Origin of the sequence: Nocardia sp. CDC153 (assembly GCF_035818515.1) — a bacterium.
Classification (GTDB): Bacteria; Actinomycetota; Actinomycetes; order Mycobacteriales; family Mycobacteriaceae; genus Nocardia.
The window spans coordinates 1-56,270 of sequence record NZ_JAYKYU010000005.1; the positions used below are offsets into that span (position 1 = coordinate 1).

58 protein-coding genes and 2 rRNA genes are annotated in these 56,270 nt (G+C 68.0%); 41 read left to right on the forward strand and 19 right to left on the reverse strand.

From position 1 onward, the window contains the following. From VMT65_RS26815 to VMT65_RS26835, 5 genes are all read left to right on the forward strand, one after another. Positions 1-84 (forward strand): 23S ribosomal RNA (locus tag VMT65_RS26815); the annotation flags it as partial. Positions 85-209: 125 nt separating this feature from the next. Further along, positions 210-326 (forward strand): 5S ribosomal RNA (gene rrf, locus VMT65_RS26820). 165 nt (positions 327-491) lie between these two features. After that, positions 492-1,226 (forward strand): rhomboid-like protein, encoded by a 735-nt coding sequence (locus tag VMT65_RS26825; protein ID WP_326311207.1) that lies wholly within the window; start codon positions 492-494, stop codon positions 1,224-1,226. A gap of 23 nt (positions 1,227-1,249) precedes the next feature. Further along, the gene (nucS, locus tag VMT65_RS26830) at positions 1,250-1,927 is read left to right on the forward strand and encodes an endonuclease NucS (protein WP_326311208.1); all 678 of its coding nucleotides are present in this window, start codon (positions 1,250-1,252) and stop codon (positions 1,925-1,927) included. A gap of 9 nt (positions 1,928-1,936) precedes the next feature. Continuing rightward, positions 1,937-2,242 carry an ATP/GTP-binding protein gene (locus VMT65_RS26835; RefSeq protein ID WP_326311209.1) on the forward strand — a complete coding sequence of 102 codons (306 nt, stop codon included), beginning with the start codon at positions 1,937-1,939 and terminating at the stop codon, positions 2,240-2,242. A 110-nt stretch (positions 2,243-2,352) separates the two neighbouring features. Here the strand turns inward: VMT65_RS26835 and VMT65_RS26840 are convergent, their stop codons facing one another. Together VMT65_RS26840 and mce are read right to left on the reverse strand one after the other, a co-directional pair. Further along, positions 2,353-3,324, reverse strand: coding sequence for a hypothetical protein (locus VMT65_RS26840; RefSeq protein WP_326311210.1), 972 nt, complete (start codon positions 3,322-3,324; stop codon positions 2,353-2,355). An 86-nt stretch (positions 3,325-3,410) separates the two neighbouring features. Continuing rightward, positions 3,411-3,881 carry a methylmalonyl-CoA epimerase gene (mce, locus tag VMT65_RS26845; protein ID WP_442790312.1) on the reverse strand — a complete coding sequence of 157 codons (471 nt, stop codon included), beginning with the start codon at positions 3,879-3,881 and terminating at the stop codon, positions 3,411-3,413. A gap of 116 nt (positions 3,882-3,997) precedes the next feature. Here mce and VMT65_RS26850 point away from each other — a divergent pair, with 116 nt between their 5' ends. The 4 genes from VMT65_RS26850 (at position 3,998) to VMT65_RS26865 (ending at position 7,342) form a co-directional block, all read left to right on the forward strand. Then, positions 3,998-5,182 (forward strand): acetyl-CoA C-acetyltransferase, encoded by a 1,185-nt coding sequence (locus tag VMT65_RS26850; protein ID WP_326311212.1) that lies wholly within the window; start codon positions 3,998-4,000, stop codon positions 5,180-5,182. 150 nt (positions 5,183-5,332) lie between these two features. Further along, the gene (locus tag VMT65_RS26855) at positions 5,333-5,704 is read left to right on the forward strand and encodes a DUF3817 domain-containing protein (protein ID WP_326311213.1); all 372 of its coding nucleotides are present in this window, start codon (positions 5,333-5,335) and stop codon (positions 5,702-5,704) included. A 58-nt stretch (positions 5,705-5,762) separates the two neighbouring features. Further along, the gene (locus VMT65_RS26860) at positions 5,763-6,623 is read left to right on the forward strand and encodes a tetratricopeptide repeat protein (RefSeq protein ID WP_326311890.1); all 861 of its coding nucleotides are present in this window, start codon (positions 5,763-5,765) and stop codon (positions 6,621-6,623) included. Positions 6,624-6,721: 98 nt separating this feature from the next. Continuing rightward, positions 6,722-7,342, forward strand: a complete 621-nt coding sequence (locus tag VMT65_RS26865; protein ID WP_326311214.1) for a TIGR03086 family metal-binding protein — start codon at positions 6,722-6,724, stop codon at positions 7,340-7,342. Between the two features lie 60 nt (positions 7,343-7,402). On the opposite strand, the gene VMT65_RS26870 is transcribed toward VMT65_RS26865, so the two are convergent. The 4 genes from VMT65_RS26870 to VMT65_RS26885 form a co-directional block, all read right to left on the reverse strand. Next, complete coding sequence (locus VMT65_RS26870; RefSeq protein ID WP_326311215.1) at positions 7,403-7,612, reverse strand: hypothetical protein; 210 nt, start codon at positions 7,610-7,612, stop codon at positions 7,403-7,405. A gap of 92 nt (positions 7,613-7,704) precedes the next feature. Then, positions 7,705-9,879 carry a 1,4-alpha-glucan branching protein GlgB gene (glgB, locus tag VMT65_RS26875; protein ID WP_326311216.1) on the reverse strand — a complete coding sequence of 725 codons (2,175 nt, stop codon included), beginning with the start codon at positions 9,877-9,879 and terminating at the stop codon, positions 7,705-7,707. Then, a complete protein-coding gene (locus VMT65_RS26880; RefSeq protein WP_326311217.1) occupies positions 9,876-11,879 on the reverse strand; it encodes an alpha-1,4-glucan--maltose-1-phosphate maltosyltransferase in 2,004 nt (667 codons plus the stop codon). The genes glgB and VMT65_RS26880 overlap by 4 nt, the downstream gene beginning before the upstream one ends. Positions 11,880-11,922: 43 nt before the next feature. Then, entirely contained in the window at positions 11,923-12,579 is a 657-nt protein-coding gene (locus tag VMT65_RS26885; RefSeq protein WP_326311218.1) for a PaaI family thioesterase, read from the reverse strand. 212 nt (positions 12,580-12,791) lie between these two features. Between VMT65_RS26885 and glgP the strand changes: the two genes are divergently transcribed. Further along, positions 12,792-15,359, forward strand: coding sequence for an alpha-glucan family phosphorylase (gene glgP, locus VMT65_RS26890; RefSeq protein WP_326311219.1), 2,568 nt, complete (start codon positions 12,792-12,794; stop codon positions 15,357-15,359). 3 nt (positions 15,360-15,362) lie between these two features. Here glgP and VMT65_RS26895 read toward each other — a convergent pair whose 3' ends face one another. Continuing rightward, complete coding sequence (locus tag VMT65_RS26895) at positions 15,363-17,417, reverse strand: AMP-binding protein (protein WP_326311220.1); 2,055 nt, start codon at positions 17,415-17,417, stop codon at positions 15,363-15,365. A gap of 270 nt (positions 17,418-17,687) precedes the next feature. Here VMT65_RS26895 and VMT65_RS26900 point away from each other — a divergent pair, with 270 nt between their 5' ends. Further along, positions 17,688-19,055 carry an NCS2 family permease gene (locus VMT65_RS26900; protein WP_326311221.1) on the forward strand — a complete coding sequence of 456 codons (1,368 nt, stop codon included), beginning with the start codon at positions 17,688-17,690 and terminating at the stop codon, positions 19,053-19,055. A 178-nt stretch (positions 19,056-19,233) separates the two neighbouring features. After that, positions 19,234-19,761, forward strand: coding sequence for a DoxX family protein (locus VMT65_RS26905; RefSeq protein WP_326311222.1), 528 nt, complete (start codon positions 19,234-19,236; stop codon positions 19,759-19,761). 160 nt (positions 19,762-19,921) lie between these two features. Here VMT65_RS26905 and VMT65_RS26910 read toward each other — a convergent pair whose 3' ends face one another. Continuing rightward, positions 19,922-21,973 (reverse strand): ATP-dependent DNA helicase, encoded by a 2,052-nt coding sequence (locus VMT65_RS26910; RefSeq protein ID WP_326311223.1) that lies wholly within the window; start codon positions 21,971-21,973, stop codon positions 19,922-19,924. Positions 21,974-22,192: 219 nt separating this feature from the next. Next, the gene (locus VMT65_RS26915; protein WP_326311224.1) at positions 22,193-22,762 is read right to left on the reverse strand and encodes a nicotinamidase; all 570 of its coding nucleotides are present in this window, start codon (positions 22,760-22,762) and stop codon (positions 22,193-22,195) included. Positions 22,763-22,876: 114 nt separating this feature from the next. Between VMT65_RS26915 and VMT65_RS26920 the strand changes: the two genes are divergently transcribed. Further along, positions 22,877-23,086, forward strand: coding sequence for a hypothetical protein (locus VMT65_RS26920; RefSeq protein ID WP_326311225.1), 210 nt, complete (start codon positions 22,877-22,879; stop codon positions 23,084-23,086). Here the strand turns inward: VMT65_RS26920 and VMT65_RS26925 are convergent. Beyond that, a complete protein-coding gene (locus VMT65_RS26925) occupies positions 23,061-24,371 on the reverse strand; it encodes a nicotinate phosphoribosyltransferase (RefSeq protein ID WP_326311891.1) in 1,311 nt (436 codons plus the stop codon). The two genes, VMT65_RS26920 and VMT65_RS26925, sit on opposite strands and share 26 nt — an antisense overlap. 139 nt (positions 24,372-24,510) lie before the next feature. Between VMT65_RS26925 and clpS the strand changes: the two genes are divergently transcribed. The 10 genes from clpS (at position 24,511) to VMT65_RS26975 (ending at position 31,419) form a co-directional block, all read left to right on the forward strand. Then, entirely contained in the window at positions 24,511-24,867 is a 357-nt protein-coding gene (clpS, locus tag VMT65_RS26930) for an ATP-dependent Clp protease adapter ClpS (protein WP_326311226.1), read from the forward strand. Positions 24,868-24,889: 22 nt separating this feature from the next. Next, positions 24,890-25,459 carry an oxidative stress transcriptional regulator AosR gene (gene aosR / locus VMT65_RS26935; RefSeq protein WP_326311892.1) on the forward strand — a complete coding sequence of 190 codons (570 nt, stop codon included), beginning with the start codon at positions 24,890-24,892 and terminating at the stop codon, positions 25,457-25,459. A gap of 38 nt (positions 25,460-25,497) precedes the next feature. Beyond that, positions 25,498-26,571, forward strand: coding sequence for a P1 family peptidase (locus VMT65_RS26940; RefSeq protein ID WP_326311227.1), 1,074 nt, complete (start codon positions 25,498-25,500; stop codon positions 26,569-26,571). An 89-nt stretch (positions 26,572-26,660) separates the two neighbouring features. Beyond that, positions 26,661-27,086, forward strand: coding sequence for a M67 family metallopeptidase (locus VMT65_RS26945; protein WP_326311228.1), 426 nt, complete (start codon positions 26,661-26,663; stop codon positions 27,084-27,086). A 30-nt stretch (positions 27,087-27,116) separates the two neighbouring features. After that, positions 27,117-27,395 (forward strand): MoaD/ThiS family protein, encoded by a 279-nt coding sequence (locus VMT65_RS26950; RefSeq protein ID WP_326311229.1) that lies wholly within the window; start codon positions 27,117-27,119, stop codon positions 27,393-27,395. Between the two features lie 2 nt (positions 27,396-27,397). Continuing rightward, complete coding sequence (locus tag VMT65_RS26955) at positions 27,398-28,360, forward strand: PLP-dependent cysteine synthase family protein (protein ID WP_326311230.1); 963 nt, start codon at positions 27,398-27,400, stop codon at positions 28,358-28,360. A gap of 89 nt (positions 28,361-28,449) precedes the next feature. Further along, positions 28,450-29,160 carry a rhomboid family intramembrane serine protease gene (locus VMT65_RS26960; protein ID WP_326311231.1) on the forward strand — a complete coding sequence of 237 codons (711 nt, stop codon included), beginning with the start codon at positions 28,450-28,452 and terminating at the stop codon, positions 29,158-29,160. Positions 29,161-29,229: 69 nt separating this feature from the next. Continuing rightward, on the forward strand, positions 29,230-29,994 hold the full coding sequence (locus VMT65_RS26965; RefSeq protein WP_326311232.1) for a cyclic nucleotide-degrading phosphodiesterase: 765 nt from the start codon (positions 29,230-29,232) through the stop codon (positions 29,992-29,994). Between the two features lie 52 nt (positions 29,995-30,046). After that, a complete protein-coding gene (gene rph / locus VMT65_RS26970) occupies positions 30,047-30,817 on the forward strand; it encodes a ribonuclease PH (RefSeq protein WP_326311233.1) in 771 nt (256 codons plus the stop codon). Beyond that, the gene (locus tag VMT65_RS26975) at positions 30,814-31,419 is read left to right on the forward strand and encodes a non-canonical purine NTP pyrophosphatase (RefSeq protein ID WP_326311234.1); all 606 of its coding nucleotides are present in this window, start codon (positions 30,814-30,816) and stop codon (positions 31,417-31,419) included. Before rph ends, VMT65_RS26975 begins: the two co-directional genes overlap by 4 nt. A 66-nt stretch (positions 31,420-31,485) precedes the next feature. Here the strand turns inward: VMT65_RS26975 and VMT65_RS26980 are convergent, their stop codons facing one another. From VMT65_RS26980 to VMT65_RS26990, 3 genes are read right to left on the reverse strand one after another with little or no spacing between them, the layout of a single operon-like run. Continuing rightward, positions 31,486-31,842 (reverse strand): DUF3817 domain-containing protein, encoded by a 357-nt coding sequence (locus tag VMT65_RS26980; RefSeq protein WP_326311893.1) that lies wholly within the window; start codon positions 31,840-31,842, stop codon positions 31,486-31,488. A 47-nt stretch (positions 31,843-31,889) separates the two neighbouring features. Then, positions 31,890-32,375 carry a transcriptional regulator gene (locus VMT65_RS26985; RefSeq protein WP_326311235.1) on the reverse strand — a complete coding sequence of 162 codons (486 nt, stop codon included), beginning with the start codon at positions 32,373-32,375 and terminating at the stop codon, positions 31,890-31,892. A 52-nt stretch (positions 32,376-32,427) separates the two neighbouring features. Beyond that, the gene (locus tag VMT65_RS26990; RefSeq protein ID WP_326311236.1) at positions 32,428-33,303 is read right to left on the reverse strand and encodes an oxidoreductase; all 876 of its coding nucleotides are present in this window, start codon (positions 33,301-33,303) and stop codon (positions 32,428-32,430) included. Positions 33,304-33,423: 120 nt separating this feature from the next. On the opposite strand from VMT65_RS26990, the gene VMT65_RS26995 reads away from it, so the two are divergent. Together VMT65_RS26995 and VMT65_RS27000 are read left to right on the forward strand one after the other, a co-directional pair. Continuing rightward, entirely contained in the window at positions 33,424-34,080 is a 657-nt protein-coding gene (locus VMT65_RS26995) for a TetR/AcrR family transcriptional regulator (RefSeq protein ID WP_326311237.1), read from the forward strand. Positions 34,081-34,155: 75 nt separating this feature from the next. Beyond that, positions 34,156-36,195, forward strand: coding sequence for an MDR family MFS transporter (locus VMT65_RS27000; RefSeq protein ID WP_326311238.1), 2,040 nt, complete (start codon positions 34,156-34,158; stop codon positions 36,193-36,195). Positions 36,196-36,258: 63 nt separating this feature from the next. Here the strand turns inward: VMT65_RS27000 and VMT65_RS27005 are convergent, their stop codons facing one another. Together VMT65_RS27005 and VMT65_RS27010 are read right to left on the reverse strand one after the other, a co-directional pair. Beyond that, the gene (locus tag VMT65_RS27005; RefSeq protein ID WP_326311239.1) at positions 36,259-37,458 is read right to left on the reverse strand and encodes an FAD-dependent oxidoreductase; all 1,200 of its coding nucleotides are present in this window, start codon (positions 37,456-37,458) and stop codon (positions 36,259-36,261) included. A 199-nt stretch (positions 37,459-37,657) separates the two neighbouring features. After that, positions 37,658-38,320, reverse strand: coding sequence for a PadR family transcriptional regulator (locus VMT65_RS27010; RefSeq protein WP_326311240.1), 663 nt, complete (start codon positions 38,318-38,320; stop codon positions 37,658-37,660). Positions 38,321-38,443: 123 nt separating this feature from the next. On the opposite strand from VMT65_RS27010, the gene VMT65_RS27015 reads away from it, so the two are divergent. After that, positions 38,444-39,979, forward strand: a complete 1,536-nt coding sequence (locus VMT65_RS27015) for an FAD-dependent monooxygenase (protein WP_326311241.1) — start codon at positions 38,444-38,446, stop codon at positions 39,977-39,979. Here the strand turns inward: VMT65_RS27015 and VMT65_RS27020 are convergent. Then, positions 39,976-40,785, reverse strand: a complete 810-nt coding sequence (locus VMT65_RS27020) for a helix-turn-helix domain-containing protein (RefSeq protein WP_326311242.1) — start codon at positions 40,783-40,785, stop codon at positions 39,976-39,978. The genes VMT65_RS27015 and VMT65_RS27020 overlap by 4 nt on opposite strands. Before the next feature lie 132 nt (positions 40,786-40,917). Between VMT65_RS27020 and VMT65_RS27025 the strand changes: the two genes are divergently transcribed. The 3 genes from VMT65_RS27025 to VMT65_RS27035 all read left to right on the forward strand — a co-directional run bounded on the left by VMT65_RS27025 (position 40,918) and on the right by VMT65_RS27035 (position 43,086). Then, positions 40,918-41,961, forward strand: coding sequence for a zinc-dependent alcohol dehydrogenase family protein (locus tag VMT65_RS27025; protein ID WP_326311243.1), 1,044 nt, complete (start codon positions 40,918-40,920; stop codon positions 41,959-41,961). Positions 41,962-42,135: 174 nt separating this feature from the next. Continuing rightward, positions 42,136-42,648, forward strand: a complete 513-nt coding sequence (locus VMT65_RS27030; RefSeq protein ID WP_326311244.1) for a hypothetical protein — start codon at positions 42,136-42,138, stop codon at positions 42,646-42,648. A gap of 30 nt (positions 42,649-42,678) precedes the next feature. Beyond that, a complete protein-coding gene (locus VMT65_RS27035) occupies positions 42,679-43,086 on the forward strand; it encodes a hypothetical protein (protein WP_326311245.1) in 408 nt (135 codons plus the stop codon). Here VMT65_RS27035 and VMT65_RS27040 read toward each other — a convergent pair. Then, complete coding sequence (locus tag VMT65_RS27040) at positions 43,083-43,826, reverse strand: VIT1/CCC1 transporter family protein (RefSeq protein WP_326311246.1); 744 nt, start codon at positions 43,824-43,826, stop codon at positions 43,083-43,085. The genes VMT65_RS27035 and VMT65_RS27040 overlap by 4 nt on opposite strands. Before the next feature lie 106 nt (positions 43,827-43,932). Between VMT65_RS27040 and VMT65_RS27045 the strand changes: the two genes are divergently transcribed. Next, entirely contained in the window at positions 43,933-45,021 is a 1,089-nt protein-coding gene (locus tag VMT65_RS27045; protein WP_326311247.1) for a calcium:proton antiporter, read from the forward strand. 3 nt (positions 45,022-45,024) lie between these two features. Here VMT65_RS27045 and VMT65_RS27050 read toward each other — a convergent pair whose 3' ends face one another. Further along, the gene (locus VMT65_RS27050; protein WP_326311248.1) at positions 45,025-45,255 is read right to left on the reverse strand and encodes a nuclear transport factor 2 family protein; all 231 of its coding nucleotides are present in this window, start codon (positions 45,253-45,255) and stop codon (positions 45,025-45,027) included. 394 nt (positions 45,256-45,649) lie between these two features. Between VMT65_RS27050 and VMT65_RS27055 the strand changes: the two genes are divergently transcribed. From VMT65_RS27055 to VMT65_RS27105, 11 genes are all read left to right on the forward strand, one after another. Beyond that, positions 45,650-46,486, forward strand: a complete 837-nt coding sequence (locus VMT65_RS27055; protein WP_326311249.1) for an ABC transporter permease — start codon at positions 45,650-45,652, stop codon at positions 46,484-46,486. Continuing rightward, on the forward strand, positions 46,486-47,349 hold the full coding sequence (locus VMT65_RS27060; protein WP_442790313.1) for an ABC transporter permease: 864 nt from the start codon (positions 46,486-46,488) through the stop codon (positions 47,347-47,349). Before VMT65_RS27055 ends, VMT65_RS27060 begins: the two co-directional genes overlap by 1 nt. Before the next feature lie 4 nt (positions 47,350-47,353). Beyond that, complete coding sequence (locus VMT65_RS27065) at positions 47,354-48,382, forward strand: MlaD family protein (RefSeq protein WP_326311250.1); 1,029 nt, start codon at positions 47,354-47,356, stop codon at positions 48,380-48,382. Further along, complete coding sequence (locus VMT65_RS27070) at positions 48,379-49,368, forward strand: MlaD family protein (RefSeq protein WP_326311251.1); 990 nt, start codon at positions 48,379-48,381, stop codon at positions 49,366-49,368. Before VMT65_RS27065 ends, VMT65_RS27070 begins: the two co-directional genes overlap by 4 nt. After that, a complete protein-coding gene (locus VMT65_RS27075) occupies positions 49,356-50,375 on the forward strand; it encodes an MlaD family protein (RefSeq protein ID WP_326311252.1) in 1,020 nt (339 codons plus the stop codon). The genes VMT65_RS27070 and VMT65_RS27075 overlap by 13 nt, the downstream gene beginning before the upstream one ends. Beyond that, entirely contained in the window at positions 50,375-51,457 is a 1,083-nt protein-coding gene (locus tag VMT65_RS27080; RefSeq protein WP_326311253.1) for an MlaD family protein, read from the forward strand. Before VMT65_RS27075 ends, VMT65_RS27080 begins: the two co-directional genes overlap by 1 nt. Next, positions 51,454-52,560, forward strand: coding sequence for an MlaD family protein (locus VMT65_RS27085; protein ID WP_326311254.1), 1,107 nt, complete (start codon positions 51,454-51,456; stop codon positions 52,558-52,560). The genes VMT65_RS27080 and VMT65_RS27085 overlap by 4 nt, the downstream gene beginning before the upstream one ends. A 19-nt stretch (positions 52,561-52,579) precedes the next feature. Further along, positions 52,580-53,536 carry an MlaD family protein gene (locus VMT65_RS27090; protein ID WP_326311255.1) on the forward strand — a complete coding sequence of 319 codons (957 nt, stop codon included), beginning with the start codon at positions 52,580-52,582 and terminating at the stop codon, positions 53,534-53,536. 22 nt (positions 53,537-53,558) lie between these two features. Then, positions 53,559-54,137 (forward strand): hypothetical protein, encoded by a 579-nt coding sequence (locus VMT65_RS27095; RefSeq protein ID WP_326311256.1) that lies wholly within the window; start codon positions 53,559-53,561, stop codon positions 54,135-54,137. Between the two features lie 61 nt (positions 54,138-54,198). Then, positions 54,199-55,068 (forward strand): LLM class F420-dependent oxidoreductase, encoded by an 870-nt coding sequence (locus VMT65_RS27100; protein ID WP_326311257.1) that lies wholly within the window; start codon positions 54,199-54,201, stop codon positions 55,066-55,068. Between the two features lie 95 nt (positions 55,069-55,163). After that, on the forward strand, positions 55,164-55,967 hold the full coding sequence (locus tag VMT65_RS27105) for a nuclear transport factor 2 family protein (RefSeq protein WP_326311258.1): 804 nt from the start codon (positions 55,164-55,166) through the stop codon (positions 55,965-55,967). Here VMT65_RS27105 and VMT65_RS27110 read toward each other — a convergent pair. Then, positions 55,964-56,191 (reverse strand): hypothetical protein, encoded by a 228-nt coding sequence (locus VMT65_RS27110; RefSeq protein WP_326311895.1) that lies wholly within the window; start codon positions 56,189-56,191, stop codon positions 55,964-55,966. The two genes, VMT65_RS27105 and VMT65_RS27110, sit on opposite strands and share 4 nt — an antisense overlap. Positions 56,192-56,270: the final 79 nt, after the last annotated feature.

A 56,270-nucleotide genomic window follows, 5' to 3' on the forward strand; every position in this document is an offset into this window, starting at 1 on the left:
CAGACCATTGGGTTGATAGGCCAGAACTGGAAGCCCGGTAACGGGTGTAGGTGACTGGTACTAATAGGCCGAGGACTTACCAACAAAGAAGCTACGCGTCCACTGTGCAGTATCTGAAACAACACACACTGTGTTGAGGGCTTCACGGCCTTCGACCGTGTGGGGAGTTTTGGGGGCTAAGCCCCCAAACCCCCTTAGTTTCATAGAGTTACGGCGGCTATAGCGGTGGGGAAACGCCCGGTCCCATTCCGAACCCGGAAGCTAAGGCCACCTGCGCCGATGGTACTGCACTCGACAGGGTGTGGGAGAGTAGGACACCGCCGGAACATCCTTCGCGAAGGCCCCGACCATCTGGTCGGGGCCTTCGGCGTATCCGGATAACTGTGCGTTTCATGGGTACGGTGGCGGTGTATCCCGGATACATATCGAGAGATATGGGATCCACAGAAAGCTCCCAGCGGACAACCAGTCTCGTTGCGGATGGAACGGCAATGATCGAGGGCATGGTCATCGAAGCGGTACCGGCGACGCCGGTGGTCACCAATCGACGGTTTCGGCTGTCGGCTCTCTGGCTGCCCGCGACGTACAGCTACGTCGGGCTGCTGATTCTCGGGGCTATCGCGCTCACCATGGTGAGCGCCAAGAACGAGACCCGAATTGTGCTGCACGCCAGCACCAATCTGCACAATCTCGCGAATGGCCGTTTCGGCACGCTGTTCTCCAGCGCCTTCCTGGTGGGCGAGGGCGCGGCCACGGCGTTCATCATCGTCCCCTTCCTGGCCTGTCTGCTCGCCTTGGCCGAGCGCCGTTTCGGTGCCGTCAGACTCGTGCACACGTTCTTCATCGGGCATATCGGCGCGACCGTGCTGGTGGCCGTCGGCCTGTGGGTGGCGGTGGAATCGCAGCTGGTGCCCAACAGCATCACCATGGTCGAGGATGTCGGCGTCAGCTACGGCGCGATGGCCGTCGTCGGCGCGCTCATCGCGGTGCTGCCCTCCCATCGCCGTTTCGTCTGGGCCGCAAGCTGGCTCACGCTGGCGCTGGGCGGCGTGCTGGTGTGGCACACCTTCACCAATGTCGGTCATTTCCTGGCGCTGTGCCTGGGTCTCGGCATCGGTCGGCTCATGATTCGCCGTCAGGTGGCGCCGCAGCGGCCGATGAACTGGACGGATTACGTATTGCTGGCGGGCGGTTCCGTTTTCGCCTGCCTGATGCTGTTGGGCTGAATCCGGGTCACTAGACTCGACCGGTGCGCCTTGTGATTGCTCGATGCCAGGTCGATTACGTTGGCCGTCTGACCGCCCATCTGCCGATGGCCCGTCGCCTCATCATGATGAAGTCCGACGGTTCGGTGCTCGTCCACTCCGACGGCGGCTCCTACAAGCCCCTGAACTGGATGAGCCCGCCGTGCTGGCTGGAGGAGCGCGAAACCGACTCGGCGACAAGCCAACTCTGGGTGGTCACCAACAAGGCGGGTGAGGAGCTCCGGATCACGGTCGAGGACATCGAACTGGATTCCAAGCACGAGCTCGGCGTGGATCCCGGTCTGGTGAAGGACGGTGTCGAGGCCCATTTGCAGGAGCTGCTGGCCGAGCACATCGAAACCCTCGGCGCGGGTTACACCTTGATCCGCCGCGAGTACATGACCGCCATCGGCCCGGTCGACATCCTCTGCCGCGACGCCGACGGCGCGACGGTGGCGGTGGAGATCAAGCGCCGCGGCGAGATCGACGGCGTCGAACAGCTCACCCGCTATCTCGAACTGCTCAACCGCGACCCGTTGCTGGCCCCGGTCGCCGGTGTCTTCGCCGCCCAGCAGATCAAGCCGCAGGCGAAAACCCTCGCCACCGATCGCGGTATCCGTTGCCTGACCCTGGATTACGACGCCCTGCGTGGCACCGAGTCCGACGAATTCCGGCTGTTCTAACCTCGGACCATGCCCCGCCGGAAACCCCGCCCCAAGGACGCCGCGCGCTCCCGCCAGGAGCCGCGGCCGATGGGCGATGTCTTCGGCCGCACCGAACCCGGCCCCGGCACCGACGAGATCTTCATCGTCCGCACGGTTCCCGGCACCCGCGCCACCAAGCCCTACCGCTGCCCGGGCTGCGACCACGTCATCCCGCCCGGCACCCCCCACATCGTCGCCTGGGCCGCCCACGGCGGCGAGGACGACCGCCGCCACTGGCACTCCGGCTGCTGGAACGGCCGCAACACCCGCACCATCACCCGCCGCTGGTCCTGAACGCACGCCGGACCCGCTGTCGATCCCGGTGGGCCGGAAGCAATAAGGAAGGCCGCTTCCGGGTTGGAAGCGGCCTTCGAACGGCTTCGGGTTGTCGCCCGTGGAGTGAATTAGCTGGAGATGTCGGCGTTTTCGCGCTCGTCGACGATCTCGTCGTCGTCGCGGGCATCGGAGATGGCCTTGCGTCCGCCCTTCTGGATGGACCGCTGTTCCGGTGCGCCGTCGAGGAGTTCGCTCTCGCGGTTGACCGCGGCGAGCATGGCCGGGACGGAGTCGAGCTGGCCGCGGATGCCGAGCAGCTGGGCCAGGACGCGGCCGCGCAGGACACGCATTTCCTCGGCGAGTTCCTTGGCGTGCGCGATCTTTCGATCCGCGGTGTTGGTCGCCGAGGTGATGAGGCGGTTGGCCTCGTCGGTGGCGTCCTTGATGCGCTGGGCGGCCTCGGCGCGCGAGGTGGCCTCCAGCTCCTCCATGGCGCGGGTCAGCTTGGTGCGCCGCTCGGCCATGGTGACCTCGAAGTCCTGCTGCGTGGCCTTGCGCTTGGCCTCGGACTCCTTGGTGAGGCGGTCGGCCTCGGCATTGGCGGCTTCGACGATCTTGGCGGACTCGGAGCGGGCGTTGGCGAGGGTCTGCTCGAACTCGATCTCGAGCGCTTCGCGCTTCTCCTTGGTCTCGGCGAGGAGCGATTCGTACTTCCCACGCATTTCGGTCGCCTGCTGTTCGGCGATCGAAATCATCTCTGCCGCTTCGGCTTGCGCCTGGGCGCGAACCTCGGAGGCCTCGTCGGAGGCCAGGCGGAGCATGCGCGAGATGCGATCGGACATACCTTCGGCGGTGGTCGGCGGCACCGAGAGCCGGTCGACCTCCTTACGGAGCTCGTCGATCTCGTCCCGGGCATCCTCGAGCTGGGCCGCGAGATTGCGGGCCTGCGCCGCGGCGGCATCGCGATCGGTCGCGGTGACCCTTAGCTCGGCATCGAAACGGTCGAAGTAGTTACGCACCTCGTCACGGTCATAGCCCTTCCGCACAACGGTAAAGGGCAGTGCAACGAAGCGATTACGATCGGGCTCAGTGGACGACATGCCCCACAAACTACAGCCTGACGACCACTGATGGTGACCCGACCGCGAATGTTGTTACAGCCTCTTTAGAGGGCCGGATTCCGGTACTAGTGGGTAGTTTTCGCGGCTGGTTCGACGAGTTCGACCAGCACACCGCCAGCATCCTTGGGGTGGATGAAATTGATGCGGGAACCGGCGGTTCCACCGCGCGGCTCGGCGTACAGCAAACGCAAGCCCCGTTCACGCAGTTGCGCGGAAACCGCCTCGACATCGGTGACTCGATACGCGAGCTGCTGCAGGCCAGGCCCGTTTCGATCGATGAACTTGGCGATCGTGGAGGCCTCGTTGAGGGGAGCCAGCAACTGCAAGGCAACCGAGCCCTCGGGCGTGCCGGGCACCGACAGCATGGCCTCGTGCACGCCCTGCGCCTCGTTGATCTCGCGATGCGTCTCGACCATGCCGAGATTGTCCCGGTACCAGGCCACCGCGGAATCGAGATCCGGCACAGCGATTCCCACGTGATCGACGGCGACGACGTATTCCGACGGGATGAATTCGGTCTTCTCGGTGTTGCTCACACCACGAACGGTAGCGCGCACCCACATACCCTCGCCGAAGTGCAGCGAGTTACCGTGGGGTAAGGCTCCGATGGTTGGCGGAGCACTGACCACACGACGTAAGCGAGGCCCTCATCGTGTCCACCACCTCCGTCATCGTCTCCGGCGCGCGCACGCCCGTCGGTCGGCTGCTCGGATCGCTGAAGGACTTCAGCGGCTCCGATCTGGGCGGGATCGCCATCAAGGCGGCGCTGGAGAAGGGCGGCGTCGCGCCCGAGCAGGTCGACTACGTGATCATGGGTCAGGTGCTCACCGCGGGCGCGGGTCAGATCCCGGCCCGGCAGGCCGCGGTCGCCGCGGGGATTCCGATGGACGTCCCGGCGCTCACGGTCAACAAGGTGTGTTTGTCCGGTATCAATGCAATCGCGTTGGCGGATCAGCTGATTCGCGCCGGTGAGTACGAGATCGTGGTGGCCGGTGGTCAGGAGTCCATGACCAATGCCCCGCATCTGCTGGAGAAGAGCCGCGAGGGCTTCAAGTACGGCGATGTGAACCTGCGCGACAGCATGGCCTACGACGGCCTCTACGACATCTTCACCGATCAGCCCATGGGCGCGCTCACCGAGCAGCGCAACGACAGCGAGCCGATCAGCCGCGAGGATCAGGACGCCTTCGCCGCCGCCTCGCACCAGAAGGCCGCCGCCGCTTGGAAGAACGGCGTCTTCACCGACGAGGTGACCCCGGTCTCGATCCCGCAGCGCAAGGGCGACCCGATCCAGTTCGCCACCGACGAGGGCATTCGCGCCGACACCACCGCCGAGTCCCTGGCCAAGCTGCGCCCGGCCTTCCGCAAGGACGGCACCATCACCGCCGGTTCGGCCTCCCAGATCTCCGACGGCGCGGCCGCGGTGGTCGTCATGTCCAAGGCCAAGGCAGAGGAACTCGGTCTGAGCTGGATCGCCGAGATCGGCGCGGCGGGCGTCGTCGCCGGTCCGGACTCCACCCTGCAGGAACAGCCCGCCAACGCCATCGCCAAAGCCTGCGCCAAGGAAGGCATTTCGCCCACCGACCTCGACCTGGTCGAGATCAACGAGGCCTTCGCCGCGGTGGGCATCGCCTCCACCCGCAAGCTCGGCATCGACCCGGAGAAGGTGAACGTCAATGGCGGCGCGATCTCCATCGGCCACCCGCTGGGCATGTCCGGCGCCCGCATCGTCCTGCACCTGGCGCTCGAGCTGAAGCGCCGCGGCGGCGGCATCGGCGCGGCCGCCCTCTGCGGCGGTGGCGGTCAGGGCGACGCCCTCATCGTCCGCGTGAAGTAAGCGGCGGGACGAACGCGAACGGCTCCGGCTCGAAACGAGCCGGAGCCGTTCTGCTTTCGGAAACCCGATACCAGGATTCCGGCGCGGGCGTACCGGATGTGACCAGTGCAACGACAGGCTGTCGTAGTCGATCCGGCAGAATGGGGAGTCATGGGTGATTTCTTCGACCTTTCGACGGTCGCGAAGCGCGTGCGGTTCTTCGGCCTGCTGGAAGTTCCTTCCTGGGTGCTGCTGTTCATCGGCTCGGCGCTCAAGCGCGCGGATGCCCTCGGCATCGCCGATCAGCCGATCAAGTGGCCGGTGATGGTGTTCGGCATGCTGCACGGCCTGGTCTTCCTGGCCTACGCCATCAACTGCCTGCTGGCCTCGCGCGAATTCGAGTGGCCGGGCAAGACCACGGGTCTGGCCCTGCTGTCCTCGGTGGTCCCCTTCACGTCGGTGTGGTTCGAGCGCTGGGCGATCAACTCCGGTCAGCTGGGGGAGCTGAGCACGGCCGCGGCACCCGCCGTCGCTCGTTCGTGACAAACTGGATGTCGTGACTCGACCTGCACGCCGTCCTTCCGCCGCCGCAGCCGCCGCCATGTCGGGCGCGGTTGACCTGTCCGCCCTCAAGCAGCCGGCCGCCGCAGCGGGAGATATCCCGGGCGACCACGCCGTCACCGAGGCCAACTTCGAGGAGCGGGTGCTGCGGCGCTCGACCCAGGTGCCGGTGGTGGTGGCGCTGTACTCGCAGCGCAGCCCCGGCAGCATCGAACTGGTGAAGCTGCTCGAGAAGCTGGTCGGCCAGGGCGGTGGCGACTGGGATCTGGCGACCGTCGAGGCCGAGGCCAATATGCGCATCGCGCAGGCGTTCGGCGTGCAGGGCATTCCGACCGTGGTGGCCGTGGCCGCGGGCCAGCCGCTCGCCGATTTCACCGGCAACCAGCCCGAGGAACAGGTCACCGGGTGGATCGCCGCGGTGGTGGACGCCGTGCGCGGCAAGCTCCCCGGTGTCGGCGCGGCCGGTGCCGACGCCGAGCCCGAGGTTCCCGAGGATCCGCGCTTCGTCGCCGCCGAAGAGGCCTTGGAGAACGGCGATTTCGCGGGCGCGATCGCGGCCTACCAGGCCATCCTGACCGCCGAGCCGAACAATGCCGAGGCCAAGGCCGCGCTGCGTCAGGTCCAATTCCTTTCCCGCGTCCAGGAAATCGACCCCAGCGCCGTGGCGAAGGCCGACGCCGACCCGTCCGATCTGGACGCCGCGCTCGCCGCCGCCGATGTCGAAATGTTCAACCAGCAGCCGGAACTCGCCTTCGACCGCCTCATCGCCCAGGTCAAGCGCACCGCCGGGGACGACCGCACCCGGGCCCGCACCCATCTGCTCGAACTCTTCGAACTCTTCGACCCCGCCGAGCCCATCGTCGTCGCCGCCCGCCGCAAGCTCGCCGCCGCCCTGTACTGACCGAGCCGTCTCCGAACCCCCTCACAGCCGCGTGCTGTGAGGGGGTTCGTCTTTTTTGCCAGTCGACTGGACTGGCTCAAATTAGTAAGCTAATGCGTATGATAAGCACATACGATGAATTGCTGAAGTCCGGGGACGAATTGATCGCGCTGGACGCGCGGGCGGTGCGGGTCAGTGTCGAGGTGGTGGCGGGACTGACCGCCGCCGATCTGGACGCGCCGACGCCGTGTGCGGGCTGGACATTGCGAGATCTGCTGGAGCACATGATCGTTCACCACCACGGCTTCGTTGCCTCCGCACACGGCGACGGCGATATCGCGCGGTGGAAGCCGCAGCCGTTGAGCGATGATCCGGTGGGGGAGTATCGGGAAGCGGCCGAGCGGGTGCTGGCGGCGTTCGCCGAGCCCGGGGTGCTGGAGCGGCAGTTCCCGCTGCCGGAGGTCCGGGGCGGCATCGTGATTCCCGCGCCGCTGGCGATCAGCTTTCACTTCATCGACTACATCGTGCACGCCTGGGATGTGGCGCGGGCGCTCGGCGTCCCGGTCGAATTCGACGAGGACCTGGTGAGCGCGGGTCTGCCGGTGGCCGAGGCGGTGCCGGGTGGCGCGTTCCGGGAGGAGCCGGGCGCGTCCTTCGCTCCCGCGGTGGACGTGGCGGGCGCGTCGGGTCTGGATCGGATTCTCGCGGTGCTGGGCCGCTCGCCCGGCTGGCCGGAGTGATCGACGGGGCCGTGAGCCCTGCGGTTCCCCACTTTCCCCGCGAAGTGGGGAACCTGTGTACTACTTGGTTCCGGACCGTCCGCTGCCGGTGGCCAGATCCTGGAGGGTCTTCAGGATCTGGGAGGACCCGGTGGCGGTCGGGTCGGGCTCGCCGACGGCGATGATCGGCTTGGCTTCGACATTGTCGTCAGCGGCGGCGATGCCGGCGCCCGCGGTCAGGATTCCGGCCGCTGCCGCACCGATCAGTGCGAAGGTTCCGAGCTTTTTCATGCAGATTCATTCCTTCGGGGTATAAGGCAATTCGGTTGCGACGCCGCTGAATTCAGTCCTACCCGGTTCCAGTCGGAAATGGTTGACCTTGATTACCGTGCCCTTGGGATCGGGGGCATGCGCGAGAGCCAGACGGCGCTGTGCGGTGCGAGCGTCAGTGCGGCCGAAATCGGGCGGCCGTGCCAGGGCAGTGCCTCGGCTCGAATCTCGCCGGAGTTTCCCACCCCGCCGCCGCCGTAGGCGATGGCGTCGGTATTGAGCACCTCGAACCACGAATCCGGTTCGGGCCCGGGCAATCCGATGCGGTATCCGTCGAGTTGACGGCCCGAGAAGTTGTAGACGCAGGCGAGGATGGATCCGTCGGTGCCGTAGCGCAGGAACGACAGCACATTGTTGTCGCGGTCGTCGGCGTCGATCCAGGAGTAGCCGCCCGGTGAGGTGTCCTGGCTCCACAGCGCCGGACTCGCGACGTAGAGCCGGTTGAGGTCGGCGACCAGGGTCCGAATGCCTTGGTGCAGTGGGTTTTCCAGCTCGTGCCAGTCCAGTCCGAGGTCGTGGTTCCACTCCCGGAACTGACCGAATTCCTGGCCCATGAACAGCAGTTGCTTGCCGGGGTGGGCCCACATGTAGGCGAGCAGCGCGCGCACCCCGGCGGCCTTGGCGTAGTCGTCGCCGGGCATGCGGGTCCACAGCGTGCCCTTGCCGTAGACGACCTCGTCGTGGCTGATCGGCAGCACGTAGTTCTCGCTCCACGCGTAGGTCAGCGAGAAGGTGATCTCATTGTGGTGCCAGGTCCGGTACACCGGGTCGTGGGCGAGGTACCCGAGGGTGTCGTGCATCCAGCCCATATTCCATTTCATGGTGAAGCCGAGCCCGCCCACCTCGGTGGCGCGGGTGACGCCGGGCCAGGTGGTGGATTCCTCGGCGATGGTGAGCACGCCCGGATGATGCTTGTGCACGGTCGCGTTCATCTCCTGCAGGAAGGACACGGCCTCCAGGTTCTCGCGGCCGCCGTGGATGTTCGGCTCCCAGTCCGGGCGCGAGTAGTCCAGGTAGAGCATGGCGGCGACGGCGTCCACGCGCAGGCCGTCGATGTGGAACTCCTCGATCCAGTACAGGGCATTGGCGACCAGGAAGTTGCGGACCTCGTGGCGGCCGAAGTTGAAAACGTAGGTGCCCCAGTCGAGTTGCTCGCCGCGGCGGGGGTCGGCGTGCTCGTAGAGGGCGGTGCCGTCGAAGCGGGCCAGGGCCCATTCGTCGCGCGGGAAGTGCGCGGGCACCCAGTCGAGCAGTACGCCGATCCCGTTGCGGTGCAGGTGATCCACCAGATAGCGGAAGTCGTCCGGAGATCCGAAGCGGGCCGTCGGCGCGTAGTAGGACGTGACCTGGTATCCCCAGGAGCCGCCGAATGGATGCTCGGCGACGGGTAGCAGTTCGATATGCGTGAAGCCCTGGGCGAGAACGTATTCCGCGAGCTGATCGGCGATCTCGCGATAACCGAGTCCCGGCCGCCAGGAGCCCAGGTGCACCTCGTAGACGCTCACCGGCGCGCGCAGCGGATCGGTCTTCGCCCGCGTCCGCAGCCATTCCGTGTCGCCCCAGGCGAATTCGCTCTCGGTGATGACCGAGGCGGTCGCGGGCGGCACCTCGGTGGCGAAGGCCATGGGGTCGGCGTGATCGACAATGCGCCCGTCCGCGCCGTGTACGCGGTACTTGTACAGTGCTCCCGGCCCGATGCCGGGCAGGAACAGCTCCCACACCCCCGAATCGCCGAGTTTCCGCATGGGCGCGGTGTTTCCGGTCCAGCCGTCGAAGTCTCCGATCACCGCCACGCCGCGCGCGTTGGGCGCCCAGACCGCGAAGGCGGTGCCGGTGATCTCACCGTCGAGCGTGGTGTAGCGCTTCGGATGCGCGCCGAGCACCTCCCACAGCCGCTCGTGGCGTCCCTCGCCCAGCAGATGCAGGTCGATCTCGCCCAGGCTGGGCAGGAAGCGGTACCCGTCCGCCTCCACCACCGTGCGCCCGCCCGGATAGGAGGCGACGATCCGGTAGTCCCACAGGTCGGGGAATGGCACGACGGCCTCGAAAACGCCGTGATCACTGTGTGCCAGTGGGTGATCCACGCCGCCGATGCGCGCCGCGACCGTCTCCGCGTGCGGCCGCAGCACCCGAATGACCGTCCCCTCCGGGTGCGCGTGCGCCCCCAGCACGGTGTGCGGATCCGGGTGGGTGCCCGCCGCCAGCAGCAGGAGGTCGCGTCGATTCATCGGAACGATCTGCGATAGGCGAGTTCGGTGCGCGCGGCGGCCGGAACCGGCGGCAGCGCGAGAATGTGCGCGACCGCCCGCGCGGGGTCCAGGCGCACGTAATTGCTTTGCCCCCAGTGATATTCCTCGCCGCTGACCTCATCGAACACCACCGGCCGATCGTGCCATTCGCGGCCGATGGCGGGCAGGTCGAGCGACACCATGCCCTGCTGCGCGCCGAACGGGTCGAGGTTCACCACCACCAGCACCGCGTCACCGGTGGTGGGGTCGAATTTCGAGAAGGCCAGCAGCGCTTCGTTGTCCACGTGATGAAAGTGGATGCAGCGCACCTGCTGCAGCGCCGGGTGGGCGCGGCGGATCTCGTTGAGCCGGGTCAGCCACGGCTCCAGGGATTCCCCGCGGGCCGCGGCCTCGGCGAAACGGCGCGGGCGCAGTTGGTATTTCTCCGAATCCAGGTATTCCTCGCTGCCCGGCCGCACCGCCTGGTGCTCGTAGAGTTCGAAGCCGGAGTACACGCCCCAGCTCGGTCCCAGCGTGGCCGCGAGCACCGCGCGAATGGCGAACATGCCCGGGCCCCCGTGCTGCAGGCTCTCGTGCAGGATGTCGGGCGTGTTCACGAACAGGTTGGCGCGCGCCTCATCGGCCTTGGCGGCCAATTCCCGGCCGAATTCCTCGATTTCGTGCTTGTGGGTGCGCCAGGTGAAATACGTGTAGGACTGGCTGAAGCCGCGCCGCGCCAGGCCGTACATGCGCGCGGGACGCGTGAACGCCTCGGACAGGAACACGATGTCCGGATGCTTCCGGTGCACCTGCGCGATCAGCCACTCCCAGAAATCGGCCGGTTTGGTGTGCGGGTTGTCGACCCGGAAGATGGTGACGCCCAAGCCGATCCAATGCCGCACCACGCGCAGCACCTCGGCGTAGAGGCCGTCGGGATCGTCGTCGAAGTTCAGCGGATAGATGTCCTGATACTTCTTGGGCGGATTCTCCGCATACGCGATGGTGCCGTCGGGCAGCGTGGTGAACCACTCCGGATGCGCGGTCACCCACGGATGGTCGGGGGCGCACTGCAGGGCTAGATCCAGGGCCACCTCCAGCCCCAATTCCCGTGCGGAGGTGACGAAGTCGAGGAAGTCGGCCTCGGTGCCGAGCAGCGGGTGGATGGCGTCGTGGCCACCCTCGGCGGAGCCGATGGCCCACGGCGAGCCAACGTCCTCGGGTCCGGCGGTCAGGGAGTTGTTGGGGCCCTTGCGATTCACGGTGCCGATGGGGTGGATCGGCGGCAGGTACACCACGTCGAATCCCATGGCGGCAATGCGCGGCAGCTCTTTGGCGGCGGTGGCGAAGGTGCCGTGCACCGGCTTGCCGTCGGCGTCCCAGCCGCCGGTCGAGCGCGGGAAGAATTCGTACCAGGCCCCGTAGAGCGCGCGCTGGCGTTCGACCTGCACGATGTGCAGCGGTCCGGGAGTCACCAACTCCCGCAAGGGGGTTGCGCGCAGGATCGCGCTCACCTCGGCGCTGAAGGCCGGTGCCACCCGGGCGGGCAGCTGGGCGTCGCCGCGCAGGGCGGCCGCGGCGTCGCGCAGGATCCGCCACTGCTGCTTCGGCACCGCCTGGGCGGCGCGGTCCAGCAGCCGGGCGCCGAGCTCGAGATCGTTGGCCAGATCCACGGCGCTCTGGCCGACCGCGAGCTTGGCCTCCACACCCGAGCGCCAGGTGGCGATGGGATCGCTCCAGCCCTCGACGCGGAAGGTCCAGCGGCCGGGCTTGCCGGGGGTGAAGACCGCGTTGAAGACGTCCGGCTCGTACTCGGGCTGCATGCGAATGCGCTGTGTGCGAGACGAACCCGGGCCGCGCACCGCCAGCGTCGCCGCCACCGCCTCGTGCCCCTCGCGCCAGACCACGGCGCGCACCGGGACCACCTCGCCGACCACGGCCTTGGACGGCCGACCGCCGGGAATCGCGGGGGCGGTGTCATCGATGGCGATGCGGCCGGTCACGCCCTCGAACTTACCGGAGTGCGGGTCCGGGCTCCGGGAGTGACTACTGCTGGCCGGGCCGCAGGAGCACGAAAAGCCCGTGCGCCTCGGCGCAGAGCCGATCGCCGTCGTGCAGGGTGGCCCGCACGAAGACCTTGCGGCCCTCCTGCCGCTCCACCCAGCCGTGCACCCGCAGTTCGGTGTTCAGCGGCGTGATGGACCGGTAGTCGACGTGCAGGAAGGCGGTGCGGGTGGCCTGGCGGGTGTAGATGGCCGCCGTCATGCCGAGCAGGTCGTCGAAGCCGAGGGCGATGTGGCCGCCGTGGGCCGCGTTGTTGCCGCCCAGATGGAACGTGCGGAAGGTGATGCGCGCCCGCACGCCCTCGCGGCTGGCGGAGTCGACCAGGAATGGCGGCAGGGTGATATTGCCGCGGGAGGGCAGGTCGGTGCGGTGCCAGGCCGGGGCGTTCCACTCGTCGCCGACCGCCTCGTCGAGCTTGTCGTTGAGTTCCCGCAATGTGGCGATGGCATGCAGCGCCAGCTCATCGGACGGATCGGCCAACCGCACCCGATCCATCAGCCCCCGCACCTGCTCGATGAACTCCCCGTAGTGCGCCCCACCCTTGGTGTTGTCGCGACCCAGCTCCCGAATCGGCCGGAACCCGCCCTCGTGATGCTCCTGGGTGGGCAGTCCGTCGACCGCCTCGATCTGCTCGCTCATATAGAACACGTTATCGGTTGCCCTCCGGATGCTCCCGCCCGGCCCCGGCCTGTGAGCTGCTGATACACACCCGTAACCCCAAAGGTTCGCGGCCCGTCTCGTTCTGGACTGAGTGGAGCGGGGGAGCGAAGCGGAGGAGCGGAGGGAGGGAAGAACGAGACTTTTGGGGCCGCGAACCCGCCCGGAGCGAAGCGGAGGGCAAAATAGGCACAGTGAAGGCTTTGCGTCGATTCACCGTTCGCGCCCATTTGCCGGAGCGGTTGTCCGCGTTGACCGAGCTGGCTACCAATCTGCGCTGGTCTTGGCATGGGCCGACACAGGATGTGTTCGCCGAACTCGATCCCCGGTTGTGGGCCGAGGTCGGGCACGATCCGGTGCGGATGCTGGGGGAGGTTCCGGCCGAACGGCTCGACGAGCTGGCCGGGGACGAGGCGTACACGCGGCGGGTGGATGCTGCGGCCGCGGATCTGAGTGACTATCTGGCTCGGCCGCGCTGGTTTCAGAAGCAGCAGCGCGGGCCGCGCGGAATCGCGTACTTCTCCATGGAGTTCGGTGTCACCGAGGTGCTGCCCAACTATTCGGGCGGGCTCGGGATTCTCGCGGGCGACCATCTGAAGGCCGCCTCGGACTTGGGATTGCCGCTCATCGGCGTCGGATTGCTGTACCGCTCCGGCTATTTCCGGCAGTCGCTGACCGCCGACGGCTGGCAGGCCGAACGCTATCCGGCGCTGGACCCGATGGGTCTGCCGCTGCGGCTGCTCACCGAAGGCGGCGCGCCGGTGCTGGTGCACGTCGCCATGCCGGAGGGCCGGGTGCTGCGGGCGCGGGTGTGGATCGCCCAGGTGGGCCGAATCCCCTTGCTGCTCTTGGACTCCGATATCGCCGACAATGATCCCGAACTGCGCGCCGTCACCGACCGGCTCTACGGCGGCGACCAGGACCACCGCATCAAACAGGAGATCCTCGCGGGCATCGGCGGTGTCCGTGCCGTGCGCGCCTACACCCGCGCCAACGGCCTGCCCGACCCGGACGTCTTCCACATGAACGAGGGCCACGCCGGATTCCTCGGCATCGAGCGCATGCGCGAATACATGGCCGCCGGAATGGATTTCGACTCGGCGCTGACCGCCGTCCGGGCCGGAACGGTGTTCACCACCCACACCCCGGTCCCCGCCGGGATCGACCGCTTCGCCGGAGCGCTGGTCCGCCGCTACTTCGGTGGCGCGCACGGTGAGCGCGAATCCCTGGTCCTGCCCGGCGTTTCGGTGGATCGCATTCTGGCCCTGGGCCGCGAGGCCGATCCGTCGGTCTTCAACATGGCCCACCTCGGCCTGCGACTCGCCCAGCGCGCCAATGGCGTGTCGAAATTGCACGGCGAGGTCAGCCGCGACATGTTCGCGCCGCTGTGGCCCGGTTTCGACGCCGCCGAGGTCCCGATCGGTTCGGTCACCAATGGCGTGCACGCCCCCACCTGGGCGGCGCGCGAGTGGACCGACAAGGCCCGCGAACTCATCGGCGACGAGCTGGTGGAGGAGGCGCGCGGCTGGGAACGCCTCTGCGATGTGGACCTGCGCGAACTCTGGTCGACCCGAAACGCCCTGCGCGGCATCCTGGTCGACGAGGTGCGCCGCCGGGTGCGCGCCTCCTGGCTGGAACGCGGGGCCGCGCCCGCCGAACTCGGTTGGGTCGACGAGGTTTTCGACCCGAACGTGCTGACCGTCGGCTTCGCCCGCCGCGTACCCACCTATAAGCGGCTCACCCTCATGCTGCGCGATCCGCAGCGCCTGCGCGCCCTGCTCCTCGACCCGGAGCGCCCGGTGCAGCTGGTGGTCGCGGGCAAATCGCATCCGGCCGACGACGGCGGCAAGGCCCTCATCCAGCAGATCGTCCGCTTCGCCGACGACCCGGCCGTGCGGCATCGCATCGTCTTCCTGCCCGACTACGACATGTCGATGGCCCGCTACCTGTACTGGGGCTGCGACGTCTGGCTCAACAATCCCTTGCGCCCCTTGGAAGCCTGCGGCACCTCCGGCATGAAGTCGGCCCTCAACGGCGGCCTCAATCTCTCCATTCGCGACGGCTGGTGGGACGAGATGTACGACGGCGAGAACGGCTGGGCCATCCCCACCGCCGACGGCGTGCGCGACGAGCACCGCCGCGACGACCTGGAAGCCGCCGCGCTGTACGAACTGCTGGAACGCGCCGTGCTGCCGCGCTTCTACGATCGCGACCACGACGGTCTGCCGGTGCGCTGGATGGAGATGGTCCGCCACACCCTGCGGACCCTCGGCCCGAAGGTGTTGGCCTCCCGCATGGTTCGCGACTATGCCGTGGACTACTACGCTCCCGCCGCCGCGGCCTTCGAGGCGGTGTCGAGCAATGACTTCAAGGGCGCGCACGACCTGTCGGTCTATCGCCGTCGCGTCGAATCCGCCTGGCCCAGTGTGAAGGTCCTGCAGGTGGACAGCTCCGGCCTGCCGGACATCCCGGTGATCGGCGCGGAGCTGGCGCTGCGCGCCCGCATCGATCTGGGCGGCCTCACGCCGTCCGATGTTTCGGTGCAGGCGGTGCTCGGCCGGGTCTCGCCCGCCGACGATCTCACCGACGTCCACACCTTCGCCATGCGGCATCACGGAACCGATTCCGGCGCCGATGTTTTCATCATTCGGACGCCGGTCCCGATCTCCGGTGCGGTCGGCTACACGATCCGCATCCTCCCGCACCATCCGCTGCTGGCCACCGACGCCGAGCTGGGCCTGATCGCTACGCCCAGCCCGTAGCGATCAGGTCGGTGCGATCAGCGTCCGCTTGAGGATCTTCCCGGTCGTATTGCGCGGCAAGGCGTCCAGGAAGGTCACATCGCGCGGCACCGAGAACCGGCTGACCCGGTGGCGAATGTAGTTGCGCACCATGTCCGAATCGAGCCCGGAGCCCGGCCGCTTCACCACGAAAGCGGCCAGGCGCTGGCCGAATTCGTGATCGGGCACCCCGACCACCGCCACCTCGCTCACCTGCGGCAGATGCGAGAGCGCCTCCTCCACCGCGCGCGGGAAGACGTTCTCACCGCCGGAGATGATCATCTCGTCGTCGCGCCCGGCCACGAACAGCTTGCCCGAGGCGTCCAGGTACCCGATGTCGCCGGTGTCGAGCATCCCGTCGGCCTCGTCCGGCGGGGTCGCGTCGGTGTAGCCGTCGAACAGCATGTGATTGCCCACGAAGATGCGCCCGGTCGCCCCGATCGGCACCGGCCGCCGATCCGGCCCCAGCACACCGAGTTTCGTGCCCAGCGGCGGACGGCCCGCGGTGGTGGGGGACATGCGCAGATCCGCGGAATCGGCGATGGACGCCCACGACACCTCGGTGGAGCCGTACACGTTGTAGAGGATGTCGCCGAAGGCGTCGAGGAACTTCAGCACCGTCGCACCCGCCAGCGGCGCACCGCAACTGGCGACGATGCGCAGGCTCGACAGGTCGTAGCGGGCCCGAACATGGGTGGGCAGGTCCAGGATTCGGTTCACCATGATCGGCACCACGATCAGCGCGGTGACCCGGTTCTCGGCAATCCGGCGCAGGCAGTCCTCGGCGTCGAAGCGGTCGCCCAGCAGCACCGTCGCGCGAATGGCGGTCGAGATCTGCAGCGCGCCCAGGCCCCAGGTGTGGAACAGCGGGGCCGGGATGAACATGGTCTCGTTGGTGCCGAACGGGATTCGCGACAGCAGCGCGGCCACCGTGCCGAAACCCTTGGGGTGCGGGCGGCGCGCGCCCTTGGGCGTCCCGCTGGTCCCGGAGGTGAGCACCACCAGCCGTCCCGGCCGCGGCGGCTTGCGCGGCGGCTCCTGCCGCATGGCGATGAGCTCCTCGATGGTGGTGCGCCCCGGATCCGGCGGAATGTCGTCGCTGGTGAAGCGCGGCAGATCGGTGGGCAGGTACCGCACCAGGTGCTCGAACTCACTGTCCACGAACAGCGCCGAGAGCTGGTGGCGCGCCACGATCTCCTCGACCTGCCGCGCGGGCAGCCCGGTATTGAGCAGCACCGCGTCCGCGCCCGCCTTGCCCGCGGCCACCATGCACTCGACCATGCCGGTGTGATTGCGGCACAGCAGCCCGACCGCCGTGCCGGGTCCGAAGCCGAGCGCGGTGAACGCGCCCGCGAGCGCGCTACTGCGGGCGTGCAACTGGTCGAAGGTGCTCGAGTAGCGGTCGTCCACCACCGCCGCTCGCTGCGGTGAGTGCGCGGCCGCCGCCGCGTACCCGCCGGCCAGGCTGAAACCCCATTTGGCCAGTCCGCCGATCTGTTTCAGCCCCACATCGGGCCGGTAGGTGCGCACCACGCCCGAGGCCACCATCCGCTTGACCACCCCGGCCTGCAGCTTCATCGGCGAATCCTCGCCATTGACGAGGAGCGAACTCGGCGTGTTCGCAATCAGGTCCCCGACGCGTTTCAGCCCGGCCTGCGTCCACAGCACCACCGCCGAGTTCGGCAGTTGGGTCAGCAGCGGATGCACCAGCCCCGCCTTGAAATACGTGACGTACACCCGCGTGTGGTCCCCGTCGCCGCGCAGCCGGATCGCGGCGAAGCTGCCGCGCTCGGGGCAGTGCATCTCGAAGCTCTCGCCCGGGCGGGTGATGCGCAGTTGCACGCGCAGGACATGGACGTCGATGCCGTTGCCGCCCACTCGCATATTCAGCGTGGGCTGTGCGTCGGCGGTGTCGAGTTGTTCGCATGCGCCGATTCCGGAAAATAGCCGGGGATAGGTCTGCGGGTCGAGAAGGACATCCCAGAGCGCTTTGCGGGCGATCGCGAAGTCCGCGACCGCGTCGATGACATCCGTTACCACTGCGTACTACTTCTGCCTGGCCGGTTCCCCTGAAAACCCCCGGCTGATTACGTATTTGTAACGTCCCAGACAGTAAGGGTCAAGAGTCTATAATTACCGGCCGGTAATGATTTAAATTGCGGATTAATTGCGCTGGTAGCCACGGGAAAACAACGCTCTGGCGAGTGCGATAGCTCACGATTCGCCGGGTCGGTTCATGTGCGGACATACGGAACAAGTACCGTGCCCACGGCAACCTTCGTACCTTCCTCCGACTGGAGACACCCACACATGAGCACCGACGTGCTTACGCGCACCAAGGGGCGCGTCGACGCGTACTTCGGCATCAGCGAACACGGTTCCACCGTCAAGCGCGAACTCATGGCCGGAACCATCACGTTCCTGGCCATGTCCTACGTGCTCGCGGTGAACCCGCGCATCCTGGGCGACGGCCCAGCGGGCGATCTCCACGACAAGGGCATGCCCATCCAGGCGGTCTTCACCGCCACCGCCGTCGCCGCCATCTTCGGCACGCTGGTCATGGGCCTGTGGGCGCGCTACCCGGTGGCGCTCGCGCCCGGCATGGGCCTGAACGCCTTCTTCGCCTACACCGTCGTCCTGCACATGGGAATCCCGTGGCAGGAGGCGCTTTCGGGCACCTTTCTCTCGGGCGTCATCTTCTTCGTGCTGGCCGTGACCAAGGTCCGCGAGAAGATCATCGAGGCCATCCCCATGCAGATGAAGCTGGCCGTCGGCGCGGGCATCGGCATGTTCGTGGCCTTCCTCGGCCTCAAGAGCGCGGGCATCGTGGTCTCGGATCCGGCGACCCTGGTGCACCTGGGCAACTTCCACCACGGCACCACCCTGCTGGCCATGTTCGGTCTCGTCGTCACCATCGTGTTCCTGGTGCTGGGCTGGCACGGCGCGGTGCTCTACGGCATCCTCGCCACCGCGGTGATGGGCATCGTCTGCGGTCTGGTGCAGATGCCGGACTCGGTGGCCGCGCTGCCGCACGGGCTCGATCAGACCTTCGGTCAGGCCATCATCCACCTGCCCAACGCCTTCACCGGGCAGATGGTGATCGTCGTGCTGACCATGCTGTTCGTCGACTTCTTCGACGCCTCGGGCACTTTGATCGGCGTCGCCAAGCAGGCCGGGCTGCTGACCTCGGATGGCAAGCTCGACCGCGCGGGTCAGGCGCTGGCCGCCGACTCGGTCGGCACCGCCGCGGGCGCGATCATCGGCACCTCGTCCACCACCGCGTACGTCGAATCGACCGCGGGTGTCTCGGCGGGCGGCCGGACGGGTCTGACCGCGGTCGCGACGGCGGGCTGGTTCATGGTCGCCATGTTCTTCTTCCCGCTGTTCGCGGTGTTCGCCAATGTCTCGGCGGTGACGGCACCGGCGCTCATCGTGGTCGGCGTGCTCATGGCGCGGTCGCTGGGCGAGATCGAGTGGGGGAAGCTCGAATACGCGGTTCCGGCCTTCATCACCGTGGTGATGATGCCGCTGACCTACTCGATCGCCAATGGCATCGCGATGGGTCTGCTGTTCTACCCGGTGGTCATGGTGGCCAAGGGGCGGGCGCGGGAAGTGCATCCGATCATGTGGCTGCTCATGGCGGTCTTCCTCTCGTACTTCTGGTTCCTGGCCAAGTAGGAGGGGCAACTCTCGGGCTCTCAGGGGCTTCCCCTGACACCCCTTTCACGAGATTGGGCGCGAGGCGGAATAGCCTCGCGCCCGTTCTCGTTGGGGACCTGCTGTAGGCTTCGAAGCGGACCATGGTCCGGTTGGAATCGCCCCAGAGCCGAAAGACCCGAAAGACGAGGAACCCGACATGACCGCAACTGTGAACACCGCGGCAGCCGCCACCCGCGAAACCGCCGCGAACGGCGTGACCGGCACCGATATCGGCCTGCTCGTGGCCCGCGTGGGCTTCGGCGGCCTGCTGGCCGTGCACGGCAGCCAGAAGCTGTTCGGCTGGTTCAACGGCTACGGCCTCGACGCCACCGCGCAGGCCTTCGGCGGCATGGGCTACGACCCCGGCAAGTTCTTCGCGACCCTGGCCGGGCTGAGCGAGATCACCGGCGGTCTGCTGCTGGTGCTCGGGTTGCTGACTCCGCTGGGTGCCGCGATCGCGCTGGGCACCATGCTCAACGCGCTGAACGTGACCCGCGGCAATGGCTTCGCCATGTGGGAACTGCCCGCGGTGTACGCCATCGCGTCGGTGGCCTTCGCCTTCGCGGGCCCGGGCCGCATCTCCCTCGACCACGGTCGGCCGTGGCAGCGTCAGGGTGTGGTGTGGGGAGTCGGAGCGGTGGTGCTGGCGGTGGTCGCCGCACTCGTCACGCTCGCCGCGAAGTAAGCGGCCGAAAAAGGTTTTCGGTGTCCCCGCGCCGCGTGCAGGGCTTGGCGCGGGGACGACGGACACGTCCGATGTGGGAATTGGGGTTCACCGGAGTATCGAAAGCCAATTTACTTCCGATCGGAAGTTGGGACCAGCCCTGTGACTGTTCTCACAAACGTCATTTCATTTGCGCGACACTATTTGTCAGTCTTTCGAGAGCTTTTGTCACAACTTGGGGATCGGACGTTTCCCAATAGGGCGGCAAAGATGCTCGGAGATAACCGCCATAGCGCGCCGTGGCGAGTCGCGAATCCAGAATTGCGATAACGCCGCGATCGTCGGTACTGCGCAGCAAACGCCCCGTTCCCTGGGCCAGCAGCAGCGCCGCGTGATTGGCCGCGACCGACAGAAAACCATTGCCACCACGCGATTCCACCGCGCGCTGCCGTGCCACCAGCAGCGGATCATCCGGGCGCGGGAACGGAATGCGGTCCAGGATCACCAGACTCAGCGACGGGCCCGGCACATCCACGCCCTGCCACAGCGAAAGTGTCCCGAAGAGTGAGATTTCCGGGTCGTCGGCGAATTTGCGGACCAGCGCGCCGGTGGCGTCCTCGCCCTGACACAGGACCGGGGTGTCGAGGCGTTCGCGCAGAATTTCGGTGGCGGCCTTGGCCGCTCGCATGGAGGAGAACAGCCCGAGGGTGCGCCCGCCCGCCGCGCGAATGAGGCGCTCGATCTCGTCCAGATACGACTGCGGCAGGCCGTCGCGGCCCGGCGCGGGCAGATGCTTTGCCACGTAGAGGATTCCGGACTTCGCGTGGTCGAACGGCGAACCCACGTCCACCGAATTCCAGCGCAGAGATTTCTCGTCGGAGGGGGCCTCCGCGCCATTGGCCAGGGCTGGATCCACCTTCGAGGCCGACTGCGGCGGCAGGCCCCAGGTGACCGCGAGATTGTCGAAGGAGCCGCCGATCTGCAGGGTGGCCGAGGTCAAAATCACGGTGGCCGTGCCGAACAGGCGACTGCGCAGCAGCCCGCCCACCGAGAGCGGGGCCATGTGCAGGGTGCGGCGCGGGACCCCGCGCACCTCCTCCGAGGCCAGCCAGATGACATCGCGGTGCGCGGACGGGTCGGCCTCCTCGAAGGTGGTGAGCACGCGGACCGCCGCGTCGTGCACCTCCTCGACGGCCGCCAGCGCCTGATTGCGGGCCGCCGCGCCCTCCGGATCGCCCTGGGCCGCACTGCCACCCGACGGGGCCAGCGCGGTGCGCGCGTTCCAGGCCGCGTCGCGAATCAGGGCCAGCACCGGTGCCGCGCCCTCGGGCAGGCGGTCCCAGCGGCCCGGGTTCAGCTCGTCGAGCAGCTGGTGCCAGGCCTCGGCCGCCCCCTCGAGCCGATCCACCTCCTGCTCGTCGATGAGCTTCGAACACCGCTTGGCCGCGGCGCTGATGGCGGTGGTCGACAGTTCGGCGGTGGCCACGCCGGTCACCCGGTCCACCAGTTCGTGCGCCTCGTCCACGACCACCACATCGTGTTCGGGCAGCACCTGGATGCCGCTGATGGCGTCGATGGCCAGCAGGGCGTGATTGGTGACCACCACATCGGCCAGTCCGGATTCGGCCCGCGCCTTCTCCGCGAAGCAGTCCTGGCCGAACGGGCAGCGCGACTTGCCCAGGCACTCGCGGGAACTCACGCTCACCTGCCGCCAGGCGCGGTCGCTGACGCCGGGCACGAGTTCATCGCGATCGCCGGTCTCGGTGTCGGACACCCACTCGTGCAGGCGCTGCACCTCGCGGCCCAGCTTGGAAATGGCGAAGGCGTCGAACAGTTCGGCCTCCGGCTCGTCCGGAATCGCGCTATTGATCTTGTTCAGGCACAGATAGTTGTTGCGCCCCTTGAGGATCGCGAACTGCGGCACCCGCCCCAGCGGCGTCGCCAACGCCTCGGCCAGCCGCGGCAGGTCGCGATCCACCAGCTGCCGCTGCAGCGCGATGGTCGCGGTCGACACCACCACCGTCCGCCCCGTCCGCACCGAATGCCGCAAACTCGGCACCAAATAGGCGAGCGACTTCCCGGTCCCGGTCCCCGCCTGCACCGCGAGATGCTCCCCGGTGTCGATCGCATGCGCGACCGCCGCGGCCATGGTCTGCTGCCCCGAGCGCTCCTTACCCCCCAACGCCTCGACAGCGGTGGCCAACAGCTTCGGTACGGCAGGCAGTTCGGGCACGGCGGCCAGATTACTGCGCCTCGCCGACAACCCCCGCGCAAACCTCGTGTCCCCGCCCGCCAGGGCTGATTTCCGCCGATCGGGCCGAATCACCGCGCCCGGATGGTGGCCGCTTCGACCTGGCCGGCGAAGATGGCGACCGGCCCGCCGTTCTTCCTCGGCTCCAGCGATATCCGCGGTCACGGACGACTGCGTGGGGGTATGCCGGAGCGGTCGCGGCTACTTCTCCACGGTCCCGGCCAGCTCTACGCCGGAGGCGCGGAGTTTGTCGAGGGCGGTGGCCAGGGTTTCGGGGGAGACGGCGGCGGTGAGGCCGAGGAGGACGCGGGTGTCGAAGCCCTCGGCGCGGGCGTCGAGGGCGGTGGCGCGCACGCAGTGGTCGGTGGCGATGCCGCAGACGTCGACGGCGTCGATGTGGTGGTCGCGCAGCCAGTCGGCCAGGGTGGTCGAGCCGTCGGAGGCGGTGCCCTCGAAGCCCGAATAGGCCGCGGTATAGGCGCCTTTCGAGAAGACCTCCTGGATCGGGGCGGTGTCCAGGTTGGGGTGGAATTCCGCGCCCGGGGTGCCGACCCGGCAGTGCGGGGGCCAGGTGTCGATGTAGTCCGGGGTGGCGGAGAAGTGCGCGCCCGGATCGATGTGGAAGTCGCGGGTGGCGACGACGGCGGCGTAGTCGGAGACGCCCAGGTATTCGGTGATGCGCTCGGCCACGGCCGCGCCGCCCGCGACGGCCAGTGATCCGCCCTCACAGAAATCGTTCTGTACGTCGACGACGATCAGGGCTCGGCTCATGGGCGGGACCTCCCGGGAAACGGCGGCTGAACCGGGACGGTGAGCCGCTCGTATTGCATTGTGCCGCCCGGTGCCCGACCGGTCCACGGCGACGTCGGCGAGGGTCCGGGGGTAGTGATGAAGAGTGCCGCGCTGATGGCTCTGCGGTTCTTCGTGGCGTTCGAGATCGCCAGTGTGGTGGCGAATCTGCTGTGGCACCAGATCTCGTTCGAGTTCGGCGAGATCGTGGGTGAACTGGCCCAGGCCACGCTGTTCGCCCTGCCCGCCGCGCTGATCGCGGCGGCCCTGTGGTGGCGGCTCAACTCACAAAAGTCGTCGGGATAGCGGGCTCGCCCGCCGACAGCTTCAGACCCTCCCACGGCAGGCTGATCAGACCCTTGGCCACCAGCTCCCGGCTCTGCGCCAGCGTCGGCTGATCGCCGACCACCTCGCCCTTGCGGACCAAGGGCACCTGCAGCTCGGCGATCTCGAATCCGTTGGGCTCCGGCCGCGCCGCGGCAGCCGGGTAGACGATCTCCTCGACGATGGTGCCGGTGTGCCGCGCCAGCCGGATCGCCCGCTTGGTGCCGCCGCGAGACTCCTTGTGGGAGCTGCGCTTCGCCACCGGAATGCCATCCACCTCGACCAGCTTGTAGACCATGCCCGCGGTCGGCGCACCGGATCCGGTGACCAGCGAGGTGCCCACGCCGTACACGTCGACCGGTTCGGCGCGCAGCGCGGCGATGGCGTATTCGTCCAGGTCACCGGACACCACGATGCGGGTGCGGACCGCGCCCAGCCCGTCGAGCTGATCGCGCACCTGCCGGGCCAGCACGCCCAGATCGCCGGAATCGATGCGCACGCCGCCCAATTCGGGCCCGGCCACCTCGATGGCGGTGGCCACGCCGCGGGTGATGTCGAAGGTGTCGACCAGCAGCGTGGTCCCCACGCCCAGCGCCTGGACCTGGCTGCGGAACGCGGCCGCCTCATGGGAGCCGTCCGAGCCGGAGTGCAGCAGCGTGAAGGCGTGCGCGCTGGTGCCCGCGCTGGGCACGCCGAAGCTGCGGGCGGCCTCCAGATTGGAGGTGGCGTCGAAGCCGGCCAGATAGGCGGCCCGGGCGCTGGCCGGTGCGGCGAGCTCATGGGTTCGGCGCGAACCCATTTCGATCATCCGGCGGCCACCGGCGGCGCTCACCATGCGGGCGGCCGCGGCGGCGATGGCGCTGTCGTGGTTGTAGATCGACAGGATCAGGGTTTCCAGCAGCACGCATTCGGCGAAGGTGCCGCGCACGGTGAGGATGGGGGAGCCGGGGAAATAGAGCTCGCCCTCGCGGTAGCCGTCGATGTCGCCGCCGAAACGGTAGTCGCGCAGCCATTCCAGGGTCTTGGGGTCCAGGAACCGCTCGGCGACCGCGAGTTCCGCGTCGCCGAAGCGAAATTCGCTCAGCGCCGCGAGCAATCGCCCGGTCCCCGCGACCACGCCGTATCGGCGGCCATTGGGCAATCTGCGGGCGAATACCTCGAAGGTGCACTGGCGCTGGGCGGATCCGTCGCCGAGCGCCGCAGCGAGCATGGTCAGCTCGTACTGATCCGTCAGTAGCGCAGTACTGGTCAGTCCGTCCGCGATCATCACGAGACCCACTGTAAGCACAACCGCGCCCGTGCCTTCGACCACGCGCCACGCCCGGGCGTCCGATCGTGGTTTCCGCCCGGCACGGCGTGTCGCCTGGGCTGTTGTTTCTTGGATGTCAGGTCGTACCCTGGACGTTATGGGTCTGTGTAATCACGACGATGTCCGGGTCGCCGCCGGTCCGGGCGGCGCGAACGTGACACTGTCGGCGGCACAGGCGACACCGGAGGCCATCGAATACTCCGAGATTCTGGAGGCCGAGGACCGGCCGTGGGTCACCGTCGTTTGGGACGATCCCGTCAACCTCATGCACTACGTGACCTACATCTTCCAGAAGCTCTTCGGCTACAGCAAAGGCAAGGCAACCGAGCTCATGCTGAAGGTCCACAACGAGGGCAAGGCCGTGGTGTCGGCTGGTTCCCGCGACAAGATGGAACACGACGTACAGCGCCTACACGCGGCGGGGCTGTGGGCCACCATGCAACGTGACGACTGACCGAGACGACTACGGTTATCCCGTGCGGAAGTGGAGCAGAAAGAACTCCCTGGGCGGGCTGAAACTGCGTTCGGAAATGGACGCCCACGAGGCGGACGTGCTGCGTTCGCTGGTCGGGGCGGTCACCGGACTGCTCACCGATCGGGCCCGCTCGGCGCCCGAGGACGAGCTGGCGGCCCTGACCGGGCTACAGCTGGGCAACACCACCCCGCCCGACGATCCGCGCCTGGCCCGACTACTCCCGGACTTCCACCGCCCCGAACCCGGTTCCCCCGACGCCGAGCGCGCCGACCTCAACAGCGCCCTGCGCAGCCTGCACGAGCCGGAGATCATCGAGACCAAGGTGGCCGCCGGACTGGTCATTCTGGAAACTCTGCCGCCGCAGGGCGGCAAGATCGTCATCACCCAGGAGCAGGCCGACGCCTGGCTCACCGCGCTCAACGATGTCCGCCTGGCGCTGGGCACGGCGCTGGAGATCGACGCCGACACGCCCGATCATTTCGCCGATGACGACCCGCGGGGCCCGAGCCTCGAGGTCTACCACTGGCTCACCTGGATGCAGGATTCGCTGATTCAAGCCCTGATGCCCTGAGCGATCCCCGCCCGGAACGACTCTTGGACGGAGCTGCCGTGAGCAGTGTTGCGGGACACCGGAATTCGATCACCGACGTCTCCGGCGTGCTGGTCGGACACCACCACGAGCTGGACCCGAACGCCACCCTGGGCACCGGCGCGGCCACCGGCTGCACTGTGGTCCGGGTACCGGGCGGCGCGGTCGCGTCGGTGGACGTGCGCGGCGGCGGCCCGGGCACCCGCGAGACCGACCTGCTGAATCCGGAAAACACTGTGCGACAGGCGAACGCGATCCTGCTCACCGCCGGCAGCGCCTACGGCCTGGCCGCCGCCGACGGCGTGATGCGCTGGCTCGAGGAGCACAAGGAGGGGATCCCCATGGATCCCGCCGACCCGGCCCGCGTGGTGCCGATCGTCCCCGCCGCGGTCATCTTCGATCTTCCGGTGGGCGCGTGGCACATTCGACCCGACGCCGACTTCGGCTTCCTGGCCGCCGAGGACGCGGGCGTGGACTTCGCGCGCGGGTCGGTGGGCGCGGGCGTGGGTGCGCGGGCGGGCTCGCTCAAGGGCGGAATCGGCACGGCCAGTGTGCGATTCACCGACGGCCCGGCCGCGGGTCTTACCGTCGGCGCGGTGATCGTCGCCAATCCCGTCGGTTCGGTCTTCGACCCGCGCACCGGATTCCCCTGGGGCGCGGGCACGGACGGCCCCGAGCACTTCGGGCTGCGTCCGGCCACCGCGGAGCAGTTGGCCGCGGCCAATGCGCTGGCGGTCAAGGGGACGGTGCTCAACACCACCATCGGCGTGGTCGCCACGGATGCCGCGCTGGACCCGGCGGCCTGTAAGCGCCTGGCCACCACCGCGCACGACGGTTTGGCCCGGGCCGTCCGTCCCGCGCATTCGCCGCTGGACGGCGACACCCTCTTCGCGCTGGCCACCGGCACCGCCGAGCAGCCGCCGAATGTCCCACTGCCCCCGGCCTTCCCGGCACAGCTGCTCGTTCTCGACCAGTTGTGCACGGCCGCCGCGGTCTGCGTGGAGCGCGCGATCGTGGACGCGATACTGTCGGCGACCTCGGTGGCGGGCATCCCGGCCTACCGTGACGTGTTCGGCGGCCCCGCGGGGGTGTGAGCCGTTTCACCGGGAATAGCCGCATATTCTCACCTGTTGACGACAGCGTTTCGGCCGTTGGGTCGGGGTCGAGCGGAAGGATGCGACTGGTGCTGGTGATCAGGGCGGACCTGGTGGAGGCGATGGTCGCGCACGCGCGCGCCGACCACCCCGATGAGGCGTGCGGTGTCATCGCCGGTCCCGAGGGCTCCGATCGCCCCGAGCGCTTCATTCCCATGATCAATGCCGCGCGCTCGCCGACCTTCTACGAGTTCGACTCGACCGAGCAGCTGCGCCTGTGGCGGGAGATGGACGACGCCGACGAGGAGCCGGTGGTCATCTACCACTCGCACACCGCGACCGAGGCCTACCCGAGCCGCACCGACATCTCCTTCGCCTCCGAACCCAATGCGCACTACGTGCTGGTGTCCACCCGCGATCCGCAGGAGCACGAGTTGCGCAGCTACCGCATCCTCGACGGCGTGGTCACCGAGGAACCCATCGAGATCGTGCCCGCCTACAGCCAATCCGCCTGAGCCGCAACGAAATACAAGGAGTCCCCACTCATGTCGGTCACCGTGTCCATTCCGACCATCATGCGTCCGATCACCAAGGGCGAGAAGCGAGTTCAGGCCCAGGGCGCGACCCTGGCCGCGGTGATCGCCGATCTCGAGGCGAATTACCCGGGCCTGGAGGCGAAGCTGCTCAATGACGGCAAGCTCAACCGCTACGTCAACATCTACATCGACGACGAGGACGTGCGCTTCACCGGCGGGCTCGAGGCCGAGGTCACCGACGGCGGCACCGTCACCATCCTCCCGGCGGTCGCCGGCGGGTCGCGCTGACCGTGGCGCGCTACGAGTCGCTGATCGCGACACTCGGCAATACCCCGCTGGTCGGGCTGAAGAACCTGTCCCCCCGGTGGGACGGGGACGATCACGTGCGGTTGTGGGCCAAGCTCGAGGACCGCAATCCGACCGGGTCCATCAAGGACCGCCCAGCCCTGCGCATGATCGAGCAGGCCGAGGCCGAGGGCAGGATCCGGCCGGGTGACACCATCATCGAGCCGACCAGCGGCAACACCGGCATCTCGCTGGCCATGGCCGCCAAGCTCAAGGGCTACAAGCTGATCTGCGTCATGCCCGAGAACACCTCGGTCGAACGCCGTCAGCTGCTCACCATGTTCGGTGCCGAGATCATCGACTCCCCGGCCGCGGGCGGCTCCAATCAGGCTGTGGCACTGGCCAAGCAGATCGCCGCCGAGCATCCGGACTGGGTGATGCTCTACCAGTACGGCAATCCGGCCAATGCCCTGGCGCACTACGAGACCACCGGCCCGGAGATCCTCGCCGACCTCCCCGAGATCACGCACTTCGTCGCGGGCCTGGGCACCACCGGCACCCTCATGGGCACCGGCCGCTTCCTGCGCGAGAAGGTCCCCACCATCGACATCGTCGCTGCCGAGCCCCGCTACGGCGAACTCGTCTACGGCCTGCGCAATCTCGACGAGGGCTTCGTCCCCGAGCTCTACGACGAGTCGGTGCTCACCTCCCGCTTCTCCGTCGGCCCCTACGACGCCGTCCGGCGCACCCGCGAATTGGTCTCCGAAGAGGGCATTTTCGCGGGCATCTCCACCGGTGCGATCCTGCACGCCGCCCTCGGCGTCGCGAAGAAGGCCCAAAAAGCCGGGCAGCGCGCCGACATCGCCTTCGTGGTCGCCGACGGCGGCTGGAAATACCTCTCCACCGGCGCCTACGACGGCACCCTCGAAGAGGCCGAGGAAAAACTCGACGGCCAGCTCTGGGCCTGACTCGAAACCGTCCGGATCAGGGATCTTCCCGAGGCGGAACGATCCGCTCCGGCGGTAGGCTCGAGGAGGGCGGGCTAGGAGGTCTTGCGATGGGCGGCGGCAGTGGGATGGGATCGTCGTTCGATCCGGATCGGATCGCGCGGTTGCGGGGGCAGCTGGCGAAGCCGACGGCGGCCAGCGGGGCGGGCGGTTCGGCTGCCCTGAAGTTGCTGTGGCAGCGGGCCATTGCGTTGACGTTGGGGTTCACGGCGTTGCTGTATGGCGTGGAGGGCGTCAACAGTGTCACGAACAATGAGCTCGACAATGCCGGGGTGCGGCCGCGCAGCGAGGAGGGGCTGGTCGGCATTCTCTTCGCGCCTGTGCTGCACGCCAATTGGGGGCATCTGTTCGGGAACACGCTGCCGGTGATCGTGCTGGGGTTGCTCGCGCTGTTGACCGGGATCGGGCGCGGACTCACCGCGACGGCCATCATCTGGGTGATCGCCGGGCTCGGGCAGTGGCTGACCGCGCCCGCGAACAGCGTGTCGGTGGGCGCCTCGGTGCTCGTGTTCGGCTGGCTCACCTATCTGCTCTGCTGGGGCTGGTTCTCCCGGAATGTGTTGCAGATCGCGGTCGGGCTGGCGGTGCTGGTGCTCTACGGCTCGATTCTGTGGGGCGTCCTGCCCGGCAACCCGCAAATCTCTTGGCAAGGACATCTTTTCGGGGCGATAGGTGGAGTGGTTGCCGGGTGGGTACTCTCATCGAATGAACGTCGTCATCGTCGCGGGGCTGACGCCGACCGTCTCGCGCCGCAGGGGTGACGCTGGACGCGGTCGGCGATTTGGGGGATCCCTCCGTTGAGTGAGAATGCAGCGTGGCAGCATGGGGGAATGCGCCTCACCGTGATCGGGTGCTCGGGCAGTGTGTCCGGCCCGGATTCCCCGGCGTCGGGTTACCTGCTGACCGGCCCGGATATGACACCGACAGTCATCGATTTCGGTCCCGGGGTGCTGGGTGCGCTGCAACGCCACCTGGATCCGGGTGAGGTCGACATCTTCCTGACCCACCTGCACGCCGACCACTGCCTGGATTTGCCGGGCCTGCTGGTGTGGCGGCGGTATCACCCGAATCCGCCGACGGGCAAGGCCATCGTCTACGGCCCGACCGACACCTCGCTGCGCATCGGCAACGCCTCCGCGGAGATCGGCGGCGAGACCGACGACTGGTCCGATGTCATCGACATGCGCGTCTGGCAGACCGAGACGCCGATCACCTTCGGCCCCGGCCACACCGTCGAGGCCCGCCGCATGTACCACCCGCCGGAGTCCTACGGCCTGCGCATCACCACCGCCGCGGGCCGCACCCTGGTCTACACCGGCGACACCGCGGTCTGCGACGAGGTCTTCGAGTTGGCCAGCGGTGCAGACGTTCTCCTCTCCGAGGCGTCCTGGACCCACGACCCGGCCAACCGCCCGCCCGGCATCCACCTCTCCGGCCACGAGGCGGGCCTGATCGCCGCCCGCGCCGGAGTCGGCGAACTCCTCCTCACCCACATCCCGCCCTGGACCTCCCGCGAAGACGTGATCGCCGAAGCGAAAGCCGTCTTCAGCGGCCCGGTGCACGCCGTGTCCCCCGGCGAGGTTTTCGACATCTGAGGTTCAGTGGGCCGTGAACACGGGCGCGTGACTCCCCGTTACGCTGTTGGCCGTGTCGAAACGAGCCGATGGCAGGGCGGATGACGAACTCCGCGACGTGAAGATCACCCGGGGATTCACCTCGCACCCGGCGGGGTCGGTGCTGGTGGAGTTCGGTGGGACGCGGGTGATGTGCACCGCGAGCGTCACCGACGGAGTGCCGCCGTGGCGCCGCGATTCCGGATTGGGCTGGCTGACGGCCGAATACGCCATGCTGCCCGCCGCCACTCACACCCGCTCGAGCCGAGAGTCGGTGAAGGGCAAGGTCGGTGGCCGCACCCAGGAGATCTCCCGGCTCATCGGCCGCTCGCTGCGCGCCTGCATCGACCTGGCCGCCATCGGCGAGAACACCATCGCCCTGGACTGCGACGTGCTGCAGGCCGACGGCGGCACCCGCACCGCCGCCATCACCGGCGCGTACGTGGCGCTCTCGGACGCCATCACCTACCTGGGCGCGGCCGGGAAACTGGCCGACCCGCAGCCGATCTCCTGCGCCATCGCCGCGGTGAGCGTCGGCGTGGTCGACGGCCGGGTGCGGCTGGACCTGCCGTACGAGGAGGATTCGCGCGCCGAGGTCGATATGAACGTGGTCGCCACCGACACCGGCACCCTGGTCGAGATCCAGGGCACCGGCGAGGGCGCGACCTTCCCGCGCTCCACCCTCGACAAGCTCCTCGACTCCGCGCTCGCGGGCTGCGAGCAGCTGTTCGTGGTGCAGAAGGAAGCCCTGGCGCTGCCGTACCCGGGTGTGCTGCCCGAGCCGGAGGAGTCCAAGAAGCGATGACCCGCGTCCTGGTCGCCAGCCGCAATGCCAAGAAGCTCAACGAATTGCGCCGCATCCTGGACGAGGCGGGCGTCGCGGGCATCGAGATCCTCGGCCTGAACGACGTGCCCGACTATCCGGAGGCTCCCGAAACCGCCGCCACCTTCGAGGGCAATGCCCTGGCCAAGGCTCGCGACGGTTTCGCCGCCACCGGAATCCCCTGCGTCGCAGACGATTCCGGCCTCGAGGTGGATGCCCTGAACGGCATGCCCGGCGTCCTGTCGGCCCGCTGGTCCGGCACCCACGGCAATGACGAGGCCAACAACGCCCTGCTGCTGGCCCAGCTCGGCGACGTCCCCGACGAGCGCCGCGGGGCCCGCTTCGTCTCGGCCTGCGCCCTCGTCGCCGACGGCGTCGAGGAGGTCGTGCGCGGCGAATGGCCCGGCGTGATCGGCCGAAAGCCGGTGGGCGACGGCGGTTTCGGCTACGACCCGCTGTTCTTCCCGGACGGCGGCGAGGTTTCCTCGGCCCAGCTCACCCCCGCGGAGAAGGATGCCGCCTCCCACCGTGGCCGCGCCCTGCGCCAACTCCTCCCGGCGCTCGCTGCACTCGCCAAGAGCTGAACCGCCCCAACACGAACGACAGCGCCCCGCCGATTCCTCGGCGGGGCGCTGTATTTCGTCTGTCGCTCAGAGCCCGAAGGCAGCCTTCACTTCACGAGTCCGGTAGTGCTCGAAGACGAAGGACAGGAACGGGATCGTGCCCGCCAGGCAGGTCAGCGCGGTGGTGAGGGGCTTCCAGCGGGCCTTGATGCCGAGGTCGATGGTGAAGACCAGGTAGATCATGTAGAAGATGCCGTGCACCTGGCCGATGTAGAACAGCCAGTGCGGGGCGGTGCTGGAGTCGTCGAGAATCAGGTACTTGTAGATCATCTCGCCGCACAGCACCAGCAGCCACACACCGGTGATGTAGGCCAGGGCACGGTAGCGGGTCAGCGCGCCGCGGATCTTCTCGGGCGTCGCGGCACCGAGCGGGCGGGGAGCCAGTGTGGTCTCACCGGCGACGGGGGTCTGTGCGGAGTTGTCGCGGGTGCTCAACCGGCGCTCCTCTCGGTGTGGTGCAGCCCGGCGTCGCGAACCTTGTCGTCCATGTCGCGGGCGTGCAATTCGGCCAGGTACCTGTTGTATTCGGCGATCTCGGGATCGGAGTCCGCGGCCGCCTTGGGGCGCTCCGGCAGCAGGCCCGCCGGAATCTCGCGCGGCGCCGCCGATTTCGGCCGACGCGGCCGAGCGGGAGCGCTGTCCGGCATCGGTGGGCGGCGGTGCGGGTCGGACTCGGCGGTCGCCTCCGAAGCGGGAGCCTCGTCCTCGACGGCTTCCTTCTCCAGCCGCACGAACCGCACATAGGCCCACACCACGAATCCCGCGAACAACGGCCATTGCAGCGCGTAGCCGAGATTCTGATAGGTCCCGCCGCCCGATTCGAACCGCGTCCACTGCCAGTAGCCCAATCCCAGGCACGCCAGGAAGGCCACGATCACGAAGACGATCAGGGCCGGACGGCGATGGGGAGCGGACACGCACTCCACGGTACCTGCCTACTACGGGCGGCGTAGTAGGCAGGTGCGCAGATCAGAACTTGTATGTGACGCCGGTCAAACGCTCGGACTCTTCCCAGAGACGGCGCTGCAAGTCCCGATCCTGCGAGATCTTGCTGGAGGGCGACGCCTCGACCGGCCCCTGACTGCCGAACCAGCGGGTCGGACCCCAGTAGGTGTTCGGATCCGCGTCGGTCTTGGTGGCCGCGAACAGCGAGGAGTAGGCCGCGTGGAACGGCGACTGGCCGATGATCCGGACAAACGGCTTGGAGATCTTGTCCATGGGGGTTTCGGTGCGCGCGAACAGATCGGTCGCCGAGACGCCCGGGTGCACGGCGTAGGACCGCTTGGTCGATCCGGCCGCCTCGAGCCGGTGCTGGAGTTCGCGGGCGAACATGAGGTTCGACAGCTTGGACTGGGCGTAGGCGAGATTGCGCTGGTAGCGGCGGTTCTCGTAATTGAGATCGTCGATCCACAGCTTGGGTGTCTGCTTGTGGGCGATGGAGGCCAGCGTGACCACGCGGTCGCGAATCCGGTCCAGCAGCAGCCCGGTCAGCGCGTAGTGGCCGAGATGGTTGACGCCCCACTGGGTTTCGAAACCGTCCTTGGTGCGCGAGAACGGAATGTTCATCAGGCCGGCGTTATTGATGAGCACGTCGAATTCGCCGGTGCCGTCGGCGAATTGGCGCACCGAGGCGAGGTCGGCCAGATCCAGCGTCGCCACTCGCGCATCACCGTCGATGCGGTCGGCGACCTCCTGTGCCTTGGCGGCATTGCGGCAGGCCATGATGACGGTCGCGCCCTTGCCCGCGAGCACCTTGGTGGTCTGCTCACCGAGCCCGCCATTGGCGCCGGTGATCACGAACGTGCGCCCGGACTGGTCCGTAATTTCGCTTGGCTTCCATGCCATGGCAGTTGACCTCACAATTCGAGTCGTTTGTTCGACCTTACTTCAGAGTAAGTTACGGCGGTAGTCCGGTGTCCCGACTCAAACTTGTGACAGTCATAAAAAAGTGTTGATAATGAATTTGTGACATCCTCGCACACCGCCGCGCCCCTGGGTCTGCGCGCGCGCAAGAAGCAGCAGACCAGGCAGAACATCTCCAATACCGCGACGCGGCTGTTCCTGGACCGCGGCTACGACAACGTCACCATCGCCGAGATCGCGGAGGCCGCCGAGGTCGCCAAGATGACGGTGACGAACTACTTCCCGCGCAAGGAAGACCTGGTGCTGGATATTCGCGAGGCCTTCGTCTCGGGCCCGGCCGACACCGTGCGCGGGCGGGCCGCGGGTGAATCGGCACTGACCGCGCTGCGCCGCGCGTACCTCGAGGCCATCGCCCGCAAGGACGCCGTGCTGGCGGGCTTCTCGGGTCCGGACTTCGCGGCCCTGCTCGTCGGAAGTCCCGCGCTGGTGGCGCGGCTGCGTGAGTTCCACGAGGACCGCGAGCGGCTGCTGGCCGAAGCCTTGGCCGAGGAAACCGCCGCGGCCACAGACGATTTCACGGCACGGGTGGCGGCGGCGGTCCTGGGCGGCGTGCATCGGACCCTGTTCGAGGAGGTGCTGCGCCGCACGGCCGCTGGGGAGTCGAACGACTCCATCGCCGCGGCGTTGACCGAGCACGCCGCGGCCGCCTTCGACATGCTGGAGCCGGCACTCGGCGGCTATGCCGTCCGGGAGAGCTGAGTCGCACCCGGTCGGATTACTGGGTTTGCCGTGTCGTTGCCGCATCATTGCTGGTGAGGGCAAGATACTGGGCCGATGACCGGTGCCAGCGTCACCGCCGACCAGCCCGTCGCGCCGCAGCCGTTGAGTAGGGCGCGCAGAAACGTCGTCTTCGGAACCGTCGCCCTGGGCATGCTCATGGCCGCGCTCGATTCCACCATCGTCTCCACCGCCCTGCCGACCATCGTGGCGGATCTGGGCGGGGCCGGGCACATGGCCTGGGTGGTCACCTCGTACCTGGTGGCCGAGGCCATCGCCACCGCGCTGTCCGGCAAGTTCGGTGACCTCTTCGGCCGCAAACTGGTCTTCCAGCTCAGCGGCGCGATCTTCATCATCGGCTCGATGATCGCCGGGCTCTCGCACGGCATGACGCTGCTCATCGTCGCCCGCGCCATCCAGGGTTTGGGCGCGGGCGGGCTCATGGTCACCTCCATGGCCCTGATCGCCGATGTGATCCCGCTGCGCGAGCGCGGCAAGTATCAGGGCGCGCTGGGCGCGGTCTTCGGCATCACCACGGTCATCGGCCCCACGCTGGGCGGACTGTTCACCGACCATCTGAGCTGGCGCTGGTGCTTCTACGTCAACGTGCCCCTGGCGATCGTCATGATCGCGCTGGCGGCCCGCACCATTCCCATGACCAAGGCGGTCGTCAAGCCGATCGTGGACTACCTGGGCATCGCGCTGGTCGCCGTCGGCGTCACCTGCCTGATCCTCGGATTGGAATGGGGCGGACAGGAATACGCGTGGGGCTCGTCGATGATCATCGGACTGTTCCTGGCCGCCGCGGTGCTGCTGACGACGTTCGTGTTCGCGGAGTTCCGGGCGGCCGAACCCATGCTGCCCATGCACCTGTTCCGCAGCAATGTGTTCACGGTGTGCTCGATCCTGAGCTTCATCGTCGGCTTCGCGCTGCTGGGCGCGATGACCTACCTGCCCGCGTATCTGCAATACGTGGAAGGGGTTTCGGCGACCGCGTCCGGGGTGCGCACGCTGCCGCTGGTGGTGGGGTTGTTCTTCACCTCGATCCTGTCCGGCAATATCGTCGGAAAGACGGGGCACTACAAGGTCTTTCCGATTCTCGGCTGCGCGGTCATGGCGGTGGGCCTGTATCTCATGTCGACCATGGGCCCGGGCACCGGCTTCTGGGTGATGTCGCTGTACATGCTGATCCTGGGTCTGGGTGTCGGTCTGGCCATGCAGGTGCTCACCATCGCCGTCCAGAACAGCGTTCCCTACTCGGATCTGGGCACGGCGACCTCCGGCGTCACCTTCTTCCGGACCATCGGCAGCGCGTTCGGCACCACCGTGTTCGGCACCCTCTACTCGAATCAGCTGCGGCCCAATCTGCAAGCGGCACTGATGGAATCGCGGGTGCCGCCGGAGGTGGCACAGAATCCGGCGGCACTGCGGGAGCTGCCGAAGGCGCAGGCCGCGCCGATCGTGCACGCCTACGCCGACTCCATCGACTTCGTCTTCCGCTGGGTGGTCCCGGTGGCGCTGCTCGGGTTCGTGGTGGCGTTCTTCCTGAAACAGGTCGCACTGCGCGACAGCGCCCGCGCCGAGGCCACCGATGTGGGTGAGCAGTTCTCCATGCCGGACTCCGCCGATCGCCTGGTGCAGTTGGAGCGGGCCATTGCCCGGGTACTGCGCAAGTCGCGTGACAATGCCGTGCCCGATCCGGAAATCCTCGCGGCGGCGGGTAGTTCATTGGGGCGCGACGAGGCGTGGGCGCTGGGGCAGGTGCGCATGTACAACCATCTGCGCGGCAGCGCCACCCTCGCCGATATCGCCCGAACCCATTGGATCCCGGCGGAATTGATCGGACCGGTCTACGACAAGGCGGTGCGCGAGGGCCTGCTGAGCCGCGACGGCGAGGAACTCAGCCTCACCGACAAGGGCGCGCAGGAGGTCGACCGGGTGCGCGGTGCGTGGAAGCGTTGGCTCAGCTCCCAACTCACCGACTGGGATTCCTCCGACCCGCGCGATCGGGAGCTGCTCGAGCAGGCCCTCGACAATATCGCCACCAAACTCCTCGATGAGGCCGACCGCCCCGACGCCCTTCCGGTCGGCCGGTGAGGACAACACCGCGCCCGTCGTGAGTTCTTCACGACGGGCGCTGTGCCGCAATCTACTTCGCGATCACGCGTTCACGGTCGCCGGTCTGACCGTGGCGTCCCAATCGATCCGGAAGCGCTGCTCGTGGCCGAACGCCTTCTCCGGATCCATCCGCTTGAACATCAACGGCATCATGAGCTGCATGGCCTTGCGGGCGATGGGCCCGGCCGCCTTGGTCTGGTTCATGCGGGCGACCCGGGCCGCGACACCCTCCACCCGGGGGCGGCGCAGCGCCTCGTAGGTGGCGAAAGCCCTTGCCGGATCGTCGATATCGCGCAGGCAGCGGGCCAGCTCGATACCGCTTTCGATGGCCAGCGACGCGCCCTGCCCGGAGGTATTGCTGGGCGCGTGAATGGCATCGCCGGTGAGCACCAGCCGGTTCCGGTACCAGTGCGGCACCGGCGGCATGATCTGCAGCGCCCCGATCACGGACAGTTGCTCGGGCGTGGTGGCCCGGGCGAGCTGTTCGCCCGGATCTTCTCCGGCGTAGATATCGCGCAGGGCGCGCAGCCACTGCTCGGCGGGTACGGTGCGGGCCTCGGTCAACGAGTAGTACCGCTCGCTGGGCAGATTCGCGCCCCACGCCACCCGGCCGTCCGGCATGGGCCAGTACAGGTAGTAGGCCCGCTTCCCGAACGCGAAGGTCATGCGCTCGGGCTCCAGGTCGAGATCGCAGTCGACATAGGCGCCGAAACCGAGCATGTGCAGGTAGGTCGGGCCGGGTGCCTTGGGGTCCACCAGCGTCCGCACGGTGGATCGGATCCCGTCCGCCCCGATGAGCACATCGGCGGTGGCGCTGTTGCCGTCGGCGAAGATCGCGGTCACGCCGCCGGCGTGCTCCTCCACCTCGACCAGTCGCTTGTTGTACTCGAACCGCACGCCCTTGGCCACGGCGGTGTCGTGCAGGGCCTGATGCAGGTCGGCGCGGTCGATGATCCGCAGCGGCTCGATATTCTCGAGCCCCGGCAGGTCGATGCGCTTGCCGTTCACCGACATCGACGATTTGCTGGCCGGGACCGCCAGGGCGCGCACCGCGTCGGCGGCCCCTACGATCTCCAGTGCGGCCACGCCATTGGGCGCGAGCGCCAGGTTCGCGCCGATGCCGTAGGCGGGACCCGGATAGGCCTCGAAGACGGTGACGTCGATACCGGCCATATGAAGTGCGGTGGCGGTCACGGGACCGGAGATGCCGCCGCCGATGACGATTGCGGAGTTGACAGACATGGTTCTCTCCCGAGAAGTGTTCGAAGACTTCGATAAACCCCGAACCGACGCGCGTGTGGAGAACCCAGTTATCCTGTAGTTGCCAAACTCGGTGCCGGGTTCGCCTGCACGGACGCGGTTCGAGACGGTGTGATCCCGGGCTTCGGCGGTGGTGTTGCAGCACCCCGTCGGGGCCCGGTCCGTTCTGATCGGTGGGCGATCAGCCCTGCTCGGTGTGCGGTGTGGGCGCACCCCCTTCCGCGAGTTCGATGATCTCCGCGGGCATGGCCCCGTCGCGATGCCAGGACCGCCAGCCCTCCACATCCGGGAAGCTGCCGTCGGCGAGTGAATCGCGCAGGGCGCGAGCCCAATCGGCCTCCGCGCCCAGCATGGTCAGCTCATAGTCTTCTTCGACCAGGAAAAGGCGCGGCACTGTGCCTTCCAGAGCGGCCAATTGGGCGCGGGCTTCGGCAATGGTCCTGTCCAGCTTGCTGATTCGCTGGCCGAGCAGGTCGATGACCTCGTCGGGCGGCAGCACCGACAGCACGGACAGGCCCGCCACGAACCGGCTCTGCTCGGGCTCCGGCTCGGAGATGAGTTCCCTTGTCCAGTCGGTGAGTTCGGCCCGTCCGGCCTCGGTGATCCGGTAGATGGTCCGCTCCGGCCGCGCGCCGTCGCGCTCGCTGCCCGCGATTTCCAGGAAGCCGTGCTTGGTGAGGTTGTCCACGACCGTGTAGAGCGAACCCCATTTGACGTTCATGTCGGTGTCCTTGCCCCACATCCGCAACCTGGCAGCGATCTCGTACCGGTGCATGGGCTGCGTCACCACGGCGGAGAGCACCGCCAAACCCATCAGATTGGCGACCTTGCGCTTGCGGGCCATTCGGCACCCCCTTACTCGTCTACGAATATACGTCCACGAGTATTCGGCCGCAAGCATTGATGTAAGTTCGCTGTAACGCACCGTCATTGACGGTTTTCGCCTGCCCGCCGCACACTCGGAAGCGTGACGGACGCGGGGGTAGAGGTACTGATCGTCGGGGGCGGTCCCGTTGGACTCACCGCTCGCGCGCTCTTGGAACGCTGGGGTGTGCGGACCCTGCTGGTCGAGCGTCATCGCGAGCTGTCGCCATTTCCGAGGTCGCGGCTGGTGAACGTGCGCTCGATGGAGATCTTCCGGCAGCTCGGCATTGCCGACACGATCCGCGGCCGGGCCTTCGGCCCGGAGTTCGGGCGGGTGCGCTTCCGGGAAACGCTCGGCGACGCCGACTTCGGCACCGAGGCGATGGTCGGCGTGCACGCGCCGATACCCGAGAGCCCGGAGATCGGTGTGGTCACCTCCCAGGATCGGCTGGAGCCGACGCTGCTCGACGCCGCGGACACCCCGATGCGGTTCGAGGTCGAACTCGTCGATCTGAGCGAGGAGTCCGAGGGCGTGGCGGCGCGGCTCGCCGATCACGGGAGCGGAACCGAATCGGTGGTCCGGGCCCGTTATGTGCTCGCCGCCGACGGCGCGAATTCCACCGTGCGGCAACTGCTCGGAATCGGCACCACCGGCCCCGGATCCGTCGGGGACGTCGCGACCGTGGTCTTCGACGCCGACCTGCGTCGGTGGTCCGCCGATCAGCCCGCCGGTGTCTACTTCACCGCGCGCGGCACGTTCACGCCGCTGTATCCCGAGGGCGGCTGGGCCTGGTTCGGTCCCATCCCGCACGATCCGGACATCGACTACGCGGCGCTGGTCACCCGGGCCCTGGGTCCGGCGATCGACGCGCACGTCGAGGTCCTGCGCGTGCAGCACTGGGTGATGAACGCCTTTGTCGCCGAACATCTTCGGCGCGGGTCGGCCTTCCTGGCGGGCGATGCCGCGCACGCGGTGCCGATTCTCGGCGGCCTCGGCATGAACGCGGGGGTCGCCGATGTGCACAACCTGTGCTGGAAGCTGGCGGGGGTGCTGCGCGGATGGGCCGCGCCGAGCCTGCTGGGAACCTATGAGACGGAACGACTTCCGGTCGCCCATCGCACCCTGCGGCAGGCCGTCGCGAACGCCGAGCGGGTCCGCCGGGCGCAGCTCGCGCGTCGCGAAGCGCGGGAACTCGGTTATACGACGGCGCGCACCGAGATCGAATTGCCGTGGTCCGAACGGTATTTCAATCAGATGGGGCTGGTGCTCGGTGTCGCGTACGAGTCCGAGGCCATTCGATCCGACGGCAGCACCGCGCCACCCGACAGCGACGCCGTCTACCTCCCCACCGGTCGCCCGGGCGGCCGCATGCCGCATTGCCCGCTCGGGTCCGGGCGTTCTGCCCTGGACGCGATCGGCGAATGGTTCACGCTTTTCGGCCCGGATCCGGTGGAGTGGGAAAAGCGCACCGCCACAACACTTCCCCTGCGCTTTGAGCAACTGCCGCAGCGGTATACCGACATCTACGGCATCGGCCCGCACGGTGCGCTGCTCGTCCGCCCGGACGGCCACATCGCCGCCCGCTGGCCGGACGCCCCGGACGACACCGTCGACCTGCGGGGCCCGCTGAATCTCTAAGCGGTCGCGAACCTTTCGCGCAGGTGGTCCGAGGTGGCCCGATCGGCGGGCAGGAACGCCTCCAGATGCAGTTCCGACAGGGTGATGTCGGTGGCCGTCGCGAAGGAGGTCACGGTGGTGATCAGCCGCAGCTCACCGGTATCCGACCGCAGCCGCAGCGGCACCGCGAAGCCCAGATGGCCGGGACCCGGATCCACCGGCGGCAGATAGCCTTCCAGCTCGGCGATGAGCGCGTCGAGGTCCGGATCGGGGCTGCGGCCCGCCCGATTGCGCAGGCTGTCGGTGACGTGACGACCCCACTCCGGCATGTTCAGCACTCGCCGACCCAGCCCGTCGGGGTGCAGCGCGAGCCGCAACACATTGATCGGCGGTTCCAACAGTTCGGGTGCACAGCCCTCGGTCAGCAACGCGAAGGCGGGATTGGCGGCCACCAGCACCCCGAACGGCCGCGTCACCACCGCGGGGTAGGGCAGATGCCCCTGCAGAATAGTGTCCAGCGCGTGCCGCACCGCGTCGAGTTCCGGTGCGTCCAAGGCAGATTCGGGGAATATCGGTGCGTATCCGGCCGTCAGCAGCAGGGCGTTGCGTTCCCGCAGCGACAGCTCGAGCACCTCCGCCAGCCGGACCACCATGGTCCGCCCCGGATGTGAGCGCCCCTGCTCCAGGAAGCTGAGATACCGCTGACTCGTCTCCGCGGCAATGGCGAGGTCGAGTTGGCTCAGCCGCCGCCGCGTCCGCCAGCCGCGTAATTGCTGCGCGAACGGGGTTGGCTGGATGGTCGGGGGTGCCACGGCCATGGTCGTCATACCTCCACTGTGCGGATGGACCCGCCGTCCGCGCGATTCCCTGGAGGGTATGACACGACCGGCCGCTCGCCCATTCCCGTCATTCCCCGGAGGGAATCGCGAAGGTCGGCCGCACTGCCCAGACTCGTTGCCATGAGCGAAGGACAGAAGCAGAACGCGAATGGTGTTGCCTACCAGCTGGATCCGCTGCGCGGATTCGAGGGCCTGAGCACCCGGGTGCAGCAGATGCCGGTTCCCGGACCGCATCAGGTCGTGGTGCGAGTGCACGCCGCCTCCCTCAACCGGCGCGACATCATGCTGATGGAGGGCACCTACCCCGTCACCGCCCGATCGGGCGTGGTGCCGCTGTCGGACGGTGTCGGCGAGGTCATCGCGACGGGCGCGGCGGTGACCCGGGCGGCCCTCGGCGATCGCGTCACGGGCACCTACTTCGTCGCCTGGAACGACGGACCCCAGTCCCACGCCCTGAGCCATGAGCAATACGGCGCCAATCACGACGGCTGGCTCGCGACCTACGTCCTGCTCGACGAGGACTCGGTCGTGCACGTGCCCGCGCATCTCACCGACGCGGAGGCCGCCGCCCTCACCTGCGCGGGCCTGGTGGCGTGGGCGGCCCTGACCAAGCCGCTGCCGGTCGGCCCCGCCGACACCGTGCTGACCGTCGGCACCGGCCCGGTCGGGCTGTTCGCCATCCAGCACGCGAAAATGCTGGGCGCGAGGGTCATCTCGATCACCTCCTCGCCCGAGAAGGCCGATCGGATCCGAAAGCTCGGCGCGGACGAGGTGGTGAACCGCCAGCAGACCCCGGCCTGGGAGCAGGCGGTGCTGGATCTCACCGACGGCCTCGGCGTGCAGCGGGTGGTGGAGGGCGTAGGCCGCCTGACCCTGCCGAAATCCCTTGCGGCCACCGCCTACAACGGCGAGGTCGTGCTGATCGGCGCGTTCCCGGCCGAGCAGGGGTCCGAGCCCGCCGACCCGCTGGGCGGCAAGTACGTGGGCCTGCGCCGCATCGCGGTGGGCAGCCGCGCGGACTTCGAGTTCATGAATCGCACCATCGCCGAGCACGGCATGCGCCCGGTGCTCGACCGGGTGTATCCGTTCGAGCGGGCGGTGGACGCCTACCGCTACTTCGAGACCGGCGACCCGTTCGGCAAGGTGGTGATCACCCTCCCGTGACCGGCGCGACTCGAGTAGAGCTACTTATTGGCAATCGGTTCGAATAGATATCCACCTGGAACTATTTCCTTACCGTGTAGCCCGTTCAGTCGGCTGGCAAATCGGTATACGGTCCCCTGAAGGAGATGCTTTTCGGATCGGTGGGCGTGCGCTTCGACTCGAAGGAGTTCCCGGGTGACGGTGGGTGCGGTACGCGAGAACCCCGCTGTGGTGCGGGCCAGGCCCCACGCGGTGCGGGAGCACCCCGCCGCCCCGCGCTCCGAGGGCACCCCCGGACTGACCGCCGCGGGGGAGATGTCACCCAGGGTGCTCGTCGTCCTGCTCGCCCTCGCCATGGGGGTGGTGGTCGCGCTGATCGGCGGCGCTCTGCGCGAGGGCCTGAACAATCCGGGCGGCACCGACCGGACCGGCACCCCGCATACGAGCACCACCCAGCCGGTCAACTCCCAGCCGCCGAAGCCCGCCCCCGCGCCCCCGCCACCCGCCGCCCCGCCCGTGCAGATGCCCGGGCCCGCACCGCAAACCGACCAATACGTGGCCCCGCCCGCCCCGGCGGCGGTGACCCCCGAGTCGGCCGCGGCCCCGCCGGCGCCGGCCCCGCCCGCCCCGCCGGCACTGCCCGACATCCTGGCCCCGATCCTGCCGTTCCTGCTGCCGCCCCCGCCCCCGCCGCCGCCCGGACCGTGAGGTCGGGCCGGAATCCGAAGGAGGACCGCCATGCTCGGCACCGCCGACGAGATCCGGCGCGATGACGACGATCGCGATGCGGGCGATATCGACCCGCGCCGCCTGGGCCTGGTGGTCCTGGCCGCGGCGCTCATGACGGCCGGTGTCGGCGCGGGCATGTGGTTCACCGGCTCCGGCGACCGCCCGATCGCCGACACCTCCATCGTGAACGTGGTGCGCCCGCGCCACGACGCCCCGGCCCAGCGGCCGCCGAACCTCGCTCCCGCGGCGCAGGTTCCGGCCGCGCCGAACCCGCCGGCACCGGCCCCGCCGCTGGTGCCCGCCGCACCGCACGCGGTCGAACTGCCGGTCGTGGTGAACCCGGACATCCCGGTCCCGGATCTGCCGATGCCGGATCAGCCCGCGCCGCAGGATGATTCGGCCCCGGCGGCGGGCTAGATTCCGGAAACCCCCGCGAGCTGGCCGATCCCGTAGGTGACCGCCATGGCGAGCGCGCCGCCGATGACCACCCGAAGTACCGCGCGGCGCGGATTCGCGCCGCCGAGACGGGAACTCACCGATCCCGTAATGGCCAGTGCCACCAGCACCGCCGCGAAACAGACGGGAATGCGCCACTGGGTCGGGGGCAGCAGGATGGCCAGGATCGGCAGGATCGCGCCCAGCGTGAACGACACCGCCGAGGACAGCGCGGCGTGCCACGGGTTGGTGAGATCGTGTGGGTTCAAACCCAATTCGGCCTCGGCGTGGGCGGCGAAGGCGTCGTGGGCGGTGAGTTCCTCGGCCACCTGGCGGGCGGTTTCCGCCGTCAGTCCCTTGGCCTGATAGATCTGGGTGAGCTCGGCCAGTTCGAATTCCGGCTCCTCGGCCAGCTCCCGCTTCTCCTTGGACAGCAGCGCGCGTTCGGTGTCGCGCTGGGTGCTGACCGAGACGTACTCGCCCACGGCCATGGAGATCGCGCCCGCGGCCAGGCCCGCGATGCCCGCGGTGAGGATGGCGTTGGTGTCGGTGGAGGCCGCGGCGACGCCGACCACCAGGCCCGCGGTGGAGACGATGCCGTCGTTCGCGCCGAGCACGCCCGCGCGCAGCCAGTTGAGTTTGGACGCGAGGCTCTCGTCGTGCGGTTCGTGCGGATGCGGTTGCACCGCATCGGTGGTCTCGCCTGCCGATTTGTCGTCCACGTGGGCAGCCTAATTCACCGGCGGGCGGTCATGCGGGAGCGGGAGCGGGGGAGGCTTGGCTCCCATTTGCGAGGAATGCGGATCATTTGCTGGAACGATGGGGATCATGGTGCGTTTCTGCAGTCGGTACTGGTCGGTCATCCTGCCGCTCGCGGCGGCCGCCGTGCTGGCGGCCTCCTGGGGCCGGGAGTTGAACCCGGCGGTGGCGGGGCTGGTGGCGGTGTGGCTGATCGGCGCGGTGCTCTCGGCGGTGCATCACGCGGAGACGGTGGCGCATCGGGTGGGCGAGCCGTTCGGCTCGCTCATTCTGGCCGTGGCGGTGACCATCATCGAGGTCGGGCTGATCGTGACGCTCATGGTCTCCAGCGGCGAGAAGGCCGCCTCGCTCGCCCGCGATACCGTCTTCGCCGCCGTGATGATCACGTGCAACGGCATTGTCGGCCTGTCTCTGCTGGTGGGCGCGCTGCGGCGGCGGGTCGCGGTCTTCAATGCCGAGGGCACGGGCGCGGCGCTGGCCACGGTCGCCACCCTCGCGACGCTGAGTCTGGTGCTGCCCACCTTCACCACGAGCGAACCCGGCCCGGTCTTCTCGGCCTCGCAGTTGATCTTCGCGGCGGTGGCCTCGCTGGTGCTCTACGGCGTGTTCGTCATGGTGCAGACCATCCGGCATCCGGATGACTTCCTGCCCGTCGAGGACGCGTTGGCCGAAAACGAGGGCGAGCACGACGAGCCGCCCACCAAGCAGCAGGCCCTGCTGAGCTTGGGTTTGCTGCTGGTTGCCCTGGTCGGGGTGGTCGGCCTGGCGAAGGTGGTCTCGCCCAATATCGAGTCCGGCATCGCGTCGGCCGGTCTGCCGCAGTCGGCGGTCGGTGTGGTGATCGCGCTGCTGGTGCTGCTGCCGGAGACCATCGCGGCCGTGCGCGCCGCGCGCCGCGAGCGCATGCAGATCTCGTTGAATCTCGCGCTCGGTTCGGCCATGGCCAGCATCGGTCTCACCATTCCGGCCATCGCGCTGGCCTCGATCTGGATCGAGGGTCCGCTCATGCTCGGCCTGGGCGCGACGCAGATGGTGCTGTTGGCCCTGACCGTGGTGGTCGGCGCGCTGACCGTGGTGCCCGGCCGCGCGACGCTGCTCCAGGGCTGTGTGCACCTGGTGTTGTTCTCGGCCTTCGTTTTTCTGGCGGTGAGTCCCTAGCGGTCAGGAATTCCAGCGGTAGACCTGACCGTCGCGTAGTTCGTAGGAGGTCGCGGGTTTGGTCGCGTCGTGGCGGGCCAGCAATGCCATGACCTGAACCCGGCCGCGGGTGGTGAGCCCGTCCTCGGTCCAATGCACATAGGGGTGCACCAGTTTCGCGAATTCCGCCCAGTCGCCGGTCTCGATCGTGTGCAGGACCGCCGACACCGTCTTGTCCACAGCCACAGTGAACACGTCGCGTCCGCATTGCGCGCGGGTTCGGCGTGGGTTCGGTGTGAAAGAGGAGTTGCTGGCAGATCACTCCATTCTTGGTTTGGTATGGCCGAGACGCTCGACAGGGGTTCGGGAGATGTTCGCTCGGACGGTGCTGAAGATCACTTCAATGTCTGGTTGCTCTAATAACGCGTTCCAGAACAGCAGGTCGCATGGCCATTTCTCTCGCTGACTGGTAATGATGATGGGTGTACCAGACGGTAACTTAGAGGCTCCGATCACACTTCGAACCGATTTGTTGTAACCCGTCGTAACCATTAGCTTTGATGGCAGGCAGTGTTGCCGATCACGGAGAAGAAATTTTGAAGCTCGTCACCCCGCGTCGATTCCGGCGTCCTGATGAAGTGGTCCCGCGTTGACCCGGGCCGTCCAGAGTCGATCCGCCGCGCGCATCGTCCGTGACAACTTCTCCAGCACGACCGTTTCGTCGCTGCGGACCTTCGGGCGCGCGGTCGGGATCGCCGAGGAAGCGGTGATCGGCACCTTCACCGATATCGCCCGCCGCCAATTCCAGTGGAAAGAGGCCATTCTCCAGGCCTGGCGGCTCATTACCGTGACCGCGATTCCGGCCGTGCTCATCGCCATTCCATTCGGTGTCATCGTCTCGGTGCAGGTGGGCAACCTGATTCACACGCTCGGCGCGGATTCGCTGCTGGGCGCGACCGGCGGCCTGGGCGTCATCAAGCAGGGCGCGCCGCTGGCCACCGGCTTCCTGCTCGGCGGCGCGGGCGCCGCGGCACTGGCGGCGGATCTGGGCGCGCGCACCATTCGCGAGGAGATCGACGCGCTGAACACCATGGGCATCAGCCCGATTCACCGCCTGGTGATTCCGCGCCTGGTCGCCATGGTCTTCGTCGCGCCGCTGCTGAATGTGCTCATCATCTTCGTGGGCGTGCTCGCGGGCTACGGCGTCGCCATCGGCGGGCAGGGCGTGACCCCGGGCTCCTACTGGTCGACCTTCGGATCCTTCACCACCACCGCCGACGTGTGGGTGTCGCTGCTGAAGGCGGTGATCTTCGGCTTCCTCGTGGTGATCATCGCCTGCCAGCGCGGGCTCGAGGCCAAGGGCGGGCCGCGCGGCGTCGCCGACGCCGTGAACGCGGCGGTGGTGTTGTCGGTGGTGTCGATCGTGACCGTGAACCTGGTCGCCACCCAGATCACCGACATGTTCCTGCCCACGAGGTTGGCCTGATGTCGGCCACCTATGTGCCCAAGGGATTGGGCTGGGCGGCGCGGTTCTACCGGCGTCGCGGTCTGCTGCTGCGCCGGGTCGAGGGGCTGGGTTTCATCCTGGCCTTCGTCTGGCAGGTGCTCTCGTCGATTCCGTTGACGCTGAAGCGGTATCGCAGCGAGACCATGCGGGCCATCTCCGATATGACGTGGGGTCGCGGCTCGGTCATCGTGGGCGGCGGGACCGTGCCGATGATGATCGTGCTGGGTCTGGTGATGGGCGCGTCGGTGGCGGTGGAATCGTTCACCACGCTCGACATGCTGGGCATGGGCCCGGTGTCGGGTCTGGTGTCGGCCTACGCCACCACCCGTGAGCTGGCCCCGATCGCCGCGGCCATCGGCTTCGCCGCGCAGGCGGGCTGCCGCATGACCGCCGAGATCGGGTCCATGCGCATCTCCGAGGAGATCGACGCGATCGAGTCCTTGGGCCTGCGTTCGGTTCCCTTCGTGGTGACCACCCGCGTGCTGGCCGGTGCGGTCGCCATCGTCCCGACCTTCCTGATCGCGCTGATCCTGTCCTACGCGGCCTGCCGCGGGCTGATCACCATGGTGCACGGGGCCTCGGCCGGTGTGTACGACCACTACTTCTTCCAATTCGTGTCCGGATTCGACGTGATCGCGGCGGTGGTGAAGGTGGCCATCTTCGCGGTGGTCGTCATCCTGATCCACTGCTACTACGGCTTTTTCGCCACCGGCGGCCCGGAAGGCGTGGGTATCGCCTCCGGCAAGGCGGTGCGGGCGTCGTCGGTGGCGATCATCGCCATGGACATGGTGCTGTCGCTGTCCCTGTGGGGCTTCAACTCGGCGATTACGTTCACGGGGTAGGGAAATGCCGAATTACGGAATGCCCGGTGTGGCCGTCGATCGCAAGCGCGCGCTGACGGTCGGCGCGATCGCGCTCGGACTGGTGGTCGCCGTGGTGGCGGGCTGGGGACTGTACCGGTCGCAGCAAACCGAAGCCGGACTGGCGATTTCGCTGCGCACCGAGCAGATCGGTGACGGCGTGCTGGTCGGCACCGAGGTGCGCGTGGACGGCGTGGTGGTCGGCAAGGTCACCGACATCGCACCGGACCAGCATGGGACGCAGCAGATTTCGCTGCGCTTGAACGACAGGAAGCTGTTCGGCATCGACGACAGCCTGCAGGTCGATTACGCGCCCGCCAACCTGTTCGGCATCAGCGAGATCGAATTGCGCAGGGGCGCGGGCGGTTCGCCGCTGCGCGACGGCTCGGTGCTGGACTTCACCGGCCGCCGCGCGGCGCAGGTCTACGACGCCACCATGGGCTCGATCCTGCGCAGCGCCTCGCAGGTGGGCGGTTCGGTGCTGACCCCGCAGATGGCGTCGGTGATCGCGCAGGCCGCGGCCGACACCCAGGCGTTCACCCCGCTCGCGCAGGCCCTGATCACCGCGCAGCGCACCATTGCCGACAACCAGAAGATGCCGATGTCGGAGCTGTTCGGCAACCTCGGCCCGGCCTTCGACGGCGGTGGGCAGTTCGCTGGCGCGACCGTGCAGGTGGTGGATCTGCTGCGCGGCATGCAGCGCCTGCAGAGCGATCGCGCCGCCTACGACAAGGGCGTGGCGACGGTCACCGGTCAACTGCTGCCGATTCTGGCGAACACCTTCTCCCAGGCCGGAAATCAGCTCTCCGGAACCACCGACATGCTGGTGCCGGTGCTGACCGCGCTCGCGCAGATGGTGCCGCGGCCGCAGCAGTCCGGGGCCGAGCTGAAGCTGCTGCTGGAACGGCTGCGCGCGGCAATGCCGGACAACGGGCAGGGGCCGGTGCTGAATGTGGAGGTCGATCTGAAGGGCGTTCCGGCCATCGCGGTCCCGCTGCTGGGGGGTGCGCGATGACCGTCAAGGCCGCAGCGTGGCGGCTCGCGCTGTTCGCGGGTGTGATCGGCGTGGTGCTGATGTTGGTGCTCACCGCGATTCAGCGGCCGGTGTCCGGCAAGACCGAGTCCCACGACGCGATCTTCACCGATGCCAATGGCCTCAAGGTCGGCGACGACGTGCGCATGTACGGCGTGCAGGTCGGCAAGGTCGAGAGCATCGACCTGGAGGGCGCGAAGGCGCGAGTTCGGTTGAGCGTCAAGACCGATGCGCCGCTCTACGACAACTCCAAGCTGGCCATCCGCTACCAGAACCTGACCGGGCAGCGGTACATCGATCTGCAGCAGCAGCCCCAGCCGGGCATCCGGCTCGCGGCGGGCGCGCGGGTCGGCGAGGACCACACCGTGCCGTCCTTCGATGTGACGCAGCTGTTCAATGGCCTGAAGCCGGTGCTGCAGACCATTTCTCCCGAGGCCATCAACCAGTTCAGCGCCAGCATGGTGGCCCTGATCGAGGGTGACGGCAGCGGTGTCGGACCGGCCATGGACGCGATCGGGAAACTGGCGTCGTACGTGGACAATCGCCAGCAGGTGATCGGGACGCTGATCCGGAACATGTCGGATCTGTCGGATCGGCTCGGCGGCCGGGTGCACTACCTGGTGCCGCTGCTGAAACAGCTGACCGACATTTTCGAGGCGCTGCAGCAGAACATCGGGGGTCTGGCGCAATTCGCCATGACCGCGCCGTCGGTGCTGCGGCCCATCGACAATCTGATGAACGCCCTGGGGATCAATTCCGGCTCCGATGTGGACGCTTTGATTCGCAAGATCTTCCCGGACGCCAAGGAAGCGGTGGATACGTTCGGCCGCCTGCCCGCGGTGCTGGGCGCGGCCGACGTGTCGAGCCCCAACGGCTGGAAGCCGGTGTGCAGCAAGGGAACCGCCGATGTGCCCGCGGTGGTCCGGGTGCTGATCTCGGGACAGCAGGTGGCGATATGCAACGGATGAGAATGCCCGCGTTCCTCACCCGCGACGATCGGGTCGTCGACGACGCGACCAAGCAGAAGCGCCACCTGCGCAAGGGCATTGTGGGCGCGATCGTGGTGGTGCTCGGTCTGGCGGCCGCCGGTGCGCTGTACGTGGTCCCCTTCGGCAAGCACACCTACACCGCGGAGCTGTCCGAGGCGCAGTCGGTGAAGGCGGGCGACGATGTGCGCATCGCCGGAATCTCGGTCGGCGAGGTCAAGTCCCTGGAACTGAAGCCGGACAAGGTCGTCATGCGCTTCACGGTGAAATCCGATGTGTTCCTGGGCGATCAGACCTCCCTCGACATTCGCATGCTGACCATTGTCGGCGGCCACTACGTGGCGGTGTTCCCGGCGGGCTCGAAACCGCTGGGCTCCACGCCGATTCCGGCGGACCGGGTGCGTCTGCCCTACAGCCTGGTGCAGACCTTCCAGGACGCGGCCACGCCGCTGGCCAAGATCGACGGCTCGACCCTCAACAGGAACCTCGCGGCGCTGGGCACCTCGATCGACGGCGCGCCCGACAGCCTGCGCACTACGCTGCAGACCGTCAGCACCTATGTGGACGCGCTGGACAAGCAGCGTACCCAGGTGTCCAACGCCGTGGCCGTGGCCGATGAGTACGTGCGCATGTACGACGGCGCGAAGAGCGATCTGGGTCGGCTCATGGACAATGCCAACCTGCTGGTCACCGTGCTCGACGACAAGCACGCCGAAATGGCCGAGGCGATCCGGCTGCTCAGCGATGTGCTCGGGCGGCTGGGTGGTGCGGAGCCGACCTGGGCGGATCTGAAACCCGGGATCACCGATGCCATCAGCCAGCTCGAACAGCTCGGACAGAAGTTCGCCCCGACCCTGACAGCCGCGCAGGATCTGCGGAAGAAACTGTCGGACCTGGTGATTCCCGACGGCGGCGTCACGGTCGACCAGTCGCAGCAGACCGTGACCCTGCCGCAGGTGTGCATTCCGGTGCCCGGGAAGGACTGCTGATGTTCAAGCGGATGCTCGGATCGCAGGCGTTCATGTCGGTCGCCGGCGCGGTGTTGATCGCGGTGCTGGCCGTCGTCGGCTACCTGGTGTGGTTCGACCCGATGAAGAAGACCGTGTCCTACTGCGCGATCATGCCCGATGCGGTCGGCCTGTACGCCGGGAACAAGGTGACCATGCGCGGAATCCCGGTCGGCACGGTCGATTCCATCGACGCCGACGGCACCAAGGTGAAGGTCAAGTTCTCCGTGGACGCCCAGTATCCGGTGTACGCGGACGCCGAGGCCACCACCGTCTCCGATTCCATTGTGGCCGACCGCAATCTGGCGGTGCTCAATAGCGGCAAGGACCTGCGACACTGGGATTCCGCGCAGTGCATCACGAAAACCCTGACGCCCAAGAGCATTACCGAGACGCTGACCGCGCTGGCCGACCTCTCGTCGCAGCTGCAGCAGGCGCAGGCCCCGGATGCGTTGGCGCACGGCCTGTCCGCGCTCGACGCGGGCACCCAGGGCGCGGGTCCGCAGATCAACGAGATCGTCAAGAAGCTGGGTTCGGCACTGTCGCAACCGGATGCGGACATCGGGCACCTGGCGGGCATCTTCGACGCCTTCGCCTCGGTCGGTCAGAAGGTCGAGGACCACTGGGGTGATCTGCGGTCCATGCTGCTGCGTCTGGGCCCGGCGTTGAACAATGCCACCACCGAATTGATCGGTCCCGGTGCGCAACTCGTCGACCGGCTCGGTGAGCTGCTGCCCATGCTCAACGACCTGGTCACCATCGCGGGCGACCCGATCATGAAGGCCCTGGACGACACGCTCCCGCTGGTCCGCCTGCTGCGCGCCAATATCGGCTCGCTCTCGGACATCATGCGCAAGCTTCCGGTGCTGACCAACGCCGCCCAGCACCTCATGTCCAACGGCATCACCTACGGCTCTCCCCGCGCGGCCCTGCCGGCCCCGCAGGCCGACCAGGTCTGCGCCGCCCTCAACGCGGCGTCCCCGGGTGCCTGCACCGACGCCGCCAACGGCCTGATCAATGTCCCGCTGGTGCCGCTGGTGCTCGGAATGGCAGGTGCGCGATGAGAATCGGACGCTGGGACATCTCGATCGATACCGGTGAATTCCGCATGCCCAAGGGTGTCGCGAAGCGGGCTGGGGCCGCGGTTCTGGTGGCCGGGCTCTTGGCGGGCGTCGGCGGCTGCGCCTTCGATCCGTCGTCGGTGCCGGTGCCCGGGACCACGATGTCCGGGCCGACCTATCGGATTCACATCGAGTTCGCCAATGTGCTGAATCTGCCCGCCAAGGCGAAGGTCATCGCCAATGGCGCGCAGGTCGGCTCGGTGAGCGGGGTGCGCGTGGTGGATTCGGCGCATTCGAACGGTCGCGGCGGCTATGTCGTTGTGGACGCGGATATTTCGTCCAAGGTGCAGCTGCCGACCGCCACGGTTGCCGAACTGCGGCAGAACACGGTGCTCGGTGACATCCACCTGGCCCTCACCACCCCGCCGGACGGATTCGGTGCGCTGCTGACCGACGGCGGCACCATCGGGCAGGAGCACACGCGCCCGCCGGTGCAGCTCGAGGACACCATGGCCGCGCTGGCCGCCTTCACCCAGGGCGGCGCGATCAACCAGCTGCAGGACATCATCAACCGGTTCAATGCCGTGCTGCCGCGAGATCCCAACGAGACCAAGCGAATCGCGCAGAACGCGGCGGGCAACGCGGTCGATCTGGCCGCGAACCTGGACCAGGTCGACAAGCTGCTCAACGGCCTCGGCGTGAACGCCCAGGTGCTGCACGACCGCGCGGACTTCCTGGATTCCGAGCTCAGCCAGCAGTCGGTGGACACGCTGACCGGCGTCGCCCATTCCATCGAGGGCGTGACCCAGCTCTTCGCGGTGCTCGGCCAGCTCGGTCAGTCACTGGTGTGGCTGGCTCCGCTGGCGGGCGCGCTGGACCCGGTCACGCAAGCCTTCGCGCCGCTGGCGCTTTCGGGCAAGCCACTGGACCTGTCGCAGCCGTCGAATCTGTCGGCGCTGGTTTCGCTGGTGCGGGACAAGCTGATTCCGTTCGTGGAGAACGGGCCGAAGGTGAACATCACCGGGGTCAAGGCGGATTCGGTGTCCCGCGACGACCAGGTCGCCAACATTCTGGCCGGACTGCGCATGATCGGCGCCGTTCGATGAAAGAGATTGGGGCGGTGCGATGAAGTGGGGTTCGCTGGCATCGCTGGGCGGCATCGCGGTGGTGACCGTGGTGGGCGCGAGCTATCTGACCTTCGGCGTGGTGCGGGCGGATCCGTTCGCGCACTACACCCATGCCTCCATGGTGATGCCGAATTCCGGTGGCCTGAGCGTGGGTTCGCCGATTCTGCTGACCGGCATGAAGGTCGGCAAGGTCACCTCGGTGGACTCCACCGCGCGCGGCGTCGAGGTGGGCTTCCGCATCGACGGCGATCGCAGACTGCCCACCAACAGCGATATCACCATCGAGCAGCTGTCCGCGCTGGGCGAGCCGTTCGTGGAATTCCGGCCCAAGGCGGCCGGCGGGCCGTACCTGACCGACGGTCAGCGTCTCGACACCGCCGCGGTCAAGTCGCCGCTGTCGGTGCCCGAGGTGTCGCGGCTGGTCAACAAGGTCATGAACCAGCTCGATCCGAAGGTGGCGGCCTCGCTGGCCAGCACCCTGGGAACGGCCTTCCACGACACCGATTCGGCCATGCCGAACCTGACCCGGGCCGGGGATCTGCTGGCCCAGGCGATCATGAGCCGCGAACCGAAGATCGCTCAGCTACTCAACAGCTTCCAGGTGGCGGCCTCGAATATCGCGGGCATGGGTGACGCCACCGCGGCGGCCGCACCGGCCTTCGTGCAGTTCGAGCAGTCGCTCGAGGAGCTCATCAATGCCGTCGGTAGACTGGTGGACCGTGCCCCCGGCCCCCAGGCCTATGTCGAAGGCAACGGGCTGGCACCCTTCTTGGTCAAGCTGACCGACTGGTTGCAGCAGGCCGGACCCGAATTGAAGACCCTCGCGCCCCAGTTGCAGCCGCTCGCCGACGCGGCCCGCACGGCCGGGCCGCAGATCAATATCAGCAGCTTGATCTCGCAGGCGCTCGCCTCCACCGGTGACGGTGCCGTGCGTGTGCGGGTCGACGTGAAATAGCAGTACCAGCAAGGAGAAACCCATGTCTCAGGACACCGAACCGAAGCAGCCGGTCGAGCCGGAGACCCCCGGTGTCTCCAAGACCGTGTCGGTCAAGCTGTCGACCCTCGTGACCGCGGCCGCGGCGGTGCTGCTGATCGGCGCACTGGTGTGGGTCACCGTGCTGTGGCAGTCCGCGCGCGGCGAGGTGAACGACGCCGCGGCCCGGGCCGCCGACGACAAGCACGCCGAGCAGGTCGCCTCCGACTACGCGCTGGGCGCGGCCAATCTCAACTACGCCGACTTCAATGCCTGGACCGCGCGGCTGAAGGCCAACACCACCCCGGCCCTGGCCAACAAGTTCGACGCCACCTCCTCGAAGCTGCAGGAGATCCTGGTTCCGCTGAAGTGGACCTCGAGCCCCACCCTGCTGAGCTCGCAGGTCATCAACCGCGACAACGGCGTCTACAAGGTCAATGTCTATCTGAACGTCAACTCCACCAACGCCCAGAACCCCGACGGCGTCCTCACCACCGTGTACTACACGGTCAATGTCGACCCCAAGAGCGACTGGAAGGTCACCGACGTCGGCGGCGTCGACCTGCCGCTGCCCAAGCAGTAATCCCGGTGCACTAGCGGTAAACCGGCCAACCCGGGCAGGACCGATCGGGCAGACTGAAACCATGGAACTGGGCCTGCACTACTGGAATTACTCGACGCCCGCCGAACCCGAGCGCATCGCGTCCACGCTGGCGCACACCGCCCGCATTGCCGAACAGGCCGGATTCGCGGAGTTCTCGGTCATGGACCACTACTTCCAGATGGAGCATCGCGGCACGCACGACGAGCCCATGCTGGAGGGCTACACCACCCTCGGCTACATCGCGGCGCTGACCGAGCGCATGCGGTTGGGGCTGCTGGTGACCGGTGTGATGTACCGGTATCCGGGTCTGCTGGCCAAGATCGTCACCACCCTGGACGTCCTGTCCGGCGGCCGGGCCGAACTCGGCATCGGCGCGTCCTGGTACGAGCGTGAGCAGCGCGGTCTCGGGGTGCCGGTGGTGCCGATGGCCGAGCGCTTCGAGCGGCTGGAGGAGACGCTGCAGATCTGTCTGCAGATGTGGGGGCCCGACAACGGTCCCTACAAGGGCGAGTACTACCAGCTGGCCGAAACCGTCTGTGTGCCCGCGCCTTTGACCCGCCCGCATCCGCCGATCCGCATCGGTGGCGGCGGTGAGAAGAAGACGCTGCTGTTGGTGGCCCGCTACGCCGACGCGTGCAACCTGTTCGCCAGCTCGGTCGAGGACGTGGCCGGCAAGCTCGAGGTGCTGCGCGCGCACTGCGAGAACGAGCAGCGCGACTACGACGCCATCCGCAAGACCGCAGTGTACGTCGCGCCCGCGCTCGACGATCCCGATCAGGTGCTGCGCGATGCCGAACAGCTCGCCGCCCTGGGCATTACGCAGCTGGACTTCATGCCCGACGGCGATCCCGTCGCCTACACAACCGATTTCGCCGAACGGCTGCTGCCGCGCCTGACGGTCATTCGATGAGAAGGTGAGCTCGCGCGCGAATCGTGCCGACCCGCCTCGGGAATCGCGGGGGTTCGGTATCATCGCGCGCGCTTGCTCACCACCTGGAGGACACCGTGCCCGCGAATCCCACCGCCGCCGAACTACTGGCGACCGTCGAAGCCTCACCGGCGGCGGTCGGCGCGCACGACAAGGCCGCCTGGGTGGGCCTGTTCGCCGAGAACGGCAGCGTGGAGGATCCGGTCGGCTCGCGCCCGCACCTCGGGCGCGCGGCCATCGAGCGCTTCTACGACACCTTCATCGCGCCCAACGACATCGCCTTCGACGTCGCCCACGACGTGGTGTGCGGCGCCACGGTCTTCCGCGATCTGACCATCGCCACCACCATGTCCACCGGCGTCACCCTGCACGTGCCCATGCATCTGCGCTACGACCTGGAAGAGGTCGACGGCGCGCTGAAAATTCGTGCCCTGCGCGCACATTGGGAGCTTGCGGGCATGATCGGCCAGCTGCTGGGTTCCGGCGCCCAGGGCCTGCTGGCCGGGGCGAAGCTGGGGCCGCAGCTGCTCGGCAATCAAGGTGTCGGCGGCGCGATCGGCTTCCTGTCCGGCCTGCGCGGTGTGGGCAAGCCGGGCAAGCAGGCGGCGGGTCGACTGCTGGACGCGCTGGGGCGCGCCGACACCGCCGACGCCCAGTCGGCGCTGGTCTCGGTGCCGCGCCTGGAATGGGCCACCGACGGTGCGATGTCGCTGGCGGACTTCGCCACTCGCGTCAAGGGTCTGCGCTGGTCCAAGGCGATCGCCGCGGGCCGCACGGTCACGGCGACGGTGGAGACCCGGCAGGGCCGCGGCATCGCCGAACTCGACTTCGCCGAGGGGCTGCGCATCGCCTCGGCCCGAATCTTCGTGGGCGCGAATTAATCCCGGATACCGGCGATCTCGGCGAGGGGATTGTTCCCGCTGAACGTGGTGCCCCCCGCCGCGCCGACCACCTTCCCGTGCACGCTGATCAGCCACTGCCCGCACACGCAGCGCAGATACTGCACGCTGCGATGGGAGGACACGGCCGTGGGCGAGGGCCAAGCGCAGGACGGGCATTCGGCGATCATCAGCACATCCTGCGGGTCCGGCCGCGACTTCACCATGATCGACACGCGGAAAACCCGCAAAACAATTGCGCGTCGCGGATGACTCGCCGTGCGTGATTTGCCAAAGGGCCCAGCG

Coding starts and splice junctions, on each gene's coding strand:
- VMT65_RS26870 (WP_326311215.1), bottom strand. CDS start 7,612: ATGAAAAAGCTCGGAACCTTCGCACTGATCGGTGCGGCAGCGGCCGGA.
- VMT65_RS26915 (WP_326311224.1), bottom strand. CDS start 22,762: ATGAGCCGAGCCCTGATCGTCGTCGACGTACAGAACGATTTCTGTGAG.
- VMT65_RS27005 (WP_326311239.1), bottom strand. CDS start 37,458: ATGTCTGTCAACTCCGCAATCGTCATCGGCGGCGGCATCTCCGGTCCC.
- VMT65_RS26855 (WP_326311213.1), top strand. CDS start 5,333: ATGGGTGATTTCTTCGACCTTTCGACGGTCGCGAAGCGCGTGCGGTTC.
- VMT65_RS26960 (WP_326311231.1), top strand. CDS start 28,450: ATGGGCGGCGGCAGTGGGATGGGATCGTCGTTCGATCCGGATCGGATC.
- VMT65_RS27075 (WP_326311252.1), top strand. CDS start 49,356: ATGCAACGGATGAGAATGCCCGCGTTCCTCACCCGCGACGATCGGGTC.
- VMT65_RS26990 (WP_326311236.1), bottom strand. CDS start 33,303: ATGGCATGGAAGCCAAGCGAAATTACGGACCAGTCCGGGCGCACGTTC.
- VMT65_RS27095 (WP_326311256.1), top strand. CDS start 53,559: ATGTCTCAGGACACCGAACCGAAGCAGCCGGTCGAGCCGGAGACCCCC.
- VMT65_RS27065 (WP_326311250.1), top strand. CDS start 47,354: ATGCCGAATTACGGAATGCCCGGTGTGGCCGTCGATCGCAAGCGCGCG.
- VMT65_RS27085 (WP_326311254.1), top strand. CDS start 51,454: ATGAGAATCGGACGCTGGGACATCTCGATCGATACCGGTGAATTCCGC.
- VMT65_RS27060 (WP_442790313.1), top strand. CDS start 46,486: ATGTCGGCCACCTATGTGCCCAAGGGATTGGGCTGGGCGGCGCGGTTC.
- VMT65_RS26965 (WP_326311232.1), top strand. CDS start 29,230: ATGCGCCTCACCGTGATCGGGTGCTCGGGCAGTGTGTCCGGCCCGGAT.
- VMT65_RS26975 (WP_326311234.1), top strand. CDS start 30,814: ATGACCCGCGTCCTGGTCGCCAGCCGCAATGCCAAGAAGCTCAACGAA.
- VMT65_RS27020 (WP_326311242.1), bottom strand. CDS start 40,785: ATGACGACCATGGCCGTGGCACCCCCGACCATCCAGCCAACCCCGTTC.
- VMT65_RS27025 (WP_326311243.1), top strand. CDS start 40,918: ATGAGCGAAGGACAGAAGCAGAACGCGAATGGTGTTGCCTACCAGCTG.
- VMT65_RS26950 (WP_326311229.1), top strand. CDS start 27,117: ATGTCGGTCACCGTGTCCATTCCGACCATCATGCGTCCGATCACCAAG.
- VMT65_RS26825 (WP_326311207.1), top strand. CDS start 492: ATGATCGAGGGCATGGTCATCGAAGCGGTACCGGCGACGCCGGTGGTC.
- VMT65_RS26865 (WP_326311214.1), top strand. CDS start 6,722: ATGATAAGCACATACGATGAATTGCTGAAGTCCGGGGACGAATTGATC.
- VMT65_RS26840 (WP_326311210.1), bottom strand. CDS start 3,324: ATGTCGTCCACTGAGCCCGATCGTAATCGCTTCGTTGCACTGCCCTTT.
- VMT65_RS26860 (WP_326311890.1), top strand. CDS start 5,763: ATGTCGGGCGCGGTTGACCTGTCCGCCCTCAAGCAGCCGGCCGCCGCA.
- VMT65_RS26900 (WP_326311221.1), top strand. CDS start 17,688: ATGAGCACCGACGTGCTTACGCGCACCAAGGGGCGCGTCGACGCGTAC.
- VMT65_RS27070 (WP_326311251.1), top strand. CDS start 48,379: ATGACCGTCAAGGCCGCAGCGTGGCGGCTCGCGCTGTTCGCGGGTGTG.
- VMT65_RS27080 (WP_326311253.1), top strand. CDS start 50,375: ATGTTCAAGCGGATGCTCGGATCGCAGGCGTTCATGTCGGTCGCCGGC.
- VMT65_RS26905 (WP_326311222.1), top strand. CDS start 19,234: ATGACCGCAACTGTGAACACCGCGGCAGCCGCCACCCGCGAAACCGCC.
- VMT65_RS26925 (WP_326311891.1), bottom strand. CDS start 24,371: ATGATCGCGGACGGACTGACCAGTACTGCGCTACTGACGGATCAGTAC.
- VMT65_RS27090 (WP_326311255.1), top strand. CDS start 52,580: ATGAAGTGGGGTTCGCTGGCATCGCTGGGCGGCATCGCGGTGGTGACC.
- VMT65_RS27010 (WP_326311240.1), bottom strand. CDS start 38,320: ATGGCCCGCAAGCGCAAGGTCGCCAATCTGATGGGTTTGGCGGTGCTC.
- glgB (WP_326311216.1), bottom strand. CDS start 9,879: ATGAATCGACGCGACCTCCTGCTGCTGGCGGCGGGCACCCACCCGGAT.
- VMT65_RS26835 (WP_326311209.1), top strand. CDS start 1,937: ATGCCCCGCCGGAAACCCCGCCCCAAGGACGCCGCGCGCTCCCGCCAG.
- VMT65_RS27110 (WP_326311895.1), bottom strand. CDS start 56,191: ATGGTGAAGTCGCGGCCGGACCCGCAGGATGTGCTGATGATCGCCGAA.
- VMT65_RS27045 (WP_326311247.1), top strand. CDS start 43,933: ATGGTGCGTTTCTGCAGTCGGTACTGGTCGGTCATCCTGCCGCTCGCG.
- VMT65_RS26885 (WP_326311218.1), bottom strand. CDS start 12,579: ATGAGCGAGCAGATCGAGGCGGTCGACGGACTGCCCACCCAGGAGCAT.
- clpS (WP_326311226.1), top strand. CDS start 24,511: ATGGGTCTGTGTAATCACGACGATGTCCGGGTCGCCGCCGGTCCGGGC.
- VMT65_RS27000 (WP_326311238.1), top strand. CDS start 34,156: ATGACCGGTGCCAGCGTCACCGCCGACCAGCCCGTCGCGCCGCAGCCG.
- VMT65_RS27035 (WP_326311245.1), top strand. CDS start 42,679: ATGCTCGGCACCGCCGACGAGATCCGGCGCGATGACGACGATCGCGAT.
- VMT65_RS27100 (WP_326311257.1), top strand. CDS start 54,199: ATGGAACTGGGCCTGCACTACTGGAATTACTCGACGCCCGCCGAACCC.